The organism is Massilia aerilata (genome assembly GCF_042656905.1).
Taxonomy (GTDB): domain Bacteria; phylum Pseudomonadota; class Gammaproteobacteria; order Burkholderiales; family Burkholderiaceae_D; genus Telluria; species Telluria aerilata.
Map to the genome: position 1 here is coordinate 1 of NZ_JBHSMZ010000024.1, position 56,138 is coordinate 56,138.

At 64.6% G+C, this 56,138-nt stretch carries 50 protein-coding genes and 3 tRNA genes (1 of these 53 running past the window's edge); 25 read left to right on the forward strand and 28 right to left on the reverse strand.

Annotation, left to right across the window (positions count from 1 at the left end; translation table 11 throughout):
• Positions 1-168: 168 nt before the first annotated feature.
• Positions 169-1,632, reverse strand: a complete 1,464-nt coding sequence (locus ACFPO9_RS23435; RefSeq protein ID WP_379775633.1) for a DEAD/DEAH box helicase — start codon at positions 1,630-1,632, stop codon at positions 169-171.
• Positions 1,633-1,961: 329 nt separating this feature from the next.
• Between ACFPO9_RS23435 and ACFPO9_RS23440 the strand changes: the two genes are divergently transcribed.
• Positions 1,962-2,738 (forward strand): EF-hand domain-containing protein, encoded by a 777-nt coding sequence (locus ACFPO9_RS23440; protein ID WP_379775635.1) that lies wholly within the window; start codon positions 1,962-1,964, stop codon positions 2,736-2,738.
• 48 nt (positions 2,739-2,786) lie between these two features.
• Here ACFPO9_RS23440 and ACFPO9_RS23445 read toward each other — a convergent pair whose 3' ends face one another.
• Together ACFPO9_RS23445 and ACFPO9_RS23450 are read right to left on the reverse strand one after the other, a co-directional pair.
• Complete coding sequence (locus tag ACFPO9_RS23445; RefSeq protein ID WP_230019746.1) at positions 2,787-3,404, reverse strand: LON peptidase substrate-binding domain-containing protein; 618 nt, start codon at positions 3,402-3,404, stop codon at positions 2,787-2,789.
• Between the two features lie 54 nt (positions 3,405-3,458).
• Positions 3,459-3,944, reverse strand: a complete 486-nt coding sequence (locus tag ACFPO9_RS23450; RefSeq protein ID WP_379775637.1) for a cupredoxin domain-containing protein — start codon at positions 3,942-3,944, stop codon at positions 3,459-3,461.
• A gap of 108 nt (positions 3,945-4,052) precedes the next feature.
• Between ACFPO9_RS23450 and ACFPO9_RS23455 the strand changes: the two genes are divergently transcribed.
• The gene (locus ACFPO9_RS23455; protein WP_379775639.1) at positions 4,053-6,329 is read left to right on the forward strand and encodes a CHASE domain-containing protein; all 2,277 of its coding nucleotides are present in this window, start codon (positions 4,053-4,055) and stop codon (positions 6,327-6,329) included.
• 122 nt (positions 6,330-6,451) lie between these two features.
• On the opposite strand, the gene ACFPO9_RS23460 is transcribed toward ACFPO9_RS23455, so the two are convergent.
• Positions 6,452-6,910 (reverse strand): glycine zipper 2TM domain-containing protein, encoded by a 459-nt coding sequence (locus ACFPO9_RS23460; protein ID WP_379775642.1) that lies wholly within the window; start codon positions 6,908-6,910, stop codon positions 6,452-6,454.
• 576 nt (positions 6,911-7,486) lie between these two features.
• Between ACFPO9_RS23460 and ACFPO9_RS23465 the strand changes: the two genes are divergently transcribed.
• Complete coding sequence (locus ACFPO9_RS23465) at positions 7,487-8,068, forward strand: hypothetical protein (protein WP_379775645.1); 582 nt, start codon at positions 7,487-7,489, stop codon at positions 8,066-8,068.
• A gap of 60 nt (positions 8,069-8,128) precedes the next feature.
• Here ACFPO9_RS23465 and ACFPO9_RS23470 read toward each other — a convergent pair whose 3' ends face one another.
• The 12 genes from ACFPO9_RS23470 to ybiB all read right to left on the reverse strand — a co-directional run bounded on the left by ACFPO9_RS23470 (position 8,129) and on the right by ybiB (position 21,806).
• Complete coding sequence (locus tag ACFPO9_RS23470) at positions 8,129-8,581, reverse strand: nuclear transport factor 2 family protein (protein WP_379775647.1); 453 nt, start codon at positions 8,579-8,581, stop codon at positions 8,129-8,131.
• Positions 8,582-8,949: 368 nt separating this feature from the next.
• A tRNA-Ile gene (locus ACFPO9_RS23475) sits at positions 8,950-9,028 on the reverse strand.
• A 125-nt stretch (positions 9,029-9,153) separates the two neighbouring features.
• Entirely contained in the window at positions 9,154-11,358 is a 2,205-nt protein-coding gene (gene rpoD, locus ACFPO9_RS23480; RefSeq protein WP_379776546.1) for an RNA polymerase sigma factor RpoD, read from the reverse strand.
• Between the two features lie 249 nt (positions 11,359-11,607).
• Positions 11,608-13,410, reverse strand: a complete 1,803-nt coding sequence (dnaG, locus tag ACFPO9_RS23485; protein ID WP_379775649.1) for a DNA primase — start codon at positions 13,408-13,410, stop codon at positions 11,608-11,610.
• A gap of 161 nt (positions 13,411-13,571) precedes the next feature.
• Positions 13,572-14,021, reverse strand: coding sequence for a GatB/YqeY domain-containing protein (locus ACFPO9_RS23490; protein ID WP_379775651.1), 450 nt, complete (start codon positions 14,019-14,021; stop codon positions 13,572-13,574).
• 139 nt (positions 14,022-14,160) lie between these two features.
• Positions 14,161-14,373, reverse strand: a complete 213-nt coding sequence (gene rpsU / locus ACFPO9_RS23495; RefSeq protein ID WP_005665410.1) for a 30S ribosomal protein S21 — start codon at positions 14,371-14,373, stop codon at positions 14,161-14,163.
• 105 nt (positions 14,374-14,478) lie between these two features.
• Entirely contained in the window at positions 14,479-15,690 is a 1,212-nt protein-coding gene (locus ACFPO9_RS23500; RefSeq protein ID WP_379775654.1) for a BaiN/RdsA family NAD(P)/FAD-dependent oxidoreductase, read from the reverse strand.
• 59 nt (positions 15,691-15,749) lie between these two features.
• Positions 15,750-18,260 (reverse strand): MSCRAMM family protein, encoded by a 2,511-nt coding sequence (locus tag ACFPO9_RS23505; RefSeq protein ID WP_379775656.1) that lies wholly within the window; start codon positions 18,258-18,260, stop codon positions 15,750-15,752.
• A 157-nt stretch (positions 18,261-18,417) separates the two neighbouring features.
• On the reverse strand, positions 18,418-19,263 hold the full coding sequence (locus ACFPO9_RS23510) for a fimbrial biogenesis chaperone (protein ID WP_379775658.1): 846 nt from the start codon (positions 19,261-19,263) through the stop codon (positions 18,418-18,420).
• 47 nt (positions 19,264-19,310) lie between these two features.
• Entirely contained in the window at positions 19,311-19,796 is a 486-nt protein-coding gene (locus tag ACFPO9_RS23515) for a DUF4402 domain-containing protein (RefSeq protein ID WP_379775661.1), read from the reverse strand.
• 35 nt (positions 19,797-19,831) lie between these two features.
• The gene (locus tag ACFPO9_RS23520) at positions 19,832-20,371 is read right to left on the reverse strand and encodes a DUF4402 domain-containing protein (RefSeq protein WP_379775664.1); all 540 of its coding nucleotides are present in this window, start codon (positions 20,369-20,371) and stop codon (positions 19,832-19,834) included.
• A 451-nt stretch (positions 20,372-20,822) separates the two neighbouring features.
• Positions 20,823-21,806: a DNA-binding protein YbiB gene (gene ybiB, locus ACFPO9_RS23525; protein ID WP_379775667.1), complete on the reverse strand. Its 984-nt coding sequence runs from the start codon at positions 21,804-21,806 to the stop codon at positions 20,823-20,825.
• A 119-nt stretch (positions 21,807-21,925) separates the two neighbouring features.
• Between ybiB and ACFPO9_RS23530 the strand changes: the two genes are divergently transcribed.
• The 3 genes from ACFPO9_RS23530 to ACFPO9_RS23540 all read left to right on the forward strand — a co-directional run bounded on the left by ACFPO9_RS23530 (position 21,926) and on the right by ACFPO9_RS23540 (position 25,036).
• On the forward strand, positions 21,926-22,984 hold the full coding sequence (locus ACFPO9_RS23530) for a 3-deoxy-7-phosphoheptulonate synthase (RefSeq protein WP_465263316.1): 1,059 nt from the start codon (positions 21,926-21,928) through the stop codon (positions 22,982-22,984).
• 79 nt (positions 22,985-23,063) lie between these two features.
• Entirely contained in the window at positions 23,064-24,101 is a 1,038-nt protein-coding gene (tsaD, locus tag ACFPO9_RS23535) for a tRNA (adenosine(37)-N6)-threonylcarbamoyltransferase complex transferase subunit TsaD (protein WP_379775673.1), read from the forward strand.
• 89 nt (positions 24,102-24,190) lie between these two features.
• The gene (locus ACFPO9_RS23540) at positions 24,191-25,036 is read left to right on the forward strand and encodes an endonuclease/exonuclease/phosphatase family protein (RefSeq protein ID WP_379775675.1); all 846 of its coding nucleotides are present in this window, start codon (positions 24,191-24,193) and stop codon (positions 25,034-25,036) included.
• On the opposite strand, the gene ACFPO9_RS23545 is transcribed toward ACFPO9_RS23540, so the two are convergent.
• The 3 genes from ACFPO9_RS23545 to ybaK all read right to left on the reverse strand — a co-directional run bounded on the left by ACFPO9_RS23545 (position 25,033) and on the right by ybaK (position 27,144).
• On the reverse strand, positions 25,033-25,686 hold the full coding sequence (locus ACFPO9_RS23545; RefSeq protein ID WP_379775678.1) for a DsbA family oxidoreductase: 654 nt from the start codon (positions 25,684-25,686) through the stop codon (positions 25,033-25,035). The two genes, ACFPO9_RS23540 and ACFPO9_RS23545, sit on opposite strands and share 4 nt — an antisense overlap.
• Positions 25,687-25,858: 172 nt before the next feature.
• Positions 25,859-26,509 carry a glycerol-3-phosphate 1-O-acyltransferase PlsY gene (gene plsY, locus ACFPO9_RS23550; protein WP_379775681.1) on the reverse strand — a complete coding sequence of 217 codons (651 nt, stop codon included), beginning with the start codon at positions 26,507-26,509 and terminating at the stop codon, positions 25,859-25,861.
• Positions 26,510-26,652: 143 nt separating this feature from the next.
• On the reverse strand, positions 26,653-27,144 hold the full coding sequence (gene ybaK / locus ACFPO9_RS23555; protein WP_379775684.1) for a Cys-tRNA(Pro) deacylase: 492 nt from the start codon (positions 27,142-27,144) through the stop codon (positions 26,653-26,655).
• 38 nt (positions 27,145-27,182) lie between these two features.
• Here ybaK and ACFPO9_RS23560 point away from each other — a divergent pair, with 38 nt between their 5' ends.
• The 3 genes from ACFPO9_RS23560 to ACFPO9_RS23570 all read left to right on the forward strand — a co-directional run bounded on the left by ACFPO9_RS23560 (position 27,183) and on the right by ACFPO9_RS23570 (position 32,785).
• Positions 27,183-28,160 carry an endonuclease/exonuclease/phosphatase family protein gene (locus ACFPO9_RS23560; protein ID WP_379775686.1) on the forward strand — a complete coding sequence of 326 codons (978 nt, stop codon included), beginning with the start codon at positions 27,183-27,185 and terminating at the stop codon, positions 28,158-28,160.
• A 308-nt stretch (positions 28,161-28,468) separates the two neighbouring features.
• A complete protein-coding gene (locus ACFPO9_RS23565; protein ID WP_379775689.1) occupies positions 28,469-29,653 on the forward strand; it encodes an efflux RND transporter periplasmic adaptor subunit in 1,185 nt (394 codons plus the stop codon).
• A gap of 21 nt (positions 29,654-29,674) precedes the next feature.
• Entirely contained in the window at positions 29,675-32,785 is a 3,111-nt protein-coding gene (locus ACFPO9_RS23570; RefSeq protein WP_379775692.1) for an efflux RND transporter permease subunit, read from the forward strand.
• A gap of 94 nt (positions 32,786-32,879) precedes the next feature.
• Here the strand turns inward: ACFPO9_RS23570 and ACFPO9_RS23575 are convergent, their stop codons facing one another.
• From ACFPO9_RS23575 to ACFPO9_RS23600, 6 genes are all read right to left on the reverse strand, one after another.
• Complete coding sequence (locus ACFPO9_RS23575; RefSeq protein WP_379775695.1) at positions 32,880-33,056, reverse strand: hypothetical protein; 177 nt, start codon at positions 33,054-33,056, stop codon at positions 32,880-32,882.
• A gap of 71 nt (positions 33,057-33,127) precedes the next feature.
• Entirely contained in the window at positions 33,128-34,033 is a 906-nt protein-coding gene (gene xerD / locus ACFPO9_RS23580) for a site-specific tyrosine recombinase XerD (RefSeq protein WP_379775697.1), read from the reverse strand.
• Positions 34,006-34,536 carry a methylated-DNA--[protein]-cysteine S-methyltransferase gene (locus ACFPO9_RS23585; protein WP_379775700.1) on the reverse strand — a complete coding sequence of 177 codons (531 nt, stop codon included), beginning with the start codon at positions 34,534-34,536 and terminating at the stop codon, positions 34,006-34,008. The genes xerD and ACFPO9_RS23585 overlap by 28 nt, the downstream gene beginning before the upstream one ends.
• Positions 34,537-34,814: 278 nt before the next feature.
• Complete coding sequence (locus ACFPO9_RS23590; protein ID WP_379775703.1) at positions 34,815-36,095, reverse strand: TRAP transporter large permease; 1,281 nt, start codon at positions 36,093-36,095, stop codon at positions 34,815-34,817.
• On the reverse strand, positions 36,092-36,658 hold the full coding sequence (locus tag ACFPO9_RS23595) for a TRAP transporter small permease (RefSeq protein ID WP_379775706.1): 567 nt from the start codon (positions 36,656-36,658) through the stop codon (positions 36,092-36,094). Before ACFPO9_RS23595 ends, ACFPO9_RS23590 begins: the two co-directional genes overlap by 4 nt.
• Before the next feature lie 162 nt (positions 36,659-36,820).
• Positions 36,821-37,825, reverse strand: coding sequence for a TRAP transporter substrate-binding protein (locus ACFPO9_RS23600; protein WP_379775709.1), 1,005 nt, complete (start codon positions 37,823-37,825; stop codon positions 36,821-36,823).
• A gap of 128 nt (positions 37,826-37,953) precedes the next feature.
• On the opposite strand from ACFPO9_RS23600, the gene ACFPO9_RS23605 reads away from it, so the two are divergent.
• From ACFPO9_RS23605 to ACFPO9_RS23615, 3 genes are all read left to right on the forward strand, one after another.
• The gene (locus ACFPO9_RS23605; RefSeq protein ID WP_379775712.1) at positions 37,954-39,966 is read left to right on the forward strand and encodes an ATP-binding protein; all 2,013 of its coding nucleotides are present in this window, start codon (positions 37,954-37,956) and stop codon (positions 39,964-39,966) included.
• Positions 39,967-39,980: 14 nt separating this feature from the next.
• Positions 39,981-40,565 carry a response regulator transcription factor gene (locus tag ACFPO9_RS23610; protein WP_379775715.1) on the forward strand — a complete coding sequence of 195 codons (585 nt, stop codon included), beginning with the start codon at positions 39,981-39,983 and terminating at the stop codon, positions 40,563-40,565.
• A gap of 109 nt (positions 40,566-40,674) precedes the next feature.
• Complete coding sequence (locus tag ACFPO9_RS23615) at positions 40,675-41,055, forward strand: DUF3052 family protein (protein WP_379775717.1); 381 nt, start codon at positions 40,675-40,677, stop codon at positions 41,053-41,055.
• A gap of 7 nt (positions 41,056-41,062) precedes the next feature.
• On the opposite strand, the gene queG is transcribed toward ACFPO9_RS23615, so the two are convergent.
• Positions 41,063-42,142, reverse strand: coding sequence for a tRNA epoxyqueuosine(34) reductase QueG (gene queG, locus ACFPO9_RS23620; RefSeq protein WP_379775720.1), 1,080 nt, complete (start codon positions 42,140-42,142; stop codon positions 41,063-41,065).
• A gap of 27 nt (positions 42,143-42,169) precedes the next feature.
• On the opposite strand from queG, the gene tsaE reads away from it, so the two are divergent.
• The 3 genes from tsaE to ACFPO9_RS23635 are packed head-to-tail and all read left to right on the forward strand — an operon-like array spanning position 42,170 to position 44,906.
• Positions 42,170-42,655, forward strand: coding sequence for a tRNA (adenosine(37)-N6)-threonylcarbamoyltransferase complex ATPase subunit type 1 TsaE (gene tsaE, locus ACFPO9_RS23625; protein ID WP_379775723.1), 486 nt, complete (start codon positions 42,170-42,172; stop codon positions 42,653-42,655).
• Positions 42,619-44,055: an N-acetylmuramoyl-L-alanine amidase gene (locus ACFPO9_RS23630; protein ID WP_379775726.1), complete on the forward strand. Its 1,437-nt coding sequence runs from the start codon at positions 42,619-42,621 to the stop codon at positions 44,053-44,055. The genes tsaE and ACFPO9_RS23630 overlap by 37 nt, the downstream gene beginning before the upstream one ends.
• Positions 44,056-44,090: 35 nt before the next feature.
• The gene (locus ACFPO9_RS23635) at positions 44,091-44,906 is read left to right on the forward strand and encodes a D-hexose-6-phosphate mutarotase (RefSeq protein ID WP_379775729.1); all 816 of its coding nucleotides are present in this window, start codon (positions 44,091-44,093) and stop codon (positions 44,904-44,906) included.
• A 149-nt stretch (positions 44,907-45,055) separates the two neighbouring features.
• Here ACFPO9_RS23635 and ACFPO9_RS23640 read toward each other — a convergent pair whose 3' ends face one another.
• The gene (locus ACFPO9_RS23640) at positions 45,056-46,153 is read right to left on the reverse strand and encodes a carbonic anhydrase (protein ID WP_379775732.1); all 1,098 of its coding nucleotides are present in this window, start codon (positions 46,151-46,153) and stop codon (positions 45,056-45,058) included.
• Between the two features lie 160 nt (positions 46,154-46,313).
• A complete protein-coding gene (locus ACFPO9_RS23645) occupies positions 46,314-46,958 on the reverse strand; it encodes a VTT domain-containing protein (RefSeq protein ID WP_379775735.1) in 645 nt (214 codons plus the stop codon).
• A 133-nt stretch (positions 46,959-47,091) separates the two neighbouring features.
• On the opposite strand from ACFPO9_RS23645, the gene ACFPO9_RS23650 reads away from it, so the two are divergent.
• From ACFPO9_RS23650 to ACFPO9_RS23695, 10 genes are all read left to right on the forward strand, one after another.
• Positions 47,092-48,030, forward strand: coding sequence for a peptidylprolyl isomerase (locus ACFPO9_RS23650; protein WP_379775738.1), 939 nt, complete (start codon positions 47,092-47,094; stop codon positions 48,028-48,030).
• A gap of 122 nt (positions 48,031-48,152) precedes the next feature.
• The gene (gene mutL / locus ACFPO9_RS23655) at positions 48,153-50,111 is read left to right on the forward strand and encodes a DNA mismatch repair endonuclease MutL (protein WP_379775741.1); all 1,959 of its coding nucleotides are present in this window, start codon (positions 48,153-48,155) and stop codon (positions 50,109-50,111) included.
• 6 nt (positions 50,112-50,117) lie between these two features.
• Positions 50,118-51,077, forward strand: a complete 960-nt coding sequence (miaA, locus tag ACFPO9_RS23660; protein WP_379775744.1) for a tRNA (adenosine(37)-N6)-dimethylallyltransferase MiaA — start codon at positions 50,118-50,120, stop codon at positions 51,075-51,077.
• A 43-nt stretch (positions 51,078-51,120) separates the two neighbouring features.
• A tRNA-Met gene (locus ACFPO9_RS23665) sits at positions 51,121-51,197 on the forward strand.
• 62 nt (positions 51,198-51,259) lie between these two features.
• Positions 51,260-51,336, forward strand: a tRNA-Met gene (locus ACFPO9_RS23670).
• A 272-nt stretch (positions 51,337-51,608) separates the two neighbouring features.
• The gene (locus ACFPO9_RS23675; RefSeq protein ID WP_379775747.1) at positions 51,609-51,902 is read left to right on the forward strand and encodes a hypothetical protein; all 294 of its coding nucleotides are present in this window, start codon (positions 51,609-51,611) and stop codon (positions 51,900-51,902) included.
• A complete protein-coding gene (locus ACFPO9_RS23680; protein ID WP_379775749.1) occupies positions 51,862-53,310 on the forward strand; it encodes a pilus assembly protein TadG-related protein in 1,449 nt (482 codons plus the stop codon). Before ACFPO9_RS23675 ends, ACFPO9_RS23680 begins: the two co-directional genes overlap by 41 nt.
• Positions 53,307-54,263, forward strand: a complete 957-nt coding sequence (locus ACFPO9_RS23685; protein WP_379775752.1) for a hypothetical protein — start codon at positions 53,307-53,309, stop codon at positions 54,261-54,263. The genes ACFPO9_RS23680 and ACFPO9_RS23685 overlap by 4 nt, the downstream gene beginning before the upstream one ends.
• On the forward strand, positions 54,260-54,991 hold the full coding sequence (locus tag ACFPO9_RS23690; RefSeq protein WP_379775754.1) for a hypothetical protein: 732 nt from the start codon (positions 54,260-54,262) through the stop codon (positions 54,989-54,991). Before ACFPO9_RS23685 ends, ACFPO9_RS23690 begins: the two co-directional genes overlap by 4 nt.
• A gap of 170 nt (positions 54,992-55,161) precedes the next feature.
• A protein-coding gene (locus ACFPO9_RS23695) for a phospholipase effector Tle1 domain-containing protein (RefSeq protein WP_379775757.1) crosses the window boundary here: on the forward strand, positions 55,162-56,138 show its start. 1,504 nt of this gene lie beyond the right edge of the window; the window shows 977 of its 2,481 coding nt (coding positions 1-977); the start codon lies at positions 55,162-55,164; the stop codon falls past the right edge of the window.

Here is a 56,138-nt window from a genome sequence, read left to right on the forward strand (position 1 = left end):
TGCTTTACACTTCCACTTTGGCACATCTGATGCCGTTTCGGGTGGGGGCGTCCATCCCATTGCGAAGGTGTAAGGAGTGCCATTGGCACTCCTCACCCCAAGTTCTGCATGCGTTAACGAAACGTGAACAAACTTGGATTCCCGCCTGCGCGGGAATGACGGCATTAATTACTGCTTCGGCAATCCACCCAACAAGGCCGCCAGCTGCTGCTTCGGCTTCGCCTGCGCCACCGGCACGGCTTCCGCCGGGTCCTTGCGCGGCGCCGCGGCCGGCTCGTAGGGCTTGAGGAACCACGGATCGACCTTCTCGCGGCGCGGGGCGCCCGGACCGCGCGGACCGCGTTCGCTGCGCTCGCCACGATCGCTGCGTTCGAAGCTGCGCGACGAGTCGCTCTGGCGGCGTCCGCTGCTGCGGCCGTCGAAGCGCTCGCTGCTACCCGAGCGGCCCGGCGCGAAGCCGGTCAGCTCGCCGCGCGTGATGGTCTGCTTGATCAGCTTCTCGATGTCGACCAGCAGGCGCTCGTCCTTCTCGGAGTAGACCGACAGCGCGTCGCCGGTGGCGCCGGCGCGGCCGGTGCGGCCGATGCGGTGCACGTAATCCTCGGCGTTGTACGGCAGGTCGTAGTTGATCACGCAAGGCAGGTCGGTGATGTCGAGGCCGCGCGCGGCGACGTCGGTCGCGACCAGCACGTCGATCTCGCCCTTCTTGAAGGCGTCGAGCGCGGCGATGCGTTCCTGCTGGGTCTTGTCGCCGTGGATGGCGGAAGCCTTGATGCCGGCCTGCTCCAGGGCGCGCGACAAGCGCGAGGCGCCGATCTTGGTGTTCGAGAACACCAGCACCTGCTTCAGGTCGCGCGAGCGGATCAGGTGCAGCACCACCTCGGGCTTCTGCCCTTCCTCGACCTTGTACAGCACCTGGGTGATCGAGGTGTTGGTGGCATTGCTGCGCGCGACTTCGATGGTCAGCGGATCGGTCAGGAAGCTGGCGGCCAGCTTCTTGATCTCCGGCGAGAAGGTGGCCGAGAACATCAGGTTCTGGCGCTTCTTCGGCAGCAGGTTGATGATGCGCTGCAGGTCCGGCAGGAAGCCCATGTCGAGCATGCGGTCGGCTTCGTCCATCACCAGCATCTGCACTTGCGCCAGGCTGATGTTCTTCTGTTCGACGTGGTCGAGCAGGCGGCCCGGGGTCGCGATCACGATCTCGACGCCCTTGCGCAGGATTTCCGTCTGCGGCTTCATGTCCATGCCGCCGAAGACGACAGTGGAGCGCAGCGGGGTGTGCTGGGCGTAGGCCTTGACGTTCTCGGCGACCTGGATCGCCAGTTCGCGGGTCGGGGTCAGGACCAGCGCACGCACCGCGTGGCGGGCCGGCGACATGCTGGTGTTCGCATGCGGCAGCAGGTTCTGGATGATAGGCAGCGAGAAGCTCGCGGTCTTGCCGGTGCCGGTCTGGGCAGCGCCCATGACATCGCGGCCCTGCAGGACGACAGGAATCGCCTGGGCCTGGATCGGGGTCGGGTGGACATAGCCCTGGTCCGACAGCGCGCGCTGGATCTCAGGCGCCAGACCGAAATCGGCAAAACGCACGGTGGGTGCGCCGCCAGCATCATTGGTGGTCGTCGTTTCAGACATTTTTTCTTTCGGGCGTAATAAGAGTTGCGCTCTACGGCCAAAGCGGCCCTGGCATGGCCAACGCGGGAAACTCCGGAGGTACGGGACGCGCCGGGCGCGGCGTGAGCTGCGGTGGCGGCTTGGGCGGACGTAGAGATACTAAACCGCGCTCAATTTACCTCAAATCCACCCCTCTGTATATGAATTCCTGTACTTTCGACCTTTGTGTGCCATGTTTTTACGCAGTTTCTCTTAACATTCCTTTACCCGACTTTACAGTTACCACCCTCCTCCCCGCCCCGCCGTCGTCCGATAATTGATGCAATGCACTAAATTAAAGGGACTCCACCATGGTGGCCACCATCAGCAGCAACACCGTGTCGAACTGGGCGGACTCGGTCTACGCCAAGCTCGACACCAAGAACCAGGGCTATATCGAAAAATCCGACCTGCAGGACGCGCTGTCCAAGGTCGGCGGCCAGGGCGGCGGCGACGGCCAGGCGGTCGACATCGACGGCACCTTCGGCGCGCTCGACGGCGACAGCGACGGCAAGGTGACCAAGAGCGAACTCACCGATGCGATGACCAAGCTGGGCGACCAGCTCAACGCCCAGTTCGACGCCTCGCGCGTGGGCCGCGGCGGTCCGCCGCCCGGCAGCGACAACAGCGCCGGCACCGATGCCGCGGGCGCAACGAGCGGCAGCAGCGCCGCCGGCGGCATGGGCGGGACGGGCGCCGCCGCCGGCCCTCACGGCGCAGGCGGTCCGCACGGCGGCGGTGGCCGCGTCGGCGGCAGCGAGGAAGAGGACAGCCCGACCGACGGCACCAGCAGCACCAGCACCGACTACGTCGCAGCGGCCGACACCGACGGCGACGGCACCGTCAGCGACACCGAACAGGCGGCCTACGACAAGAAAGTGGCGAGCGGCCAGGCCGATGACAGTGGCGGCAGCGACCAGGCCGCGGGCGGCACGGAAAAAGCCGGCCGCCAGAAAGACCCGATGCGCGAACTGGCGCACGCACTCCATCTGTTGAAAGCGTATGCGGAGAACAGCGGCGGCAGCGATGGCTCGACGGCATCAACCAGCGATGCAGGCAGCACCACCGGCGTCAGTGTAGAAGCCTGATCGTCGCCCCCGCGCAGGCGGGGACGACGTGGCCATGCGAGAATGACGCTATGAAGTAATCAACCCGTGCTCATCCAGCACATCATGCAGCAGCTCCAGCCGGATCATCGGGTTATCCAGCATCAGCATGTGCTGCTTCTGCTGGTTCGGCAGCGGCAGCAGTTCGCACCAGCGGTTGGCGACCCAGCCGCAGTCGTCGAGGCGGAAGGGCGGCTGCACCGGCCAGCGGCTTTGCGGCACGTCGTGCAGCGAGGACAGCACGCGGTCGAGGGCGTCGGCCGCGCCCTTCAGGTCGGACGGGATGCGCACCGCGTGGTCGTCTTCCAGCAGTTCGGCCTCGGCCATCCACAGGCCGTTGCTGCGGCGCTCGCTGGCCAGCACCTGGAAGCGCGAGTTGCCGCGGCAGACCACCTGCAGCAGGCCCGGCGTCGAGGCCGTGGTGTCCTGCACCGAGGCCAGCGTTCCCGAAGCAACGAAGCGCTCCAGTCCCTGCGGGGTGCGCACCTCCTGCCCATGCGTCAGCAGCACCACGCCGAAAGGGCTGTCCTCGGTCAGGCAATGGCTGATCATGTCGAGGTAGCGCACCTCGAAGATCTGCAGCGGCAGCACGCCATCCGGAAACAGGACCGTGCTGAGCGGGAACAGCGGTAAGGAGATCGTGGCCATGCGCGCATCATGACAGATTCGCTTTGCGGGACGGAGCACGATTGCGTGGCGAACTCAGTCCTCCGGTCCCTGTAGCGGGAGGGTCCGCACGGCGTCGAACAAGGCGGACAAACGCCAGCGCAGCCGCGGCCAGCCGGGGTCGGGCTGCTCCCCCACCCGCACCGTTACCGCCGATGCCGGCGCGAGATCGCAGGCGAAGGGATAGGCGCCGGCCTGCTCGAAAGGCAGGCGCACTTCGCGCCCCGGCAGCACCAGCACCTGGCCGAACACGTGCGGCGCCAGGTCGCGGTTACGCAGCAGCAGCACGTCGCGCACGCCCAGCGTCAGGCGGACTTCGGCCGGCACCGGCGCAGGCGCTGGCTGGCCGCGCAGGACCGCCGCGCCGCGCGGGAACTCGAACAGGCGTTCGCGCGTCGGATAATGCAGCGGCGCCAGCGCGGCCCACAGCAGCGCGGCGCACAGGATAGCGGCCAGCGTCCATTGCAGGCGGCGCAGCAGGCTGCCGTGCGGCAGGGTTTGAACAGAATCGGGAGCGGGCATCGGCATCGTCGAATGGGTGCCGACATTGTAGCCGGGGCAACTTCGTGCGCCAAGGTCGGCCACTGCTGTGCGCCTTGCAAGGCCATGGCCGGGTATGATTTTGCCACCATGCCGCTTTCCGATGCTCCCGCCACACCCGCCCCGCAGCGCTACCCGGCATCCGTCCCGCTGCTGCTGGCCGCGCTGGTGTTCCTGGTGTCGCTGATCGTGACCTATGTGGTGGCCGACAAGGTCGAGCGCAGCGCCGAGAACGAACTCGAAGCCACCTTCGATTACCGCGTCCGCGATCTCGCCGCGGTCCTGGCGCGCCGCATGGCGGTGTACGAGCAGGTGCTGCAAGGTACGCGCGGCTTCCTGCGCGGCTCGATCGAGGTCAGCCAGGACGACTTCGCCGATTACTACGCCATCCTCAGGCTGAACGAACGCTATCCCGGCATCGAGGCGATCGGCATCGCCACCATCATCCCGCCCGCGCGGCTCGAGGCGCACGTCGCCGCGATGCGCGCCGCCGGCTTTTCAGGCTACGAGGTCAAGCCGCCCGGCCCGCGCGACTTCATCACCTCGGTCACCCACATCCAGCCCTTCGGCGGCCGCAACCTGCGCGCCTTCGGCTACGACATGTTCAGCGAACCGGTGCGGCGCGCGGCGATGGAGGCGGCGCGCGACACCGGCGCGGCCGTCGCCACCGGCCGCGTCACGCTGGTGCAGGAAGGCGCGCGCAACGTGCAGTCGGGCTTCCTGATGTACGTGCCGGTCTACCGCCGCGGCATGTCGCGCGCCACCGTGGCGGCGCGCCGCGCCGCGATCAGCGGCTGGGTCTACGCGCCCTTCCGCATGAACGACCTGATGCGCGGCCTGGGCGGCGAGCACGCCAGCGACCTCGAGGTCGCGGTCTACGACGGCAAGCAGGCCAGCGAGGACGAGCTGCTGTACCGCTCGCCCGGCGCGCGGCCGCCCGCCAGCCGCGCGATGCTTTCGCGCACCGAGACGATGGACACCGCCGCCCGTACCTGGACCATGGTGATCCGCTCCGCGCCGCAGCTCGAGGCCACGCTCGACAAGCGCCCCACCGCCGCGATCGCCGCGACCGGGATCGGCCTGGGCCTGCTGCTCAGCCTCGTGGTGTGGCTGCTGGCCACCGAGCGCCGCCGCGCGCTGCAGCTGGCGGGCGGCATGACGCTCGAGCTGCGCGAATCGCGCGACCGCATCGACGCCGAGCGCCAGCGCATCCGCCTGATCCTGCAAAACGCCTACGACGCCTTCCTGGCGATCGGCGCGGACGGCCGCGTCACCGACTGGAACGCGCAGGCCGCCATGCTGTTCGGCTGGAGCGAGGAAGAAGCGCTGGGACGCGAAGCCGTCGAGCTGATCACCGCGCCCGAATGGCGCCCGCGCTGGCGCGCGCACTTCGCGGCCTTCCATGCGCGCGGCGAATGCGAACTGCTGGCCGCCCCCACCGAGATCCTGCTGGCGGACCGCCATGGCCGCGCGCTGCCGGTCGAGATCGCGGTCACCGCCCTGCCCTCGAACGGCGGCTTCGCTGCCGTCGCCTTCGTGCGCGACATCCGGCCGCGCAAGGTGCAGGAAGAGCGCGAGCGCCAGCGCCAGGTGCGGCTCGACGAAGCGCGCACCGCGCTGCTGCGCTCGCAGAAGCTGGAGGCGGTGGGCAAGCTCACGGGCGGGGTCGCGCACGACTTCAACAACATCCTGCACATCATCAGCGTCAACGTGCAGCTCATGATGCGCAACGATGAAGGCAGCCGCAAGCGCCTGCTCAGCATCATGGACGCGGTGGAACGCGGAAAGAAGCTGGCCGCGCAGCTGCTGGCCTTTGCGCGCCGCCAGCCGCTGCACCCGAGCGTGGTCGACCTGGCGCAGCTGATCGAACGCATGGACAGCCTGCTGCACCGCGCCGCCGGCGACGCCATCCAGATCCGCTTCGACATCGCCGACCGGCTGTGGCACACGCTGGTCGACCCGAACCAGCTGGAGAACGTGCTGCTCAACCTGGTGATCAATGCGCGCGACGCCATGAACAACGAAGGCCGCATCACGATCGCGCTCGACAACATCCACGTCGAGGAAGGCGACGCGCTGGCGATCACCAACATACGGCCGGGCGACTACGTGAGGATCGCCGTCACCGACACCGGCAGCGGCATGCCGCCGGAAGTCGCGGAGCGCGCCTTCGAACCCTTCTTCACCACCAAGCCGGAGGGCAAGGGCACCGGCCTCGGACTGTCGATGGCGCATGGCTTCGTGAAGCAGAGCGGCGGCCATATCCGCCTGGCGAGCACGCTGGGCGAAGGCACGACTGTGTGCGTGTTCCTGCCGCGCGCGCTGCAGGACAGGCCCGATCCGCTCTACATCCCGACCCCGCATTGAAGGAGGCATCGTGACGCCGCCGACCGTGCCCGTCGAGGGCTGGCGCTTCCTGCCGGACGGCTTCGAGCGCCGCGAAAGCAGCGGCATGGTGATCGAGAAAGGACAGCCGCGCTTAATTGCGCTTAATCGCGGATCAGGCGGCCTTGCTGGACCCGCACGCGGTCGCCGTTACCGAAGCGCGGACGGCCCTGCTCGGTGAAAGTGCGGTAGCCGCCCTTGGCCATGCGGACGCGGACGTCGGTGTAGGTGGCAGCGTGCATGTTGCGCTCGACGCGGTTGCCGGCGTAGGCGCCGCCGACCGCGCCGGCGATGGTGGCCAGGGTGCGGCCGTTGCCGCTGCCCACCTGGTTGCCGAGCAGGCCGCCGACCACGGCGCCGCCGCCGGCGCCCAGGCCGCTGGCGCGCTCTGCCGCGCGTTCATAGGTGCGGGTCGAGACCACGGTGCCGCAGTTCTGGCAATGGGCATTCGACGCTTTCTGGTGATGGTCCGGTGCGGCCTGGGCGGCCAGCGGTGCGGCGCCGGCGGCGGCAAAAGCGGCAACGAGGGCGAGACGGGCGCCGATGTTCGAGATCGTTTTCATGTTATTCCCCTTGGGTGTTGTTTTAATAGACATGGACACAGGGTAACGGCCATGGCTTGTTCCGGAAAGAGCGATTCCGTATCAAATGCAAGCGCTTGTAACAACGCCAATGCCCAAGGGATGCCAAATGCGCTGGCCGTAGCGGCAAGTGTGTCGCCGTTTCCGATTCTCGTGCAGCAGTTGACCGCCGGAAGTGGCGCAATTCCTTGACCCTGGCCGGGGCTTCCGCCTGCTGGACAGCGCCGAGCTGGCGGCCGCGCGCGAGACCGGGACAGGCCGGAAAGCCGGGGTGCCGCTGCGTATTCCCGGTCCATCGGCTCACCGGCGCCGCAGCATATGGAAAAACGCCCATTCGACATCGAGATCGAGATCGAACGCACCGCGCATGCCGAAGTGCTCGACCTGCCCCGTGCTCGAGATGTGCCAGCAGGTAGGCGTGATCGAGCACCGATAAGTTCCGGCGACCGCGAAAGCGCTTGAGAGGCCTCACGCCACGCAGCATTGGCCTCGCCATCCGGCCGCTCCCTGCCTAGACTTGAACGACATTCCGTTTGAAGGTCCGTCCAGGGAAAGAAGATGAACAAGACTTCGAAGACCGCGACCGCGCTCGGACTGGCGGCTGCCGTGCTCGCGGCTGTCTCCGTCTCGGCACACGACAATGCCAACGACAAGGGCAGGAACGACAGCTACGGCGAGCATCTGGTCAAGCTGGGCTACGCGCTGGTGCCGCCCGGCGTCAAGCTGAACCTGCAGGGCAAGAACCGCGCCCTGGTCGGCCTGGGCAGCTACGTCGTCAACACCAGCGGCTGCATCGACTGCCATAGCCATCCCTCGTATGCGCCGGGCGGGGACCCATTCCTGGGGCAACCCGAAGTGATCAACGCGCCGGAATACCTGTCGGGTGGACGCCAGTTCGGCCCGAAGCTCACCGCGCCCAACATCACGCCCGACTACGCCGGCAGGCCTGCCGGCCTCACGCGCCAGCAGTTCATCCAGACCCTGCGCACCGGGCACAATCCGAAAGATCCTCCCGGCGAGATCCTGCAGGTCATGCCCTGGCCGACCTTCGGCAAGAAGAGCGACGTCGACCTGGCGGCGATGTACGAATACCTGCGCGCGATTCCTTCGCTGCCGGACAATACCCATCCAGGACCCTAGCGCGAAGGCGTGGGCAGCCACGCCCCGGAGGGCGCAGCCGCGTGCGTTGATGGATGAAGATTAATGGACCGCAGGACGCGTTGCGCCCTTGCCCGCAGCAGCGCCAGCGATGGCGCCGGGCAGCTGGTATGCCTGCGCGGCCTTGTAGGTATCGTCGTATTCCTTGAAGCTGGCAATCTTGCCGCCGGCGATACGGAAGACGTGGCACCAGTCACCGCTGAACTCGGCGCCGGTTGCCTTGACGGTGAAGGTGGCGTGCCCCAGCACGACCACGCGGTCGCCCTGGCCGATGTACTGGTCCGGCTTGAATTCACGCGGCTCCTGACACTCGGCCAGCACGCGGAAGAAGTCGGATACCTGGCCCAGGCCACGGCGCTTGCCGGTGAACGGAATGCCTTCCACTTCCGGTAGATCCCACTCGATGTCCTGCGCAAGCAGGCCAAGCAGGCGTTGGATGTCGCCCTTGCCGTAGGCGTCATATGCCTGTTTTAGCAGGCTGATGTTTGCATCCATGATCTCCTCCATGATGTCGGATGATCGGACTTTCAGTATCGTTCGTGGGACTGAGATTGCAATGGTGGCCGGGAAATGGCGAGAGGGCCTGCATGGCCGGCATTGCAAGACATGCTGAGCGACAATCGGTCGAACTGTATGGCCAACCCGCATGCCAACACCTGCATCCGCTTCGTGCGTGCGCGAGTTTGCGCGTCGATGGATGACATTCCGGAATGAAACTATCACCTACCGATACGATCGTCCCGGCGGGCAAGCTCGGCGCCACTCCCGGTTCCATCCCATGTTCCTGATGTACCGCCGGCGACGCTGGCACGCGAAAAGGGGCTACGGAACACCGTAACCCCTTGAAGATGAAGCAAAGATATTGGTAGGCCTCCCCGGAGTCGAACCGGGCACCAACGGATTATGAGTCCGCTGCTCTAACCAGGCATGAGCTAGAGGCCCGAAACCTGAACTACGCGAGCGCACTAAAAACTCGCCACTTCCAGGCTGGCGGTGAAACACCGGAAACCCAAAGTGGCGAGAGGATATTGTTTTAAACAGAACCCGTCAAGGCTCAAGCAACAAGATCAGCTATTCCCCTCGAGGAAGCTCTTCAGCTTATCCGACCGCGAAGGATGCCGCAGCTTGCGCAGCGCCTTGGCCTCGATCTGGCGAATCCGCTCACGCGTGACGTCGAACTGCTTGCCGACCTCCTCCAGCGTATGGTCGGTCGACATCTCGATGCCGAAGCGCATGCGCAGCACCTTGGCCTCGCGCGGCGTCAGCGAATCCAGCACATCCTTGACCACACCACGCATCGAGGCATGCAAGGCCGCATCCGAAGGCGCCAGCGTGTTGTTGTCCTCGATGAAGTCGCCCAGGTGCGAATCGTCGTCGTCGCCGATCGGCGTCTCCATCGAAATCGGCTCTTTCGCGATCTTCATGATCTTCCGGATTTTGTCTTCCGGCATTTCCATCTTGATCGCGAGGGTGGCCGGATCGGGCTCGGCGCCGGTCTCCTGCAGGATCTGGCGCGAGATCCGGTTCATCTTGTTGATCGTTTCGATCATGTGCACCGGAATACGGATCGTGCGCGCCTGGTCCGCGATCGAACGGGTGATGGCCTGGCGGATCCACCACGTCGCATAGGTCGAGAATTTATAACCGCGACGGTATTCGAACTTGTCCACCGCCTTCATCAGGCCGATGTTGCCTTCCTGGATCAGGTCGAGGAATTGCAGGCCGCGGTTGGTGTACTTCTTCGCGATCGAAATCACCAGGCGCAGGTTGGCCTCGGTCATTTCGCGCTTGGCCTTGCGGGCCTTCATTTCACCGGCCGCCATCTGGCGGTTGATGTTGCGCAGGTCCGGCAGCGGCAGCACGACGCGCGCTTGCAGGTCGATCAGGCGTTGCTGCAGTTCCTTGATCGTCGGGATGTTGCGGCCGAGGATGGCGCTGTAGGCGTGGCCGGCGTTCACTTCGCCGTCGACCCATTCCAGGTTCGTCTCGTTGCCCGGGAAGACCTTGATGAAGTGGGCGCGCGGCATGCCGCAGCGGTTCACGGCCACGTCCAGGATCTGCTTCTCGATGTGGCGCACTTCGTCGACCTGGCCGCGCAGGGTGTCGCACAGCTTCTCGACCACCTTGGCCGTGAAGCGGATGCCCAGCAGTTCGTTGGAGATCGCTTCCTGGGCCTTGACGTAGTCCTTCGAGTTGTAGCCCTGCTTCTCGTAGGCGCGGCGCATCCTGTCGAACTGGTCGCCGATGAAGGCGAACTTCTCGAGGGCCGAATTCTTCAGCTGCTCGAGCTGCTCGGCGGAATAGCCTGCCGCGCCGCCGCCGGCGTTGGCTTCTTCTTCCTCTTCCTCTTCCTCGCCCTCTTCTTCCTCGTCTTCATCGTCGTCATCGGTCGAGGCCGGGGCGACCGCGGTCGGCGAGGTGTTCTCGTCCTCGTTCGGGTCGACCATGCCGTCGACGATTTCGTCGATCTTGATCTCGTCGTTCTCGATGCGGCGCGAGGCGTCGATGATCTCGGCGATGGTCACCGGACAGGCGGAGATCGCCTGGATCATGTCGCGCAGGCCGTCTTCGATGCGTTTCGCGATCTCGATCTCGCCTTCGCGGGTCAGCAGCTCGACCGAGCCCATTTCGCGCATGTACATGCGGACCGGGTCGGTGGTGCGGCCGAAGTCGGAGTCGACGGTCGACAGCGCGGCTTCCGCGGCGGCTTCGGCTTCGTCGTCGCTGGTGACGGTGGCGACATTGTCGGACAGCAGCAGGGTCTCGGCGTCGGGAGCGTGCTCGTAGACGGCAATGCCCATGTCGTTGAAGGTGCCGATGATGCCTTCGATCGCTTCCGGATCGACGATGTTGTCCGGCAGGTGGTCGTTGATCTCGGAATAGGTCAGGAAGCCGCGCTCCTTGCCCGACTTGATCAGGGCCTTGAGCTTGTTGCGGCGCACCTCGAGCTCTTCTTCGCTCGCTTCGGTGTCGGACGAGAACGCGTCTTTCAGCAGCGCCTTTTCCTTGGCCTTGCGGTCCTTGGCCTTGGCCTTGTCCGCGGCTTTCAGTTCGGCGCGCTCGACCGCGTTCAAGGCGGCGACTTCGTCGTTCTCGGGCGTGAATTCCTTGGGCTTGCGGCCTCGCCGCCCCGGTACTTTGACGGCCGGCAGCACATAGCCCGACGTGTCGATGGCGGCAAGTGCTTCCGCATCGGTCGTCTGGCTCACAGGCGCAACACCCGCGACGCGGGCTTCCGCCTTGTCTTGAGAATTGTCCGCCTTGGCGGACATCCTGGTGGATTTGGTAGCCACTTTGGGTTCGGGTTTCTTTGTTGGCACAGGCGCTTTCGAAGTCACAACGACGACTTTACTAGGTTAAAGATAAAGTTTTGTTACACGCTTTTACTGCCCTGCTAACTGAAACTCCACGCGCGCCTTGATACGAAAAACCGTTTCAAAGCTTGCAATAGTTAGCGTTTTATTATAGCACGCACCCCCGTATTTTCCAGTCGAGAACACCCGTGTCGCCGAGGGCACACATCAGGCGAATTTCGCGGGGGTATCGTTGGCGGCTTCCCGCATCAAGAGGTCCTGCTGTGCTGTGATTTCGCGATAGCGGGCGCTCACCTGATCTGGGGTCAGGCCAGAAGAAAACAACTGGTTCAACTCCTGTTTCAATGCATCCATCTTGATTTGCCGCACAGCACTTGTAATCCAGACACGGTCGGTATCGATATCCGATTCGGGCTCGGAAGCGATCTCCGCGACCAGGTGATCGAACTCGGTGCTGGCCTCCTTCAACTGCTGCGACAGCGCCGCGAAGCTGGCGTTCGCACCCAGCGCCTGGGCCTGTTCGACCAGCCAGCGCAGGCGGTCGGCCGGCTCGGCGCCGAAGTGGTCGAAGGCGCGCAGCGCGGCTTCGTCGAGGTCCAGCGCGATCGCCGGATGGGCCACCAGCATGCGCATGATCTGCAGTTCCAGGCCGACCGGCTCCGGCCGGCCCTGGCGCGGCGGCGCCTTGCGCGCGACCGATACCGGCTTGGACAGCTCGAACAGGGCTTCGATCTCCGCCGGGGTCGACTGGGTCATGCTGGCCAGGCCGCGCACGATCTGCAGGCGCAGCGCGGTCGGCGCCATGGCCTGCAGCAGCGGCTTGGCCTCGAACTGGGCGTGCGCCCTGCCCTCCGGCGTGTCGAGGTCGTGCTCCTGCGTGACTTCCCTTAACAGGAAGGAAGACAGCGGCATCGCCTCGTCGATCTCGCGGGCGAAGGCGTCGCCGCCGAATTCGCGCACATAGCTGTCCGGATCGTGTTCCTGCGGCAGGAACAGGAATTTGATGGTCTTGTCGTCCGACATTTGCGGCAAACAGGCTTCCAGCGCGCGGCGGGCGGCGCGGCGCCCGGCCTTGTCGCCGTCGAAGCTGAAGATCACGTGGTCGGTCTGGCGCAGCAGTTTTTGCACGTGGGTGCTGGTACAGGCCGTGCCCAGCGTCGCCACCGCCTGCGGGAAGCCGAGCTGGGCCAGCGCAACCACGTCCATATAGCCCTCGGTCACCAGCACGTAGCCGGCGTCGCGGATCGGCTGGCGCGCCTCGAACAGGCCGTACAGTTCCTGGCCCTTGTTGAACAGCGGGGTTTCCGGCGAGTTCAGGTATTTCGGTTCGCCGCCATCCATCACGCGGCCGCCAAAGCCGATCACCTGGCCCTTGGTGTTCCGGATCGGGAACATGACGCGTTCGCGGAAGCGGTCGTAGCGTTTCTTGTTGCCGCCGTCCTCGTCCACGCGGTCGATGACGAGACCGGACTCGACCAGCGCGACGGCTTCGTAGTCCTTGAACACCTGGCGCAGATTGTCCCAGCCGGCCGGCGCATAGCCCATGCCGAAGCGCGCCGCCACCTCGCCCGTCAGGCCGCGGCCCTTCAGGTAGGCGATCGCGTTGGGCGCCTGGCGCAGCTGGGCACGGTAGAAGTCGCAGGCCTGGTTCAGCGCGTCCGTCATCGCCAGCGACTGCGCCTGCTGGGCGGCGCGCTGGGCCGGCGGGATCTTGTCGTCCTGCTCCGGCACGACCATGCCGACGCCTTGCGCCAGGTCCTTGACCGCGTCGACGAAGCCCATGCCCGAGTATTCGATCAGGAAGCCGATCGAGGTGCCGTGCGCGCCGCAGCCGAAGCAGTGGTAGAACTGCTTGGTCGGGCTCACCGTGAAGCTGGGCGACTTTTCATTGTGAAAAGGGCACAGGCCCATGTAGTTGGCGCCGCCCTTTTTCAGCTGGACGTAGCGGCCGACCACATCGACGATGTCAACGCGGTTGAGCAGATCTGTAATGAATGATTGCGGAATCACTAGATAAATAACAGTGTTTGTCTAAACTCAGACTATACCGCAGCGCCCGCTAGCAATTGATTTATAGCAAGCAACAGGGCATCGCCACCCTGAATCGGAGAACGCCGACGCCGCTGTGGCAAGGATGCCCACAGCAGCGCCTGGCCGTTCCGGGTAAGACATCAGGCGCCCGACAGCGCCTTCTTCACCTGCGCCGACACGGCCGTCATGTCTGCGCGGCCAGCCAGCTTGGGCTTCAGGATGCCCATGACCTTGCCCATGTCCTGCGGACCGGCGGCGCCCGAGGCGGCGACGGCGGCGGCAACTTCGGCGGCAACTTCCTCGTCCGACAGGCCGGCCGGCATGTAGGTCGACAGGATGGCCAGCTCGGCCTTTTCGATATCCGCCAGGTCCTGGCGGCCGCCGGCTTCGAACTGGGTGATCGAATCCTTGCGTTGCTTGATCATCTTTTCAACGACGGCGGTGACCTGGGCATCGTCCAGCTCGATACGTTCGTCCACTTCCTTGCGCTTGATTTCGGCAAGGACGAGGCGGATGGTGGCCAGGCGTTCGCTTTCCTTGGCGCGCATCGCGTTCTTCATGTCGTCGGTCAGTTGTGCTTTCAAGCTCATGGATTCTCCGCGGTATTATTTTTGAAAAGGGAAAAAGGCAAAACCCGCTGCGGTATCGACCGGAGCGGGCTTCGACGTATTCAGGCCTCGAAAGCCGGGACTGGCACAGGCCGTCGCCGGATCAGGCAGCTGAATGGAATTAGTACAGCTTCTTCGGCAGCTGCTGGCTGCGGATACGCTTGTAGTGACGCTTCACGGCGGCGGCCAGCTTGCGCTTGCGCTCTGCGGTCGGCTTCTCGTAGAACTCGCGTGCGCGCAGTTCGGTCAGCAGGCCGGTTTTTTCGATAGTGCGCTTGAAGCGACGCATAGCGACTTCGAACGGCTCGTTTTCTTTAAGGCGGATAGTGGTCATGTAAAAATGAAACCGTTGGATTTAGGGAAGAACGAAATTCTAACAGCTTTTCAAGATCAGTGCGAAGTTTTCTCAGCCTGTGCCGCAATTGCCACATTGAGAACCTCACTCGATGGACGACCCTGCGACGTAGCCCGAAGCCCAGGCCCACTGGAAGTTATAACCGCCCAGCCAGCCCGTCACGTCGACCGTCTCGCCGATGAAATACAGGCCCGGCGCCCTGGCCGCCATCATGGTCTGCTGCGACAGTTCGCGCGTGTCCACGCCGCCCAGCGTCACCTCGGCCTTTTTATAACCCTCGGAGCCGGTCGGCACGATGGCCCAGCGGTTGATCGCATCGCCCAGCTTGCGCAGCTTGGCGTCGGCCATGTCGGGCAGGCGCGCATCCGGGGCGAAGCCGTTGGCAAGCAATAAGCCCTCGGCCAGGCGCGCCGGCAGCCACTGCGCCAGGATATTGCCCAGCTGTTTTTTCACGCTGGTTTTGGAAGCGATCAGTTCTTCCGCCACGTCCAGCTCCGGCAGCAGGTTCAGCACGATCGGCGTGCCCGGTTGCCAATAACTGGAAATCTGCAGGATCGCCGGGCCGGACAGGCCGCGGTGGGTGAACAGCAGGTCTTCGCGGAAGTGGCCGTATTTTGCCCCCTTCCCTTTTTTCGACCCGGTCTCGACTTCGACCTCCAGCGCAATGCCTGCCAGCGGCACGAAGGGCTGCCAGCTCGGTCCGTCGAACGTCAGCGGCACCAGGCCCGGGCGCGTTTCGACGATGTCCAGGCCGAAGCTTTTGGCAATGCGGTAGCCCAGGTCGGTGGCGCCGATCTTCGGGATCGACAGGCCGCCGGTGGCCACCACGACGTTGGCTGTCTCGATCGGCCCGTCATCCGTGCCGACCACGAAACCGTCTTCCAGCTTTTCCACGCCGCTCACCTTGCACGGCATCCGCCATTGCACGCCGCCGGCATCGCATTCGTCCTTCAGCATGCGGATGATCTGTTCCGACGAATCGTCGCAGAACAGCTGGCCGCGGTGCTTCTCGTGGTGCGCAATGCGGTATTTTTTTACAAGTGTCAAAAAATCCTGGGCCGTGTAGCGGGACAGCGCGCTGCGGCAGAAGTGCGGATTCTCCGACACGAAGTTCTGCCAGCCGGCGTTGATGTTGGTGAAGTTGCAGCGGCCGCCGCCGGAGATGCGGATCTTCTCGGCCAGCTTGGCCGCATGGTCGACCAGCAGCACGCGCTTGCCGCGCCGGGCCGCCACCGCCGCGCACATCATGCCGGCCGCGCCCGCGCCGATCACCACCACGTCATATCGTTTTGCCATTCTGCCGCCACAATCGTTTTACCAAACCCTCGATTGTAAGGCCTGAGGCTGGCTTGCGCCTATCCCTCGCTCTTCGGCAACACGTAGAAGTCGCGCCCATTGAGGACCGTGCCGTCGGGCTTGATGGTGATGACATGCATCCCCGTGTCGGTCAGTCCGAGGCGCTTGAGCTGGTCGGGCGATACCCGCAGCCAGTAATCGCCGGGGAGCACGCCGGTGATGACGTAGTAACCGTCGGACGCGCTGCTCATGCTGGCCACGACCTTGCGCGTGCCGTCCACCAGTTCCAGCTTCAGGTCGCCGATCGGGCGGCTCTTGCCCTTGGTGAGGAAATAGGTGCTGCCGTCGATCTCGCCGGTGATCGCCACCGCAAAGTCGACCTGGTTGACCGTGCCCGGCCGCGGCACGATGCGCACGCCCCTGGTCTGCGGCTGCCATTGCGGATCTTCGAGGGTGTTCGGATCCAGCGCCAGGTCGATGTTCTGGTGGGCCGGCAGGCGCGGCAGGTAGGCAATGCCGTCGGCATCGGTGCGCGCCAGGTGGTTGCCGCCATTGATGGTAAAGCCGGCGCCTTTGATGGGCTCGTCAAGGCCGTCCATCGCGCCGTTCAGGTTCTTGTCCAGGAACACCCGCACCGATGCCGAGCCCATGTTCGCCATCGGCTGCGCATCGGTCATCACGCGGACCTGGCGCGGCTCCAGTCCCAGCGCCATGAAGAACTGGACGCCGCCGCCATATTCATGCCGGTTCGACCAGAAACCGTTTACCCCGAGGCCATAGCTTCCCAGGCTCTTGTTCAGCGCACCGCTCAGGCGGGTTTCATGGGTATCGAACATGCGCATCAGGCCCAGGTTGACCAGGTAGCCATCGGGCAGGTAGCGATCGGCCGAAACGGCCGCACTGCCAAGCTGCCTGCCAGGCGCCAGCAGGTACTGGAGCTGCCCGGTAAGGCCGATGCCGGCGACGCGGCGGCTCACTTGCAGCAGCCCGTCCGCAGTCCGGTTGCCCGCCAGCGACTGCCAGCGCAGTGCGTTGCTGACCGCCGTGCCGTCGCGGTAGGCCGAGATGCGCCCCTGGACCAGCACGTTCTCTTTCTGCGAAGCGAGCAGGTCGCGCCGCGCTTCGAGCGAGAGCGGGAAAAATATGCCGCCGCCCGGCGCAAGCGCTCCTTCGGCACGCAGCTCGTCCCGGATGCGCACCGGGTCGGCGGTGTGGGGGAAGAGCTCGCTGCTGAAGCCATCGAGGCGAGCGCGGCTGGCCGAAACGGCAACATTGCCGAGCCGCGTCTTGAGGCCCAGCTGGGCAAGCCTGCCGCCGTCGCCGGCACGGACTGCGTCGCCGCTCAGGATGAAGGTGTTCCAGTAACTGCGCAGCCCGAGGTTGGCATAGCTTTGCTCACTGCTGCCCGGCACCTGCACACGCTGCCAGCCGCCAACGGCGTTCAGGTAGCCGGTCAGGCCCCACTCGAACTGGGCCAGGGAGCGCGGGCGCCCATACTGGTCGCGATGCGCGGCCACGTCGTAGAACAGGGCGCCGCGCGGCACCGCCGACTCCTCGAGCAGGAAGCTCTGGCGCTCGACCCGCAACTGCCCGAGCGGGCCGTGGAACACCAGCCGGAACTCGTTCGGTCCATAGGCCAGCGGCTGGTCCGGGAAATTGTATTTACCATCAGGGCGCGACTGCTGGAAGCCGACCAGGGCCTCGTTGTAGTACAGCTCGACATCCCAGCCGGGTGGCAGGTCGCCCTGCAGCGTATGGCGGTCGAAGCTGGTCGGCTGGTTCAGGGGGCGGTTGCTCAGCGCGACGCCGTTGCCGGTGGCACTGCTGGCCGAGATGTTGTCCACGCCCGGCACCGTCACGCTGCCGAACAGTGCGGTGCGCGCGTGCAGCGGCCCCAGCAAATTGGCATCGGGGTCGTGGCGTCCCAGCGTCAGTCGCAGGCCGGACGAGGGATCGTCGCGGCTGCGGCTTGCGTACAACGCCGCCTCCATGCCCAGCAGGTCGGCCGTCAGGTAACCGGTGTAGGAGGTGTCGGTGCGGCGCTGCCCGCCCGCGCTGCGCGTGCTGACACCCAAGGTCTGGTCGAGGAAGGGAACAGCCGCCATCCGGTAGGGCGCGGCCAGGCGCGGATAGCCGGGATCGGCGTAGCCGGCCTGGTTGCCCGGCAGGTCGCGGCGTTCGCGCCGCGCCAGGCGCTCCTGCAACGGCAGCGGTTCGCGCGGGCTTACCTTCAGGGTCAGGCTGGGCATGTCGATGTCGAGATCGACCGGCAGCCAGCGCGCCATGAGCCTGCTGTCGACATAGATGTCCTCAGGCTCCACCTTGACTTGCGAACGGTCGAGTTCCTCGCGCCTGCCGCCGGCATGGACGGCGCCTTCCGCCACATCGAGGCTGAAATTACGCTCCTCGGTCAGGATATAGCCGCTGGCACGGCCTTCGTCCGTCACCCGCACCGCCAGCGTCAGCAAGCGCGACATCTCGCCCAGCGGCAGGAACACGCGGCGCCCGACTTCATACGCGGTGACGCCGTCGGACAAAACCTGGCTGCCAAGGCGCACTTCGAACAGCATCAAATTCGCTTCGGTTTTCGGGGACGGCTTTGACGCCGCTACCGCCGCCCCTCCCTTTTCAGCAGCGGCGGCAGGCTGCCCTCCCGGCAGCAGCATCAATCCAGCAAAAAGAAACCCAGCCCTGACGATCATTACTTGCGGCTCACCGGTCCATCCCTTACGGCAGCTCGAGATTCGCCTGCGCCAGCAGCTTGCCGCCGGCCTCCGGCCGGTCGCGGTAGCTCACTTCGAGCGTACCGTGCGCCAGCTCCAGCCCCTTCGGTACTTCCAGCGGCAGCGCGGCCTGGCGCACCCGGTTCGGCGTGTACACGGCGATGCCCCCGATCTGCGCCAGGGTCTGCGGCCTGCCGCCGCGCGGCGTAAAGGTCACGCTCAGGTCGCCATATACCGAACTGCTGCCTTCGCGCAGGAACTGCAGCGCGAGGACCTGGTGCTGGGCCTGGTCGGCCTTCAGCGCGAGCTGGGACAGGCTGACGTTCGCGCTGGTGACGCCGTGGCGCACGATGACCGGCACCGAGGCGCCGACCAGGGCGTTCAGGACGACGCCGATGCCTTTGCCGTCCGCGGGCTGGCCCTGGCCCTGGTTCTCGATGCTGGCGTTGCCTTCGACGTCGGGCAGCTTCTCGAACTGCAGATGCGAGCGGTATTCGCCGTCCGCCAGCTCGGCCGGCTTGCGCAGCATGACGCGCACGGTCTGGGCGGTTCCCGGCTGCAGCGTGATCTGGCGCGGCGAAAAGCGCAGCATGTCGTCGGCAAAGCGTTCGCCCGGCGCGGGGGTATCCGCGGCGACGAACTGGCCAGCCTCCGTCATGCGGCGGTTGACCAGCGAAATCCGGTAGGTGGTCGGCTTTGCGCCGTTATTGATCAGGTCGATTTGCGCGGCGCGCTGGTTTTTCTCGAACACGATGCGGGTCGGGTGCAGCATCAGTTCGGCCTGCGCCGGCGCGGCCAGCGCCAGCAGCAGCAAGCCCTTGAAAACGGATGCGAACGAGGGGAAAGACATGGTGGTTCCTTTCTGCGCCGTGGGATGACATCAGAACGGCGGCAGGATTACTGGAAGTTGACGATCAGTGGAAATGCGCCTGAATAAGCGCCCGCAGGCTGGTTGGCTGAGACCGTCAGGGTCGCGCCCACCGACACCGGCGTGCCGGCGGTCGTGACCGTGCCCAGCGTGGAATTGACGAAGGAATTTACTGCCATGCTATTGCTTCCACTGGTGAGCCGGGTACTGCCGTTGGCCGGCAGGGAGAGAATGACGGCTTTGTTACCCCCGCCGTTGTTGCTTTTGCTTACGCTGAAGCTCGCCTGGCCGGCGCTCGGAGAATTCAGCAGGACGACGCCACCGGTCCGGGAGCGCAGGCCGGCCGCGCTGATCACGACCGTGCCGCCGGTACCGGCGACGAATCGGCCGAAATCGATGCCCCGTGTATTGACCAGGTTGATCTGCTGGGCGCAGGCTTCGCGCCCGGCAGGCAACAACAGCGCCGACAGCGATGCGATGCCGACGATGAGAATGGGATGGGTGCGGCGAGACATGATGACAAACGGGCTGCGCCGCTACCTTGCTATGATCAGTTGTAGTCGACCGTCGCCGAGATGTTGCCGGTGTAGGCGCCGGCCGGCTGGTTTGCCGCCACGGTCAGGACCCCACCGACGTAGATCGACTGCGCGCCGGCGGTCAGGGCGCCGGACGTGACGTTGCCCGAGGTTGCACCGGCGCCGGTCAGGTCGCTGACGCGGGCGAAGGTCATGGTGTTGGTGCCGTCGCTCAGCGAGGTGTCGCCGCCCAGCGTGATCGAGTAGGTCATGGTGCCCGAACCGGTCACGTCGAACTTCGCTGCCGTACCGGTAGCGCCCCCCGCCAGGAACACGTCACCGGTTTTGGTACGCGCGCCGTCGGTGGCGACCGTTACCGTACCGCCGCCGGCACCCACCGAGATGCTGCCGAACGCCAGGTCGGCGGCCTTGCTGATGGCGATCGGGGTGATGACGGTGCTGGTTGCGGTTGCGGTCGCGTTGTTGGCTGCCATCGCGCTACCGGCTGCGCCGATTGCCAGGGCCATCGCGGCAAGTTTGAAGCCGATCGAGCTGAGGCGGGAGTACTTGTCCATTCTTGTCTTCCTTAGGTTGGATAAAACGGCTTTGAGTAGCCGACATACTTGTAGTACGAACCGGAAACCGGAGTTTCACCTAGGAAACGATAATACTTTCCCAGAGGTATCGTTTTGCTATTTTGCAAGCCAACAATACCTACTATTTGTTGCTCATCAACGTTTATCGAGGCTTAACTCGGGAAAAATTTTGTGAATTTGCATATTTTTTGTTGAGCGAAGGCGAGTATTTACCCGCGAATTCCCTGCGGTTTGACATACTTATCGGTAAATACGAGCATTTTGTAAAACAGCTCCTACTTATTTGCGCCAATACTGTTTCAAATGACACAATTGAATGCGATTTTAATAACTGTTCCAGTTTGCCGGCATGAGCATGCTGGCAAGAACAATTCTTCTGTTACGGCAGGGGGATGCGGCGCCGTGAACAGGCGCCGTCGGGGAGGATGGATTACGAGGTAGCAGCTTCCCGCAGAGCACGGGAAATACGCAGGCAGTGCGCGGCCTGGGCCGCGATCGGCGGCGGCACCGGCTGTTCGCCGCGCAGGGCGCGCAGGATCCAGTCGGCGGTCGCGGGCGCATCGCGTCCTTCCGGCGCCGGCGCCAGCTCGTCCGTCGGGGCGTCGCGTTCAGCCAGCAGGGTCTGCTCGCCGGCATGGAACCAGTCGATCTGCTGGGCGCGGTTGGCGTTCGCCACCGTTTCGCCTTCGGTGCCGCGCATCAGGAAGGCATCGCCACGCCCGGCCGGCGCCGCAGTCCGGAAGTACTCGGTCAGCATCGCCAGGTATTCGGGATGGGTGTAGGAAACCAGGCGCAGCGCCGGGCCGTCGAAGGGCTGCAGGATTTTCACCAGGGTGTGCGTGGAATTGCGCACGCCGAGGATGCGGCGCAGCGCCAGTTGCCCGGCCAGCCTGGGCGCCAGCACGTCGATAGGCATGAAGCAAGGCTTGCTTGACGCGAAGGCGTCCAGCATGTCGGCGGTGGAGCCGACCGGGCCGATGCCCATCTCGGCCAGGATCTCGGCCGTGGTGACGCGGCCGGGGTCCTGCTGCACGCCGTGGATCAGCACCGGCACGCCCTCGCGCGCCAGCAGCAGCGCCAGCAACGGGGTCAGGTTGGCCAGCTTGCGCGAACCGTTGTAGCTGGGGATCAGCACCGGCGCATAAGGTCCGGGCGGCGACGGTAGCGGCGCGAACGAGCTTTCGGCGGCGTCCATGAAGCCGCCGATCTCCTCCACCGATTCACCCTTGATGCGCATGGCCAGCAGGATGGCGCCCAGCTCGAGATCGGACACCCGGCCGTCCAGCATGGCCCCATAGAGTGTTCCAGCATCCTCGCGCGTCATGCTGCGCGCGCCTTTCACGCCGCGGCCGATCTCCTTGATGAAGCGGGCGGCGGGAAACGGATCAGTATTCGGTTCGGGCTTGGTCTGCATGACGCAAGGATAACATCGCGGCCCGTGCATTTTTCGCGCATTGCGGTGCAACATTTTCATTTTCGGGCTAGACTGATCCTCCCCCAAAGACAAAACGCCCGGAACATCGTCCCGCCATGCTGAATACGCCCGATATCGAAAATACCAACGTCACCTCGTTCGCGACCATGCCGTCGCCCGTCGAGCTGCACCAGAAGCTGCCGCTGACCGACCTGGCCTTCACCACCGTGATGAAGGGCCGCGAGACCCTGCGCAACATCCTCGACCGCAAGGACAAGCGCCTGTTCGTGGTCGTCGGCCCCTGCTCGATCCACGATCCGGTGGCCGGCCTCGATTATGCGCGCCGCCTGAAGGCGCTGCAGGCCGAGGTCGCCGACACGATGGTGCTGGTGATGCGCGTGTATTTCGAGAAGCCGCGCACCACCACCGGCTGGAAGGGCTATATCAACGACCCGTTCATGGACGATTCCTTCCGCGTCGACGTCGGCATGGAGCGCGCCCGGCAGTTCTTATTGGATGTTTGCGAGCTGGGCCTGCCGACCGCCACCGAGGCGCTGGACCCGATCTCGCCGCAATACCTGGGCGATTTGATTGCCTGGACCGCCATTGGCGCCAGGACCACCGAATCCCAGACGCACCGCGAGATGTCGTCGGGCCTGTCGACCCCGGTCGGCTTCAAGAACGGCACCGACGGCGACATCGAGATCGCCATCAACGCCGTGCTGTCCTCGTCCAGCCCGCACTCCTTCCTCGGCATCAACGGCCAGGGCACGGTCTCGATCGTGCGCACCCGCGGCAACGGCTACGGCCACGTGGTGCTGCGCGGCGGCGGCGGCCGGCCGAACTACGATTCGGTGTCGGTGGCGATCGCCGAGCAGGCGCTCAAGAAGGCAAAACTGCCGGCCAACCTGGTGGTCGACTGCTCGCACGCCAACAGCTACAAGAAGCCGGAGCTGCAGCCGCTGGTGATGTCGGACGTGATCCAGCAGATCAGGCACGGCAACGGCTCGCTGGTGGGCGTGATGATCGAGTCGAACATCGTCAGCGGCAACCAGGCGATCCCAAGCGATCTGGCGCAGCTGAAGTATGGCTGTTCGGTGACCGATGGCTGCATCGGGTGGGAAGATACCGAGGCGATGCTGCGCAGTGCGCATCGCGAGCTGTTGCAGCGGCCCTGATCCGTGCCTGCATGGTGGGCTCGGAGAGCCCACCCTACGGTACAATGGCGGATTCTGCTTTTCCACTTCCGCTATTCCCATGATTGTCCTCGGCGTCGAATCCTCCTGCGATGAAACCGGCCTCGCTCTGTACGATACGGAGCGCGGACTGCTGTCCCATGCCCTGCACTCGCAGGTCGCGATGCACGAGGAGTATGGCGGCGTGGTGCCGGAACTGGCCTCGCGCGACCACATCCGCCGCGCCTTGCCGCTGCTCGAACAGGTGCTGGCCAAGGCCGGACTGCCGAAGGAGCGCATCGACGCCATCGCCTACACCCAGGGCCCGGGCCTGGCCGGCGCGCTGCTGGTCGGTTCCTCGGTGGCCTGCAGCCTGGCGCTGGCGCTGGACAAGCCCGTGCTGGGCGTGCACCACCTCGAGGGCCATTTGCTGTCGCCGCTTCTGGCCAGCGAGCGCCCGGAGTTCCCCTTCATCGCCCTGCTGGTCTCGGGCGGTCATACCCAGCTGATGCGGGTCGACGGCGTCGGCCGCTACACCCTGCTGGGCGAAACCCTCGACGACGCCGCCGGCGAAGCCTTCGACAAGTCGGCCAAGCTGCTGGGCCTGGGCTATCCGGGCGGGCCGGCCATTTCCCGCCTGGCCGAGTTCGGCGATCCGGAAGCCTATAAACTGCCGCGCCCGATGCTGCATTCGAAGGACTTCAACTTCAGCTTCTCCGGCCTGAAGACGGCGGTGCTGACGGTGGTAAGGAACAGCGGCAGCGAGATCGCCAACATCTGCGAGCAGGACAAGGCGAACATCGCGCGCGGCTTCGTCGATGCGATCGTCGACGTGCTGACCGCCAAGTGCATCTCGGCGCTCAAGCACACCGGCCTGAAGCGCCTGGTGATCGCCGGCGGCGTCGGCGCGAACCGCCAGTTGCGGGAGTCGCTGAACGCGGCGGCGGCGAAGAAGAAGTTCAAGGTCTACTATCCGGAGCTGGAGTTCTGCACCGACAACGGGGCGATGATCGCCTTCGCCGGCGCGCTGCGGCTGGAGCGCAATCCGGCGGCCGCGACGCATGATTATTCGTTCAATGTGCGGCCGCGCTGGCCGCTGGATGAGATAGAACCCGCTTGAACTTGTTAGGTTGATATTGATCCTACCGTGTGACCTTTCAGTCCGAATAGATGGCAATATCGGGCAGTCGAGTTTCACGGAGGTGCTGCATGCGCGTAGTCAGCTGGAATATTCACTGGGGCTGCGGGAAGGACGGGCGCATCCGGATCCACGCCATCATCGATGTGCTGCGCAAGCTGAACCCGGACGTGATCTGCCTGCAGGAAGTGGCGGCCAATCATCCGGAACTCGAAGGCAGCGCGACCGCCAGCCAGTTCAAGCAGCTCGGCGGCGCGCTCGGCGGCTACCACATGATCGAGCACGCGCCGAGCGAAATCTACCGTAACAACCTGCCTCGCCAGTTCGGCAATATCCTGCTGTCCAAGTACCGCATCACCCAGGCCCAGCGCCACATGCTGCCGTGGCCGGCCGCGCCGGAACATCCGCCCGGGATGCCGCGCGGGATGATCGAAACCGTGCTCGACGCACCCGGCGGGAAGCTGCGCCTGCTGACCACCCACCTCGAGTATTATTCGCCGCCGCAGCGCCGCGCCCAGGTGGCGCGCATCCGCGAACTGCATGCGGAAGCCTGCGCGCGCGCCGCCATCTACCAGCCGGAAACCACGCTCGATCCGCCCTTCCAGCTGGGCTTCCGGCCTGGCAGCGCCATCTATTGCGGCGACTTCAATTTCACGCCGGATGGCGAGGACTACCGCGCCTTGACGGCGCCGCCCGCGGACGGCGCGCTGGCCCTGCTCGATGCCTGGAAAGTCCGCCACGGCGACATGGCGCGCGCACCGACCGCCGGCCTGCACGGCTACCCCTGGCCAGCCCGCGCGGACTGCTACGACTATTTCTTCGTGACCGAGGACCTGGCGCCGCGCATCGCGGAGGTCAACGTGCAATCCGAGACCGCGGCCTCGGATCACCAGCCGATCGTTCTGGATCTGGCTTAGGCCGTCTCTTCTTCCTGCTCGGCGAGCTGGCGCAAGGCCTGCTCGAACACCTCGGGCGGCTGGCCGCCGGAGATCAGGTGGCGTTCGTTGATGACGATCGCCGGGACCGAGCGGATGCCGGCGCGCTGCCAGTAGTACTCGCGCTGGCGCACCTCGTCGGCATAGGCGCCCGACTCGAGCACGGTGCGCGCCTGCGCCTGGTCGAGCCCGGCCTCGCCGGCGACGCGCACCAGCAGTTCCTGCGAACTCGGGTCTTCGCCCTTGGTGAAATAGGCCTCGAGCAGCTTTTCCTTCAGCGCGCGCTGGCGGCCCTCGCCCTGGCCTTCGGCCCAGTGCAGCAGGCGGTGGGCGTCGAAGGTATTGTAGATACGGCCGCGCTTGCTCATGTCGAAAGTGAAGCCGACCTCCGCGCCGCGCTGGCGGATCATCTCGCGCGACTGCTCCTGCTGGGCCGGCGTCGAACCGTATTTTTCGGCGATGTGCTCGAAGATGTCCTGGCCGCCCAAGCCCATGCCCGGGTTCAGCTCGAAGGGTTGGAAATGGATGTCCGCCTCGATCTCGCCGGCGACGCGTTCAAGCGCCTGCTCCAGCGATTTCAGGCCGATCGCGCACCAGGGGCACGATACATCCGACACGAAATCGATTCTCATCTGCTTGCTCACGACTCACCACCTTCCTGGAATAGGAGCCGCATGGGATGCGGCGTTTGGCATATGGTGACACATCGAGCAAAAGCCGGCAGCGCGAGCACGAAAACGTTCGGTCGTTTGATTCACGACAAACCGGGGTCAGACCCCGGTTTTATTCAGCTTAAAGCTTGGCTTATTTTTTCTTGACTGGCTGCTGCTTCGCGCCGGCGGCTTTGCTGCCGATGCGCGACTCTTTGCCGGCCAGCAGGTTGCCGATGTTCTTGCCGTGGCGGACCAGCAGCAGGGCGCTCATGATGATGACGGCGAACAGGATCTCGTTCGCGCCGAACAGCAGGCCGTAGTAGAAGGGCGCGAAGATCGCGGCCACCAGCGCGGCCAGCGAGGAGTAGCGGAAGGCGTAGGCCACCACCAGCCAGGTGACCAGGGTCGCCAGCCCCAGCCAGACGTTCAGGCCCAGCAGCACGCCCAGCGCGGTCGCCACGCCCTTGCCGCCGACGAAGCGGAAAAACACCGGCCACAGGTGACCGACAAAGACGGCGATCGCAATCAAGGCGATGCCGCCGTCCTCGATGCCGAAACGGTCGCCGTAGTGCACGGCCAGGAAGACCGGCAGCCAGCCCTTGGCGCAGTCGCCCAGCAGGGTGGCGATGGCCGCCTTCTTGCTGCCGCTGCGCAGGACATTGGTCGCGCCCGGGTTCTTGGAGCCGTAGGTGCGCGGGTCGGACAGGCCGAAGGCGCGGCTTGCCACCACCGCGAAGGAAATCGAGCCGATCAGGTAGGCGGCGATGGTGAAAATAATGGTGTAAGTCGTTGAGCTGTCCATGCTGTTTCTTTCTTGGTTTGCGCCACACCAAACCGGGGTCAGACCCCGGTTTTGGGCAATTTCCTAAAATCGGGCTCTGACCCCGGTTTTGGGCAATTGCTCAGGCGCGTGGAATATACACCATCGGCCGAACCCGGCGGTAACTAATCGGCCAGCGCACAATGCACCGGCTTGGCCTTCAACAGGTCCACCAGCACGCCCGGCGCGATCCCGATCAGGAAGCCGCGCCGGCCGCCGTTGATATAAATCTTGTCCAGCGCCAGGATGCTTTCCTCGACGTAGACCGGCATCGGCTTGCGTACACCGAAGGGCGAGGTGCCGCCCACCATGTAGCCGGAATGGCGTTGCGCCACCTCCGGCTTGCAGGGCTCGACCGACTTGCAGGGGATGGCGCGCGCCAGGTTCTTGGTCGATACCTTGCGGTCGCCATGCATCAGCACGATCATCGGCCGCGCCGCCTCGTCCTGCATCATCAGGGTCTTCACCACCTCGTGTTCCGGTACGCCCAGTTCGCGCGACGAGACCGCCGTCCCGCCATGCTCTTCGTACGCGTAGGGGTGCTCGGAAAACGCCACGCCCTGCTTGCGCAGGAATTGCGTCGCCGGTGTCTCGGAAATGTGCTCTTTCTTGGCCATGCGTGTTACGCTAAAAGCAAACGGAGGAGTTGCTTATTATGCAGCAAGAAATTCGCTTTGCCACCTTCAATGTCTGCAACCTTGCACCGCCCGGCGCCCGGCTCTACGAGAACCTGGAGCCCAGCACACCTGAAGAGTACGAAGCGAAAATCGCCTGGACCGCGCACCAGATCGACATGCTGGGCGCCGACGTCATCGGCTTCCAGGAAGTGTTCTCGCAAGGCGCACTGGCCGAGGCGCTGTCGCGCACCCGCCGTTACCGCGAAGTAATCCACGTCGGCTCCGACCCCGATCCCGGCGCCGATAAACTGACGCCCAGCGTCGCTTTGGTCTCTCGCCTGCCGCTGGCCGACGCCGCCGCCTCCTTCCCCTATTTCCCCTCCGGCATTGCGATGCCGCCCGGGAATCGCGATCCCGAGCGCTTTACCCGCGCGCCCCTGCACGCGGCCATCGAAGTCCGGCCCGGCCTGGTGGTCGACGTGGTGGTGGTGCACCTGAAGTCGCGCCGCCCGGATTACCGCGCCAGCGACACCGGCGACGACCCGCAGCTGTTCGCCCTCGCTTCCCTGCGCTCGCTGATCCGGCGTGGCACCGAGGCCGCCGCCCTGCGCGTGATCCTGTCGCGCCTGGGCCGCGAGAATCGCCGTCCGCGGGTGGTGCTGGGCGATTTCAACGACGTCGCCGACGCCGTCACCACCGGCATCGTGCTCGGTCTCGGCGCCCCCAGCGGCGACCGCCTGTACGACGCCTGCCAGCTGCAGCGCCGCCAGGACCGCCTGCGCCACGTCGGCTTTTCCAATCTGCATGAAGGCCAGTACACGACCATCGACCACATCCTGGTGTCCGGGGAGTTCAACGGCGAGCTGCCGGGTGCGCTGGGGGAGATCGTGGATGTGGTCTACCTGAACGACCATCTGGACCTGGGTTTGCCGGAAGCGTCCGATCATGGGCAGGTGCTGGCGCGCTTGCGCTTGTTCGAGCGGGCGGCGGACAGCGCTCCCTACGGCGACGCCTGACCGTCGTGCCGGGCATTGCCCGACCCGACTTCCCGCTAGTCCACCGTCGTCCCCGCTAGTCCACCGTCGTCCCCGCGCTTTACCAACGTCGTCCCCGCGAAGGCGGGGATCCAAGTTCTCCATGAGCTAACGAAACGCCAACGAACTTGGGTTCCCGCCTGCGCGGGAACGACGGTTGGAGTGTCCACGCTCGTCCCGGCTTTTTGACGTTTCAGCGGCCCGAATGCACGGCTCGTCGCATTCCGATAGCTGCTCGTCATGCTCTTCCCTATTCTGCCCCAATCCCTCCGAATAAGAAGAGTCACGCCATGAAAATCGAATCCCTGCCGCCTGCCTCCGTCGAGCCCTCCCTGACCGTGGCAAGCAAGGCCCGCCGCTGGCGCAAGCCCGTCATCGGCCTGGCCATCCTCGCGCTCACGGGCGCGGGCGGGTATGCGTACACGCATGCGGGCAGCGGCGCCAAGCCGGCCGCGCCCGTGGCGGCGGAAAAGAAGGATGTGGTGCACGAACTGTCGGCGCGCGACGTCGCCAGGGTCGAGGCGCGGCCGCTGGCGCTGACCCTGCCGCTGTCCGGCTCCCTGACGCCCCTGGCCCAGGCCACGGTGCGCTCCAAGGTCTCGGGCGTGGTAAAGCACACCACGGTGCAGGAAGGGATGCAGGTGGCGGCCGGCCAGGTGATCGCGCAACTCGACGACAGCGAGGCGCGCGCCCGCGTGGCCCAGCAGCAGGCGCTCGTTGCCGACGCGAATGCGCGCCTGGCCCTGGCGAAGAAGAACCAGGCCAACAGCGCCGCCCTGCTCAAGCAGAACTACATCGCCCAGAACGCCTACGACACGACCACCAACAGCGTCGAGCTGGCCCAGGCGGCGGTCGATTCGGCGCGCGCCCAGCTCGATCTGGCGCGCATCGCCATGAACGACACCACCATCCGCGCGCCCATCGCCGGGGTGGTCAGCAAGCGCCATGCGCAGGCCGGCGAAAAGCTGTCGCCGGACAGCCCGGTCTTCTCGATCGTCGACCTGAAGCAGCTGACCCTCGACGCCCAGGTGCCGGCCTCCGATATCCCGCGCGTCAAGATCGGCCAGGAGGTGCAGTTCAAGGTCGACGGTTTCGGTAGCCGTAACTTCGCCGGCAAGGTCCTGCGCATCAACCCGGCCGCGGAAGCCGGCTCGCGCGCGATGCTGGTCTACATCGGCGTCGACAATCCGGATGGCGCGCTGCGCGCCGGCATGTTCGCCAAAGGCGCCGTGACGACCGAGAAAACGGCTGCCCGTCCGCTGCTGCCGCTGCTGGGGGTGCGCCAGGAGCACGGGCGCGACCTGGTGTACCGCGTCGATAGCGGTAAGGTGGTGGCCCAGCCGGTCAAGCTCGGCCTGCGCAACGAGGACGAGGGCCTGGTCGAAGCGGTCGAGGGCATCGCGGCGGGCAGCACGGTCCTGTCGGTCAAGCTGGACGGCCTGAAGCCCGGCGACAAGGTCAAGCTGCCCAACTAAAAGAACAAGAGGGACAACAACATGTGGATGACCCGTATCAGTATCAAGCACCCGGTGTTCGCGACCATGGTCATGGTCGGCCTGATGGTGCTGGGCCTGTTCTCCTACCGCAGCCTGGGTGTGGAGAGCATGCCGAACATCGAGATCCCCGCCGTGTGGATCGAGACCGCCTATCCGGGCGCCTCGCCGGGGCAGGTCGAGATCGACGTGACGCGCCCGATCGAGGAAGCGGCGAATACCGTCGGCGGCATCAAGAACATCCGCAGCAATTCCTGGGAAGGCCGCTCCGGCGTCAGCGTGGAATTCCAGCTGAGCGTGGACATGGACCGCGCCGTGCAGGACCTGCGCGACCGCATCTCCACCGTGCGCGGCGGCTTCCCGCGTGAAGTCAGGGAACCGGTGGTCTACCGCCAGGAAGGCGAGAACTCGCAGCCGGTGCTGCAGGTGGCGCTGCTGTCGCACGAGCGCAGCCTGCGCGACCTGTCGATGCTGGCCGACCAGGTGATCGTCAAGCGCATCCAGGCCGTGGCCGGGGTCGGCCAGGTCCGCCTCAACGGCAAGCAGAACCGCCAGGTGCTGGTCGATATCCGCCCGGACCAGCTGCGCAGCCTGAACGTCGGCATCGACGAAGTCATGAGCGCGATCTCTTCCACCAACGCCAACCTGCCGGCCGGCCGCATCAGCCACGGCGAGCGCGAGAACCTGGTGCGCATCGAAGGCAAGATGAAGGAAGCGGCCGACTTCAAGCGCATCATCGTGGCCAGGCGCGCCAATGGTCCGGTCTACCTGGACCAGGTGGCCCAGATCAGCGACGGCGCCGCCGAAGAGGAATCGATCTCGCGCGTGGACGGCGAGCGCGCCCTGTCGCTGGAAATCGCCAAGATCCAGGATGCGAACACCGTCGAAGTCGGCGCCAACGTCAAGAAGGCGATCGAGGCGATGAAGGAGACGCTGCCGAAGGACGTGCAGTTCAAGGTGCTGGAGGACGTTTCAAGCAGGGTGCAGCACCAGGTCGACAACGTCAAGGAGACCATCGTCGAAGGCGCGGTGCTCACCATGTTCATCGTGTTCCTGTTCCTGCACTCCTGGCGCAGCACCGTGATCACCGGCCTGACCCTGCCGATCTCGGTGCTGGCCAGCTTCATCGCGATGAAGTACTTCGGCTTCACGCTGAACTTCCTGACCCTGATGGCGCTGTCGCTGTCGATCGGCCTCTTGATCGACGACGCCATCGTGGTGCGCGAAAACATCGTGCGCCACCTCGGCATGGGCAAGACTCACCGGCGCGCCGCCGAGGAAGGCACGGGCGAGATCGGCCTGGCGGTGATGGCCACGACCTTCGCGATCGTCGCCGTGTTCGTGCCGATCGCCTTCATGAAGGGCATCATCGGCCGCTTCTTCCTGCAGTTCGGTATTACCGTTGCGGTGGCGGTGCTGGTGTCGCTGTTCGTCAGCTTCACGCTGGACCCGATGCTCTCGTCCGTGTGGCCGGACCCGGTCAAGGGCCGCTTCAAGTATGTGCCATGGCTGGGCCGCCTGATGGCGCGCATCGACGTCGGCATCGAGCACGTGCACGGCTGGTATGCGAAGGTGCTGGGCTTCTCGCTGGCCTGGCGCAAGTCCACCCTGGCCTTCGCCTTCGCGGTGTTCGCCGGCAGCCTGATGCTGGTGCCGATGATCGGCGGCGAATTCGTGCCCCAGGTCGACAACGGCTACATCCAGCTGAACTTCAGGGTGCCGGTCGGCTCCAGCCTCGACTACAACGACGCCAAGGTGCGCCAGATCGAGAAGGCGCTGGGCGAGTTCAAGGAAATCGAGAACATGCAGACCGTGGTGGGTGCCTGGGACGGCCGCCATACCTCGGCAATCAACCTGAAGCTGACCGATGTGCGCAAGACCCACCGCCGCTCGCAGCAGCAGATGGAAGAGGTGATCCGCGACCGCCTGGCCAGCATCGCCGGCATCGAGATGACGGTCGGTAACCGCCCGATCTTCATCGCCATCCTCGGCAGCGACGAGGCCAAGCTGGACATCGTCGCGCACCGCCTGATGGACAAGATGAAGAAGATCAAGGGCGTGGCCGACATCCAGTACAGCCAGGAAGGCGCGAACCCGGCCACCATCGTCAAGATCAACCGCGAGCTGGCGACCGACCTGGGCCTGAGCGTGCAGCAGATCGGCGCCGCCCTGCGTCCCTTCGTCGGCGGCGACCAGACCAACCGCTGGCTGGCGCCGGACGGCCAGAACTACGAGGTCAACGTGCAGCTGCCGAAGTCGGGACGCCAGAAGGTGGCCGACCTGGCCGACCTGGCGGTCGCTTCGAGCAAGATGGATGCGGCCGGCAATCCGATCATGGTGCCGCTGCGCCAGGTGGTCGAGTTCGTGCCATCGACCAGCCCGCAGGTCCTCAAGCGCCAGGCGCTGGAACGCCGCGTGGCGATCAATGCCGGCCTGGAAAACCGTCCGCTCGGCGACGTGATGAAGGAAGTGAACGCGGCCATGAAGACCATCGACCTGCCGGACGGCGTGCGCTTCGACGTCGGCGGCCAGTCGCAGCAGATGGAGGAGACCATGGGCGGCTTCGCCATCGCGCTCGGCATCGCCATCATCTTCATCTACCTGGTGCTGGCCTCGCAGTTCGGCAGCTTCCTGCAGCCGATCGCGATCATGACCGCGCTGCCGCTGTCCCTGATCGGCGTGCTGCTGGCCCTCCTGATCACGAAGAGCACGCTGAACATCTTCTCGATCATCGGCGTGGTGATGCTGATGGGCCTGGTGACCAAGAACGCGATCCTGCTGGTGGACTTTGCCAACCAGGGCCAGCGCGAAGGGAAATCACAGTTTGCGGCGCTGATGGAAGCCGGCCAGGTGCGCCTGCGCCCGATCCTGATGACGACGCTGGCGATGATCTTCGGCATGCTGCCGATGGCGCTGGGCCTGGGCGAAGGCGCGGAAAACCAGGCGCCGATGGGCCGCGCCGTGATCGGCGGCGTGATCACCTCGACCTTGCTGACCCTGGTGGTGGTGCCGGTGGCTTATACCTACCTGGATAGTCTGGGCAAGCGGGTGAAGCGCTGGTTCCAGAAGGGGCATGAGGCCGAGGTGGAGCCGGCCGAGGGACAGGCAGTCTGATCCGTCGTCCCCGCGAAGGCGGGGACCCAAGTTTGCATGAGCTGTCGAAACGCTTACAACTTGGGTTCCCGCCTTCGCGGGAACGACGCTTTAACTAAGCCGCATCACTCTCCGGCTCAGCAACCTCCCCAGAATCCTCCGCGGGAGAAGCATCCCCCTCCTCCCCCTTGTGCTGCTTGGCCTCCAGCTTGCGCCTGGCCTTTTCCTCTGCCTTCTTCTTTTTCTCCAACTCACGTTGCCGTTTTTCATACTGGAAATTCGTCTTGGCCATGGTGTCCTCGTGCGTGTGGGAAGAGTGCTACTAGACCATTATGACGCACCAGACCCGCCAGGTCTTGAGAATTAACCACGCGGGTGGTGCTGGGCGTGCAGGTGCTTCAATCGCTCGCGCGCCACATGGGTGTAGATCTGCGTCGTCGAAATGTCGGAATGGCCCAGGAGCAGTTGTACGACGCGCAGGTCGGCGCCGTAGTTCAGCAGGTGGGTGGCGAAGGCGTGGCGCAGCGTGTGCGGCGACAGCGGCGCCGTGATGCCGGCCCGCGCCGCGTGCTTCTTGATCACGATCCAGAACATCTGGCGCGTCATCGGCCCGCCGCGGCCGGTCACGAACAGGGCATCGTCGACCTGGCCGTTCAAGATCTGGCCGCGCGCCTCCTTCATGTAGCGCTCCAGCCAGAGTCTTGCCTGCTCGCCGAAGGGCACCAGGCGGGTCTTGCTGCCCTTGCCCGTGATGCGCAGGATGCCGTCGTTCAGGCTCAGCTCCACCACTTTCAGGCTCACCAGTTCCGACACCCGCAGGCCGCTCGCGTACATCAGCTCCAGCATGGTGCGCTCGCGCAGGCCCAGCGGGGCCGAGACGTCCGGCGCGTTCAGGAGGGCTTCGACCTGGGCTTCGCTCAGCGTGTGCACGAAGCGGGTCGGCTGCCGGGCCGAAGCCATGTTCAGGCAGGGGTCATGGGCTATGCGGCGCTCGCGCAGCGCCATCTGGTAGAAGCGCCTCAGCACCGACAGGCGCCGGTTGGCCGAGCTGGGCTTGGTGTCCTCGTGGCGCTCGGAAAAATACGCGGCCACATCCTGCGGCTGCACCGCATGCAGGCTGGCGCAGCCGGGACGCTTTTTCTCCAGCCAGCCGGCGAACAGGCGCAGGTCGCGGCGGTAGGCGTCGAGCGAGTTCTTCGCCAGCCCGTGCTCGAGCCAGAGGGCGTCGCAGAAGCCATCGATCAGGGAAAGATTGATTGCTGCTGCCATGGGACGTCGATGGGAAGCGCGCCTTCGTGGCGCAGCAGCCAGCGCTTGACCGTGAGCGTGAAGCCGTGCTCGTCGTCGCTGCTTGCGAAGCCGCCCAGGCCGCCGCTGGCCGTCACGCGGTGGCAGGGAATCACGAGCGGGAACCAGTTGGCGCCGCAGGCCTGGCCCACCGCGCGCGGATGCGAGTCGAGCAGCTTGGCGACCTGGCCGTAGGTACGCACGCTGCCGCGCGGGATCGCGCAAATGGCGTTCCAGACGCGGCGCTGGAATTCGCTGCCGGCATCCGCCAGCGGCAAATCGAAACGGAAATCGGCGTCGGCGAAATAGCGCAGGACCTGCCGCGCGGCCTGCTCGGCGGCGGCATTCTGCGGCGCTTTTTCTTCGTAATGCGATGGCAGATAAACCAGCTCGCGTACGCGTTCGTCTTCGGTACGGATACCCATCGCCCCGAACGGCGCCGTGACGATGGCGCTGAAAAGCTCGCTGCCCTGTTGTGTGTTCATTGACGAAGTTTAGCAAAAAAAAACGCACCCTCGTGAGGTGCGTTTTCAGTGTGGGTCACGTTTGCGGCCACGCGGTCAGTGCCGGCGGCATCTATAAAACGTGTGTCTCCTCATTGTTTCTCCGGTAGTCCAATGCTGGATTACCGCTTTTTTGGTGCTTCTCCCCAAATTCGTATTCCGGGCTTCTTCAACGCACCATCGTGGTGCCAAAGCTGCGCCATCATAACGCATTCGTATAAGAAAAGCGTAGTTTTTTATATACATTCACGAAATATATGTCAGCTATATACCAGTCTCGGCAGCCATAAGGAAATCGCAGGCACATAGGTAATCAGCAGCAGGAAGCCGATCATCGTCAGCAGCCAGGGCATCACCGCCACCGTCAGTTCGGAAATCCCCATCTTGGTGATACCGGACGCCACATACAGGTTCAGGCCCACCGGCGGATGGCACATGCCGACCTCCATGTTCACCACGATGATGATGCCGAAGTGGACCGGGTCGATGCCCAGCTGGACCGCGACCGGGAACAGGATCGGCGCCATGATCAGCACGATCGACGAAGGCTCCATCACGTTGCCGGCCAGGAGCAGCAGCAGGTTCACGACGATCAGGAAGCCGATCGGGCCCAGGCCCTGGCCGGTGAGCCAGCTGGCCATCGCCTGCGGCACGTTCTCGCTGGTCATCAGGAAGGAGAACAGCACGGCATTGGTGATGATATACAGGAGCATCGCCGACATCGCCGCCGAATCCAGCAGCACCTTGCCGACCTGCTTCAGCTTCAGGTCCTTGTAGACGTACACCGCGATGACGAAGGCGTACACCGCCGCGATGCCGGCCGCTTCGGTCGGCGTGAACACGCCGCTGTAGATGCCGCCCATGACGATCACGATCAGGAACAGGCCCCAGGCGCTGCGACGGAAGGCGGTCCAGCGCTCGCCCCAGGTGGCGCGCGGCATGCGCGGGTAGTCGCGCTTGCGTGCGATGGCCCAGGTGGTCACGCCCAGCATGCAGGCCAGCAGCAGGCCGGGCACCACGCCGGCCATGAACAGCTGGCCGACCGAGGTGTTGGTCGTCACCGAATACATCACCATCACGATCGAGGGCGGGATCAGGATGCCGAGCGCGCCCGAGGTGGTGACCACGCCGGCGCCGAAGCGCTTCGGGTAGCCCTGCTTGACCATGGCCGGCAGGATGATGGAACCGATCGCCACCACCGTCGCCGGGCTCGAGCCCGACACCGCCGCGAACAGCGCGCAGGCGAACACGCCGGCCAGCGCCAGGCCGCCATGGAAGTGGCCGACCATCGAGGTGGCGAAGTTGATCATGCGCCGCGCGACCCCGCCATGGGTGAGGAAGTTACCCGCCAGGATGAACAGCGGGATGGCCATGATCTCGAAATTGTCGATGCCGGTGAAGAGCTTCATCGCCACCGATTCGATCGGCACGTGCGTCATGGTGAACAGGAAGGTCAGCACCGTGAGGCCGAGCGCGATCGAGACCGGCATCCCGGTCAGCATCAGCAGGATCAGCAGGACGAAAATGATGGCGGCGTTCATGGAGCTTTCCTTGCTTCGTTGATTTCGTCTTCCAGTCCTTCGACGTAGGCGTGGTCATGCTTCGGCAGCGCGCCGGTGCGGACAAAAGTCCAGGTCACCTGCAGGAAGCGGAAGCACATCAGCCAGGAGCCGAGCGGCAGCGCCAGGTAGACGATCCACATCGGCAGCTCCATGTCGGGCGAGGTTTGCTCGGTGCCGGCCATGCGCCACACGAAGCTGGCGCCGAGCGTGCCGATGATGCCGGTGAACAGCGCGCCGGCCAGCAGGGCAATCACGACCATCTTGTTGCGCCAGCGCTCGGACAGGCGGTTGACCAGCACGTCGACGCCGACGTGGATGCCGGTGCGTACGCCGTAGGCGGCGCCGAACTTGGCCATCCACACGAACATGATGGTGCTGAGCTCCTGGGCCCAGCTGGTATTCAGGGAAATGAGCCAGTCCTGCATCGCCCCCAGGGGCAGGCCGGACAGGTAGCGGTGCAGCACCGCGATGAAGATGATGAAGGTGGCGCCGGCCATCAGGCTGGCGATGATCCACTCTTCCAGGCGGTTGAGGATTTTCATGGTGATTTGGACGGTGAGCGCGAAGCGGCACCGTCGTTCCCGCGCAGGCGGGAACCCAAGTTGGACGAGCAGTCGAGGTGCGCGCAGAACTTGGATCCCCGCCTTCGCGGGGATGACGTTGACAAGCTAGCGATTATCAGCGGGCGAAGTGGTTTGCCAGTATTACTGCACCGACGCAGTCGCCTTGTTGATCTGATTGATCAGATCCTGGCCGACCCGGTCCGCCATCTGCTTCTGCACCGGCAGCAGGGCCTTGCGCCATGCCGCCTGTTCCTGCGGGTTCAGGTTGTAGATGGTGGTCTTGCCGGCCTTGCGGATGGCTTCCAGGGCCATGTCGTTGTCCTGCTGGGCGATCGCCTTCTCGTATTTCGTGGCGTCGGCCATGGCCTGCTGCAGCTGGCCGCGGACGTCGGCCGGCAGGCCGTCCCAGAACTTCTTGTTGACGATGACCGCATAGCCCAGGTAGCCGTGGTTCGACACGGTCACGTGCTTCTGCACCTCATGCATCTTCTGGGTGTACATGTTCGACGGCGGGTTCTCGGTGCCATCCACCACGCCGGTCTGCAGCGCCTGGTAGACTTCCGAGAAGGCCAGCGCCTGCGGGTTGGCGCCCAGCGCGCGCATCTGCGCATCCAGCACCTTCGAGCTCTGGATGCGCATCTTCAGGCCGCGGAAGTCGGCCGGCATGTGCAGCGGCTTGTTGGCCGACATGACCTTGAAGCCGTTGTCCCAGTAGGCCAGGCCGGTGATGCCCTTCGGCTCCAGCTTCTGCATCAGGCTCTTGCCGATCGGTCCTTCGGTCACGGCGTACAGCGCGGCCTTGGTCGGGAAGATGTAGGGCAGGTCGAAGGCTTCGAATTCCTTCACGCCCAGCGGGCCGAACTTGGCCAGCGAAGGCGCCAGCATCTGCACGGCGCCCAGCTGCAGGGCCTCCAGTTCTTCCTTGTCCTTGTACAGCTGGCTGTTCGGGTAGACTTCGACCTTGACGCGGCCCTTGGTCATCTTCTCGGCCAGGTCCTTGAAGCGCTCGGCGGCGCGGCCCTTCGGCGTGTCGGTCGCCACCACGTGGCTGAACTTGATGATGATGGGGGCCTGGGCGAAGGCGTCCAGCGCGAAGCTGGCGCCGGCGAACAGGGCAAGTGCCGCGACCACGGATTTGATCTTCATTTTATCTCCTCTGTTATAAAAATAAGTATAGTTTTTGTATTTATCATGAGTCTGCTGAGCTTTCCTGTCGGTCGCTATTGTGGAAAACCACAATAGGCGGCTCAGCAGTAAAAGTATCACGTTATGCAATGAAAAACCCATTCTCGATTCCCCGGCCCGTGCCGGACGGTCCCTGGCGCTGGCTGGTGCCGGTGCTGCTGGTGCTGCTGTTCCTGCTCGTCCTGCTGTGGCTGCCCTGGCAGGCGCGCCAGATGGAGGCCAACGAGCGCCAGGAACAGCTGATCGCGGACACCCTCTGGGTCGAGCAGACCCTGCGCTTCGAACTGGCGCGCAGCGAGGAAGCGCTGGCCACCCTGGGCACGGACCTGTCGGCCGACGCCCCGCCCTCCCCGGCCGCCGTGCAGGCGCGCCTGGCGCAGATGTTCAAGAATGGCCACGAACTGCGCCGCATCGCCTGGCTGGACGCCGACGGCAAGCTGCTGGCCCTGCGCGGCAGCGAGCTGCCGGAAAGCGGGCTGACCCAGTCCTCGCGCGATGCCCAGACCATGGCGCGCAGCTCGCGCAACGGCCGCTACAGCGATGCCTACGGCGCCGGCCACGCCAGCGGCGGCCTGGTCGACTACCACCTGCCGCTCTACCGCCACGGCCAGTTTGCCGGCAGCCTGCTCGCCACCTACAACCTGCAAACCCTGCTCGACGAGAACGTGCCCTGGTGGTTCGCCCAGGACAACGCGCTGTCCCTGCTCGACCGCGACGACCGCATGGTGGCGCGCCGCGCCGCCGGCGGCCCGGGTCACGGCGTCTACACCCACAAGCGCGCGCTCGACCTGCCGGGCGCCCAGATCGCGCTGGCCACCGACAGCGTGAAAGGCGCGCCCAGGCTGCTCCCCAACCTGCTGGTCGGCTCGGTGATCGTGCTGGCCCTGGGCCTGGTGATCTCGCTGGCCGCGCTGTGGCGCCACATCGCGCGCACCATCGCCGCCGAGAACGCGCTGCGCCAGCAGATGGCCTTCCGCACCGCGATGGAAAACTCGCTGCTGACCGGCCTGCGCGCGCGCGACCTGGAGGGCCGCGTCACCTATGTCAACCCGGCCTTCTGCCGCATCGTCGGCCTGCCGGCCACCGACCTGCTGGGCAAGAAGCCGCCCATGCCCTACTGGGCGCCGGAGGCGATGGCCGACTACGAATACCGCTTCCGCAAGGTGCTCGAAGGCCAGCCGGTGCAGCAGTTCGAGACCGTGTTCCAGCGGCCGGACGGTACCCGCGTCCCGGTGCTGGTGTTCGAGGCCAAGCTGGTCGACAGCCATGGCCGCCACACCGGCTGGATGAGCTCCATCCTCGACATCACCGACCGCAAGCGCGCCGAGGAGCTGGCCCGCCAGCAGCAGGAAAAGCTGGAGACCAGCGCGCGCCTGGCGACCATGGGCGAGATCTCGTCGATGCTGGCGCACGAACTGAACCAGCCGCTGGCGGCGATCTCCAGCTACACCGCGGGCGCCTTGAACGTGCTGGATAAAGTCCGCGAGGAGGATGGCGCCGGGCCGGCCCCCTCGTCCTCGCTCGGCATGCTGAAGCGCGCGCTGGAGCAGGCCAACACGCAGGCGCGGCGCGCCGGCCAGATCATCCGCAGCGTGCACGAATTCGTGAAGAAGCGCGAGCCGCGCCGCGAGACGGTGATGGTGCCGCAGGTGATCGAGGGCATCCGCTCCCTGGTCGAGCTGCAGGCGCGCCAGAGCTACGTCACGCTGCACGTCAAGGTGGCGCCCGGCCTGCCGCAGGTAGAGGCCGACCGCGTGCTGCTCGAACAGGTGCTGCTGAACCTGACCCGCAACGCGATCGAGGCGATGCAGGCGATCGACCCGGAACGCCGCGTGCTGCGCATCGAAGCCGCGCATAACGAAGAGCTGGGACAGGTCTCGGTGTCGGTCGTCGACAATGGCCACGGGATCCCGCCGGAAGTGGCGGAGCGCCTGTTCTCGCCCTTCTTCTCGACCAAGGCCGAAGGCATGGGCATGGGCCTGTCGATCTGCCGCACGGCCATCGAATTCCACGGCGGGACCCTGACCCACGCCGACAATCCCGGCGGCGGCACGGTGTTCACGTTCACGCTGCAGCAGGCACAAGATAAAATAGCGAGCTGACCCAGGAGACCTCCATGCTGCATATCGTCGACGACGAAGACGTGATCCGCGATGCCCTCGAATGGCTAGCCCAGTCGCGCGGACTCGCCGCGCGCGGCTATGCCGGCGGCCAGGCCTTCCTCGACGCCCTCGGCAGCCAGCACGACGCCGGTGGCGAATGCGTGCTGCTGGATGTGCGCATGCCCGGCATGAACGGCATCGCGGTATTCGACCAGCTGGTGGCGCGCGGCCTGCTGGCGCGCCTGCCGGTGATCTTCCTGACCGGCCACGGCGAGGTGCCGATGGCGGTCGACTCGCTCAAGCGCGGCGCATTCGACTTCTTCGAAAAGCCCTTCAACGACAACCAGCTGATGGACCGCGTGGAGGAAGCGTTCGCGAAGTCGCGCCAGGCCGCCGCTTCCAGCGCGGTGCATGCGCGCCTGGCCACGCTGTCGGCGCGCGAACGCGAGGTGCTCGACCTGATCCTGGCCGGGAACATGAACAAGGTCGTGGCGGACAAGCTGGGCATCAGCATGCGCACGGTGGAAGTGCACCGCGCCCACATCTTCGACAAGATGCAGGTCAAGACGGCGGTCGAGCTGGCGGGCCTGCTCAAGTAGCCGCGCGCACGGCTGGTTCCGTGCCCGGCTTTTCTGCAGTTCGCTTGTAAAATCATCTGAACACGCCATGGTCAAACTGACCATGTAAAACATTTCTGAAGGAAATCAGATGAGCGAAAAGACGATTGCAGACAAGATGTTCCTGAGGAACGCGAAATCGATGCTGATCCTGAACGGGAACGTCCATCCAGGCATGGTGTCGCAGATGCCGCCCGAGCTGATCAAGAACGAGCAGGATCAGGTGGACGTGGTGCTGCTGTTCGCAATGAACCGCAAGGAACTCGAACAATTCTTCCCTACCGCCAAGGAACGCCTGGGCGACAAGGGCTCGATCTGGGTGGCCTATCTGAAGCAGACCGCGTCGAAGGCCACTGATATCAATCGCGACTCAATCAACGCGTTTGCGAAGGAAAACGGTATCACAGGCGTGGCCATGATTTCGATCGACGGCGACTGGTCAGCCCTGCGCATGAGGCGCATCGAAGTCTAGACCAGGTTCAGAGGCCGTGGCGTCGCAAAGCCCAGGCCACGTGTTCGCGCACCAGCGCCGACGGATGCTCTGAGCGGGCACGCAATGCGGCCACGATGCCTTCGTCGCCGCGCGCCGCATCGGCGGCGTTCCCCATGCCCACCGCCAGGTTGCGCAGCCAGCGCTCATGCCCGATGCGGCGGATCGGGCTGCCCTCCATGCGGCGCTTGAATTCTTCCTCTTCCCACCCGAACAGTTCCACCAGGCTGGCCCCGCCCAGGCCGTGGCGCGCGTCGAAATCCGGCAGCACGGCGCGCTGCGCAAACTTGTTCCAGGGGCAGGCCAGCTGGCAATCGTCGCAGCCGTAAATGCGGTTGCCGATCAGCGGCCGCAGGTCTTCCGGGATACTGCCTTTCAGCTCGATCGTCAGATAGGAAATGCAGCGCCGCGCGTCCAGCCGGCCCGGCCCCAGGATCGCCCCGGTCGGACAGGCCGTGATGCAGGCCTCGCACTGGCCGCAATGGGCCCCGGTGGGCTCGTCGATGGGCAGCGCCAGGTCGACCAGGATTTCGCCGATGAAGAAGGTGGAGCCGGCCTCGCGCGACAAAAGCAGGGTGTGCTTGCCGCGCCAGCCGAGTCCCGATTTCTCGGCCAGCGGCAATTCCATCACCGGCGCCGAATCCGTGAACACACGGAATCCCAGCTCACCCACGGCCACTTTCACCTTGTCGGCCAGGGCCTGCAGCCGGTTGCGCAGCACCTTGTGGTAGTCGCGTCCGCGGGCATACACCGAGACCACGGCGGCGGCCGGATCCTGCTGGCGCAGGCGCTCCTTTGCGCGCCAGTCGGCGTCCGTGTCCATGGGCAGGTAATCCATGCGCGCCACGATCGCGCGCACCGTGCCCGGCACCAGTTCCGCCGGCCGGGCGCGCTTCATGCCGTGGCTTGCCATATAATCCATCTCGCCGTGATGGCCGGCGTCCAGCCAGGCCTGCAGGCCGGCTTCGTGGCGGGAGAGGTCGACGTCCGTGATGCGGACCTCGGCAAAGCCCAGTTCCGCACCCCATGCCTTGATGGCGCGCGCGAGTTCGTGAAGATCGGCAAACATCCATCCATTTTAAATCCCGCAGCACCTATGCAACAACTGAACGCTTACCTCGAGGACGAATCCGCAACCCAGGCCCTGGGCGGCGCCCTCGCGCGCGCCGTCGTACCCGGCCTCGTGATCTACCTGCATGGCGACCTCGGCGCCGGCAAGACGGCCCTGACGCGCGCCCTGCTGCACGCGGCCGGCCACAAGGGCGCCGTGAAAAGCCCGACCTACACGCTGTCCGAGCCTTACCGCATCAGCCTCGATGGACAAAGCGTCAACCTGATCCACTACGACCTCTACCGCATGTCCAGCCCCGAGGAATTCCTCGACGCGGGCTTCCGCGAAGACTTCGACGGCAGCAACATCTGCATCGTCGAATGGCCGGAAAAAGGCGAGCCGGTGTTGCCGCCACCCGACGTCCGGGTATTGCTTACCGTCAGCGGCCACGGCCGTGCTGTAGAATTGCAGGCGTTGTCCGACTTGGGCCTGCTATGCCTCGAACGCCTGCACTACCCCCCGACTCCCTGATTCCCGGTTCTCCCCAGCGTCGCACGGTCCTGAAAGCCGGCGGCACGCTGCTGCTGTCCGTGCTCGGCGCCGGGCTCGCCCCCTCGTCCGCGCGCGCCGCGCAGATCATGGCGGTGCGCGTCTGGCCGGCCGACGAGTACACCCGCATCACCCTGGAAAACGACGGCGACCTGAAAGCCACCCACCTCATGCTGGCCAATCCGCCGCGCCTGGTGGTCGACATCGACGGCCTGTCCCTCAACGAGACCCTGAAAAGCCTGGTCGCCAAGGTCGAATCGAACGATCCCTACATCGAGCATGTCCGGGTCGCCCAGAACCGCCCGAACGTGGTGCGCCTGGTGTTCGACCTCAAGGAAGAGGTCAAGCCGCAGGTGTTCAACCTGGCCCCGGTGGCCGGCTACAAGCACCGCCTGATCTTCGATTTGTATCCGGTACGCGCCGTCGACCCGCTGGCGGCCATGATCAAAAAAGAGAACTGGTCGGACAGCGGCGTCCCGGCCGCCACGCCGACGCCGGCGCCGCAACCGGGCGACGCCACCATCGGCAAGGCCGGCCCGGACGCCATCGCCAGGCTGGAAGCCGACGCCGCCCGCGCCGGCAGCACCCCGGCGCAGCCGCAGCCGAGCGCGCCACAATCCCAGCCCCAGCCGCCCACCCAGCCCAGGCCGGCCGGCAATGGCGGCAAGGTGGCGCGCATGGTGACCATCGCCCTCGATCCCGGCCATGGCGGCGAGGACCCGGGCGCGACCGGCGCCACCGGCGTGCACGAGAAGGACATCGTGCTGGCGGTCGCCAAGCGTTTGAAAGGCAAGCTGGAAGAGCTGCCGAACACGCGCGTGATGCTGACCCGCGACGCCGACTTCTTCGTGCCGCTCGGCCAGCGCGTGGAAAAAGCGCGGAAGGTGCAGGCCGACCTGTTCGTCTCGATCCACGCGGACGCCTTCATCCAGCCGTCCGCGCGCGGCTCCTCGGTATTCGTGCTGTCGGAAAAAGGCGCGACCTCGAGCGCGGCGCGCTGGCTGGCGAACGACCAGAACAAGGCCGACCTGATCGGCGGCGTCAACCTCGGCACCCAGGACAAGCAGCTGGCCAGCGTGCTGTTCGACCTGTCGACCACGGCCCAGATCAACGACAGCATGAAGCTCGGCAAAGCCGTGCTCAGCGAGATCGGCGGCATCAACCGCCTGCACAAGGGTGCGGTCGAGCAGGCCGGCTTCGCGGTGTTGAAAGCCCCGGACATCCCCTCGATCCTGGTCGAAACGGCTTTCATTTCGAACCCGGAAGAGGAAGCGCGGCTAAAGGACGACGCCTACCAGAACCAGCTGGCGGACGCGATCACGAAAGGCATCAAGCGCTACTTCGCGTACAATCCGCCGCTGGCGAAGGGCCGAACCGCTTGACGCCTGCCGAGTCTTAGTCAGAGGAGGATTCAGCCGTGAGCGCATCGACTATCGAATACGGGCAATTGCCCGCAATACTGCTACGTGCGCCTGACGGCGCCGAAGCGACCATCACCTTGTACGGCGCCCACCTGGTGTCGTGGAAGCCCCTATCCGGCACCCCGGCGCCGGCCCAGGAACGCATGTTCATGAGCCGCCTGTCCGCACTCGACGGCAGGCGCGCCATCCGCGGCGGCGTGCCGGTGATCTTCCCGCAATTTGCCGAACGCGGCGAAGGCATGCGCCACGGCTTCGCGCGCACCAGCACCTGGCGCGTGCTCGACAGCGGCGAGCAGGACGGCGCCGCCTTCGCCGTGCTGGGCCTGAACCAGGCCGACCTCGCGCCGCAGGCATCGAGCGCCTGGGCCTATCCCTTCGAACTGGCGCTGCGCGTCAGCGTGCACGGCGCCGAGCTCGGCATGACGCTCGAGGTGCGCAACATCGGCACCCACCCCTTCCCCTTCGCCGCCGCGCTGCACACCTACCACCTGGTCGACGACGTCGAAGCCGTGCGCATCGAGGGAGTGCAGGCCGAGACCCTGGCCGTGACCGACAAGCTGGACCAGGTGTTCACGGACATCGCCGGCTCCATTCGCTGCGACAACGGCGCCGACAAATTGCTGCTGCGGCAGACGGGATTTACGGATGCGGTGGTGTGGAACCCGGGGCCGGCGGATGCGGCGGCGCTGGCGGATATGGAGGATGAGGAGTACCGGAACTTCGTTTGTATCGAGCCGGCCTTGCTGGGGCCGCTGACCTTGGCGCCGGGTGGGGTTTGGCGGGGAGAGTACCGGATTAGTCCGGCAGTCTAAAAGCCGTCGTTCCCGCGGCCTGTTAAGGTCATTCCCGCGAAGGCGGGAATCCAAGTTGCATGCGTTTCGATAGCTCATGCAAACTTGGAGGGATAGCGCCAGTGGCGCTATCCCGCCTCCGCGGGGACGACGTGCACACGCTAACGGCCTCAGTTCGACTCTTTAATCATCCGCCCAGCCGTCGACTGCACCGGCCGCGCATTCAAGGGATACAACCTCGAAAACAGCGCCATCTGCGCCGGCGACGCCTGGCGCGGCTGCTTGAACACCAGCCACAGCACGCCTTCGGCGCACGGCGGCTCGGTCATCGAACCCATGTAAGTAAAGTAGTCGCGCTTCTCGGGCAGCGCATCGATCGGATTGATCACGATCGAAGGCGCCACCACCTCATTCTTCTCCAGCGGCAGATTGTCCCAGACGGTCTGCATCAGGCTGTGCGGCTGGCCGCGCTCGAGCAGCACGGCGACGATCGCGATCTTGCCATCGTAACTCTTGTGCACCAGATGCATGACCATCTCGGTGCCCTTGCCGTTGATGCGCTCTTCCGACGGACGGTGGAAGTGGAACTGCTGCAGTTCATAGGTCTGGTTGCCGACCGTGATGAAATTGCCGCCGCCGACTGTCACCTGGATGGTGTGGCCATTGTTAACCTCGTTGAACGAGGACGGGTGGTAGTCGAAGCCGATCTGCTCGAGGTTGACCTTGATGCCGTCGCGCAGGTCGATCGGCGACTGGCGGTTGCCGGTGCCGCACTTGGCCCAGTCGACATTGATCTTCGACCAATTGGCCGGGCCGAGTTCACCCTCATACGACCAGACGGTGCCGTGCTTGGGCGCGGCGGCCAGAATCGCGGCGGCGGCCGCGGCCTTTTCTTCGTCGCGGCGTTTGGTGTCGGCCACCTTCTTCGCGCGCGCGGCCGCAGTGGCGCGCGCCTGCTGGCGTTCGCGCAGCTCGGCGAGGCGCTCGGCGATCTTGGCCGACAGGGCGACTTCGGCTTCCTGCTCCTTGTCGTCGTCGACCGGTGCGGCTTTCCTGGCCGGGGTCTCTTTCTTGGCCGGGGTCTCGGTCTTGCCCGGCACGGGCTCCTTGGCCGCGTCCCTGGCCATCTGTTCCTTGGTCGGCATCGAGGCCGACGCCGGCTTCGACACCGAGGCCGCGAGTTTGGCTGCCGCGGCGGGGGCAGGATCGTTCGCGCTTGCGCTCAGGACGACGCAGCTGCAAGCGATCAGGGCGATCAGGTTACGCATGGGATTCCAGTAGTGTTGCTGTCCTCTGCTTTATCGGCGCAACCGACAGTAAACTTGAGGTACTGAGTTGAGTCCGTCGGGCAACTTTCATCGGTGATGCCGTAAACGCAAAACGCGCCGGCGATGCGGCGCGTTTTGCGGACGATGCGGAGCGGGCGTTTTAACGGCTCATCATGCGGCGGCCAAACTTGTACAGGCCGCCCAGCGCCAGCGGCACCACGGCTGCGCCGACGCCGACCAGCACGATCGCGGTCAGGTGGTCGCGCACGACGGGGATGTTGCCGAAGAAGTAACCGGCGGTCACCAGACCAGCCACCCACAGCACCGCGCCAGTGATGTTGAACATCTGGAAACGGGTATGCGTCATGTCCGAGACGCCGGCCACGAAAGGCGCGAAGGTGCGCACCACTGGCACGAAGCGCGCCAGGATGATGGTCTTGCCGCCATGTTTTTCGAAGAAGTCATGGGTGCGCTGCAGCGCATCCTTGTTCAGCCAGCGGTAATCGTGGGTAAAGACGCGGTGGCCGATGGCCCCGCCGATGTAATAGTTCAGCGTATTGCCGGTGACGGCAGCAATGATCAACAGCAGCATCAGCAGCGGATAACTCATCTCGCCGGTGGCGCAGAAGGCGCCGGCAATGAACAGCAGGGTGTCGCCGGGGAAGAAGAACAGCACCACGAGACCGGTCTCGCAGAACACGATCGCGAACAGGACCGCATAGACATACACACCGTACTGGGCCAGCAGGGTGCCCAGGGTTTTATCGACATGCAGAAGCATGTCGAAGACTTGCATCAGATCCATAATCATCCTAAATGGTAGCGCCGCATCATACCATCAGACCGCATCCAGAAAATGGCGGGATCGTCAACTTCATCGGGAGAATTTGCACTTTCCGGATTACAATCCTTCGCACAATAATGACAAGGAGACACAGATGTCCTACCCGAAAGTTAGTGTTGCCCTGGCCTTGGGCATTGCCGCCCTGCTGGCTTCGCATGCCGGTGCAGCGGAGAAGAAGACCGAGAAAGAGCTGGCGCCCAGACCCAGCGTCGGCGATGTGCTGAAAGGCTCGAAGCCGGGCGACTGGCGTCCGCTGGACCCCGAGAACACCCTGTATCTGGAGCTGCCGGGCGGCCGGGTGGTGATCGAACTGGCGCCTGCGTTTGCGCCGAACCATGCCAGGAACATCAAGGCCCTGGCGCGCGAGCACTACTACGACGGCCTGGCGATCATCCGCTCGCAGGACAATTTCGTGGTGCAGTGGGGCGACCCGCACGAGGACGACGACAAGGTGCGCAAGGTGAAGGACGCGCAGAAGACCCTGGCGGCCGAGTTCACGGTGCCCCTATCGAATGACAGGCAATTCACGCGCATGCGCGACGTCGACGGCTTCGCGCCGCAGATCGGCCATTCGAACGGCTTCCCGGTCGGGCGCGACCCGAAAGCGGGCCAGACCTGGCTGACGCACTGCTACGGCATGGTCGGCGTGGCCCGCGGCAACGAGTCGGACAGCGGCGGCGGCACCAGCCTCTACGTCGTCACCGGCCAGGCCCCGCGCCAGCTGGACCGCAACATCACCGTGGTCGGCCGCGTCGTGGCCGGCATGCCGCTACTGTCGACCCTGCCGCGCGGCCCGGCGCCGATGGGCTTCTACGACAAACCGGAGCTGCAGGTGCCGATCATGGCGGTGAAGGTCGCCGCCGACGTCCCCGAAGCCGAGCGCGCCCACCTGGAAGTCATGCGCACCGAAGGCGCCACCTACCAGGCGGTGCTGGACGCCCAACGCAACCGCGGCGGCCCGTGGAACAAGTATTCGCCAAGTTACCTCGACCTCTGCAACGCACAGATTCCCGTGCGCGAACAGAAACCTTGATCTGGCTAAAACCGGGGTCAGACCCCGATTTTGGGAAATTGCCAAAAATCGGGGTCTGACCCCGGTTTGGTGAAAATCAAACACTGGGCATTGGCGGCTGGGCGCCGAGCTATAATTTGTGCATGAACGCCCCGGCCCCCACCCACCGCCCCATCCAGCAGCTCCCCGACCAGCTCATCTCGCAGATCGCCGCCGGCGAAGTCGTCGAGCGGCCCTCGGCCGTGGTCAAGGAATTGCTGGAAAACGCGCTCGACGCCGGCGCCACCCAGGTCACGGTCCGTCTCGAAGAAGGCGGCGTGAAGCGCATCGCCATCACCGACAACGGCAAGGGTATTCCGCCCGAAGAGCTGCCGCTCGCGCTGGCGCGCCACGCGACCTCGAAGATCGCCTCGCTGACCGACCTCGAAAACGTCAACACGCTCGGCTTCCGCGGCGAAGCGCTGGCCTCGATCGCTTCGGTCGCAGCCGTGAGCATCACCTCGCGCACCGCCGACGCGGCCCACGCCTGGGAGATCGTCGGCTCGCACCAGGGCACGGTCTCGCCGTCGTCGGGCGCCTTCGGCACCACGATCGACGTGCAGGACCTGTACTTCAACACGCCGGCGCGCCGCAAGTTTTTGAAGTCGGAGCAGACCGAATATGGCCATTGCGCCGAAGTCGTGCGCCGCATCGCGCTGGCGCGCCCGGACGTCTCGTTCAGCCTGACCCACAACGGCCGCACCATCGACCACTGGAACGTCAGCGAAGCGGCCAAGCGCAGCGCCCAGATCCTCGGCAACGACTTCGCCGAAGCGCGGCTGCAGCTGGATGAAAGCGCCGGCCCGCTGCGCCTGCAAGGCTACGTCGGCCTGCCGACCGCCTCCAAGGCGCGCGCCGACGGCCAGTTCTTCTACGTGAACGGCCGCTTCGTGCGCGACAAGCTGCTGGTCCACGCGGTCAAAGCCGCCTACGAGGACGTGCTGCACGGCGACCGCTTCCCGTCCTACGTGCTGGCGCTGGAGCTGGACCCGGCCATGGTCGACGTCAACGTCCACCCCTCGAAGATCGAAGTGCGCTTCCGCGACAGCCGCGCCGTCCACCAGTTCGTGTTCCACGCGGTGCAGCGCGCGCTGGCCCAGACCTCGGCCACCTCGCACGGCAATGCGCCGGCCCCGGTCAGCGCGGCCGAGATCACGCCCTCGTCGGGCGCGTCCTGGGGCGGCGGCTTCGGGCGCGATTCCGGCGGCGGCGCAAGCCCGGCCTGGCGCCGTCCGCACGAACAGACCTCGTTCGGCTCGCAGCTGTCGTCGACCTATTCGCCCTCGCCCTTCCCGGCCGGCAGCCGCTGGGATGCGCCGTCCAGTGGCGGCTCCGGCGGCGGCGTGGCCCAGCGCACCGAGAGCTATGGCGCGCTGTTCACGGGCCTCAAGTCCGAAGACGCGGCGCCATCGCTGGCGAAGACCGGGTTCGAGCTGCCGCCCACGACCGCGCCTGCGCACGACGACGACTTCCCGCTCGGCTTCGCCCTCGCCCAGCTGCACGGCATCTACATCCTCGCGCAGAACCGCAAGGGCCTGGTGCTGGTCGACATGCACGCGGCGCACGAGCGCATCCTGTACGAGCAGCTGAAGAACGCGCTCGACGCCCAGGCCGGCGGCGAGCAGATGCAGGTGCAGCAGATGCTGATCCCGGTGACCTTCTTCGCCGACGCCATCGAGGTCGGCACCGTCGAGGAACACCAGGAAACCCTGAAGGCGCTGGGCTTCGACATCGCCGCCGTCTCGCCGACCACGCTGGCGGTGCGCGCCGTGCCGATCCTGCTGAAGAACGCCGACGCCCAGACGCTGGCGCGCGACGTCCTGCGCGACGTCCGCGAATACGGCGGCTCGCGCGTGCTGATCGAGCGCCGCAACGAACTGCTCGGCACCCTCGCCTGCCACACGGCGGTACGCGCCAACCGCATCCTCTCGGTGCAGGAGATGAATGCCCTGCTGCGCCAGATGGAAGCGACCGAGCGCGCCGACCAGTGCAACCACGGCCGCCCGACCTGGGTGCAGCTGGAGATCTCCGCTCTGGACAAGCTGTTCCTGCGCGGGCAATAAAGACTTATGACTGTGAATCACAAATCGATGGCAGTGGCCATCATGGGCCCGACCGCGTCCGGCAAGACCGCCGCCGCACTCGCCATCGCAAGGCAGATGCCGGTCGAGATCATCTCGGTCGACTCGGCCCTGGTCTACCGCGAGATGGACATCGGCACCGCCAAGCCGACCGCCGAAGAACTGGCCAGCGTGCCGCATCACCTGATCGACATCATCGACCCGCTCGAGTCCTATTCGGTGATGCAGTTCCGCGAAGACGCGATCCGGCTGGTGGCCGAGATCCAGGCCCGCGGCAAGCTGCCGCTGCTGGTCGGCGGCACGATGATGTACTTTAAAGGCCTCGTCGACGGCCTCGACGACCTGCCGACCGCCGATGCGCTGGTGCGCGCGCGCATCGACGAGGAGGCGGCGCGCATCGGCTGGCCGGGCATGCATGCGAAGCTGCGCGAACTCGATCCGGTGACGGCCGACCGCCTGGCGCCGAACGACGCCCAGCGCATCAACCGCGCGCTCGAGATCATCGAATTGAGCGGCAAACCGATGTCGGAACTGCTGGCGCGGCGCGAGAAGACTTCGCTGCCGTTCGAGCTGCTGTCGTTTGCACTGGAGCCGTCGGACCGTGCGGTCCTGCACAAGCGCATCGCGCTGCGTTTCGACCAGATGCTGGGCGAGCGCGACGACGACGGCATCGTGGCGGAAGTTTTAAAGCTGCGCGCACGCGGGGACCTGAGCCTGAATTTGCCGTCGATGCGTTGCGTGGGCTACCGCCAGAGCTGGGAATACCTGGACGGCCTGTATGGCCGCGAGCAGCTGCGCGAAAACGGCATCGTCGCCACGCGCCAGCTGGCCAAGCGCCAGCTGACCTGGCTGCGCTCGATGCCGGAGCGGATCGTGGTCGATTGTCTGGCCAAGGATGCAACGGACCAGCTTCTTGGCGCGCTGGACAAGCACATTCGAAGCGCGTAACCTTGACAGTCTTGTGTGCGGACGGCATAATGCCCTCCGCTTTGGTGATATAGCTCAGTTGGTTAGAGCACAGCACTCATAATGCTGGGGTCGGTGGTTCAAGTCCACCTATCACCACCAGATTTCAAGCGAGATGGCTTGGCTTTCACCGGCTAAGCCATTTTGTTTTAGTAGCTGTTTTCGGTGATATAGCTCAGTTGGTTAGAGCACAGCACTCATAATGCTGGGGTCGGTGGTTCAAGTCCACCTATCACCACCAAAATTTGGTACGTCATCAACGGCTTAGCCTTTCTCGGGCTAGGCCGTTTTTGTTTTTCTCGTATCGGATCGCTACCCTGCAAGCATCAGACAGCGCCTGAGGTTTCATCTAAACCAAATGGCTCGCCGGTAAAAGTCAGCCTCAATCAACGAAACTTCACGTGGAAATCCTGTGAATCGGTACAGTTGATTGTAGGCAAAATTTCTGTTGCCGTTAGCAAACATACTGTGCTCTCCAAGCAGGTCGATTGACTTCAACAAGGAGCCCAGAGCATGAAACGCTACAGTCCGAAAACAAGGCAGCAAGGCCAGGGGATGACTGAATACATCATCATCGTTGCCCTGATTGCAGTTGCAGCGATTGCCGTTTACCAGCTGTTTGGCGCTACCGTCAGGAACCAGACGGCAGGCATTGCGATGGAAGTGGCTGGGAAAGATGGCAAGGATGCGATCAAGGCTGCCGGTAACGCTGCTACCAAGGCTGCGGACCGAGCAAAGAGCGCAGAAGTGAACTCGCTGTCCTCCTATGGTGACCAAGCAACGGCAGGCAAGCAGGGTGGCGAATAATTGCCGTTACTCGCACCGCGCTACCCGGGCGCGGTCGTACATCCTCGCACGGCAGCAAGGGCAAGCTCTCATTTTCGGCCTGTTTACACTGGCAGGAGGGCTTGTCGCGCTGTTCTTCCTTTTCAATACAGGCCAACTCACGGCGGAGAAAACAAAGCTGGTCAACACCGCCGATGCAGTCGTCTATAGCGCTGGCGTCATGCACGCACGCGCACTGAACTTCGATGCCTATACCAATCGGGCATTGGTGGCAAACGAAGTGATGATTGCCCAGGCAGTGAGCATGGCGTCCTGGACGGCCTATGTTTCCGAGCATGCGCAAAGCGCGCAAACGCTGATGAATTGCCGGAATCAATTTGCCGTGCCGGTCGGCCTACTGCTGTTGACCTATGTACCGGCTTGCTATGCCTTGGGCCTTGCACCCGGTCCAAGCGCTACTGCCATGCTGAGCCAATTTGTTCCAACTGCCGCGCAGGCCGTTGTGACCACCGCAGAACTGGCCAAAGCAGCATTGCAGGCAGCGCAGGTGAACATGGCTGCAGACCTATTCCTTGCACGTAAGTCATTGATGCAGGAAGTGGCAGACGCGAACTATGTAAATGACGGCGAGGTCCATGTCGACAATATACCGCTGACAGATGATTTCGGGCTTCTAGGCGCCAACTTCATTACCCGCTATGCGGACAAGGATCGTACTCGTATCAAGGACCTTACCGTCAAAGCTGCGAACCAGGATCAATTCGTGCAGCAGCGATCATGGACGTCGGCCAATGGCATGCCCTGCATATTGGGCAATAAGGCTGAGTTTCGCAGGCGAGGCGCCACGGAATTGATCGGATTCGACGAATGGCGCGCGATGGACACTGCATCGCTCCATACATGGACCTTCCACATCCATTTGTTCTCCACGAGTTGCGATGAGGACGAGACGCCGCTTGGCGTAGGCAGCCAAGCGGCAGCAAACAGTCATAGCGGCGGGGACAACGGATTTGGTGGCTCGAGGTCGGACAATCCTGTCGCAAGCGCCTATGAAAGCAGCAACGACTGGAAATACACTGGGCTGCCAAGATTTTACGACCTGAAGCAAAGTGCATTGCAGGCGACTGAAGATTCGCCTCCCCTGCTTCGATTTGCCATCCGATTGACGAGAGCAAAGGATCAGGCTGCGACTTCCGAAGGCAGGTCTGGCGTGAAACCATCGGGCAGACTGGCCAGGTTCGACAGCAAGCTCGCCTCCGATGTGCTGGCGGCGGTTTCGACATCGGAAGTCTTTTTCCGGCGGCCGGTTCCACGCAACGATGGCAAAACCGAACTCGCCAGCTTGTTCAATCCATATTGGCAAGTTCACCTCGTTTCCACATCAAGCGTTGATATTGCAAAGGCAATCGCGCTGGGAGGACCTCGATGAGCACGAACCGAATTACCACGATCTGCGTTATTCGTGGCAGCCGACTGCGTCACGCCATCTGGTTATTGCTGGCATGGGCGGGATTGATCTCGTCGAGCGCCCAGGCCGCGACGCAAGGCGAAACCGCGCTGGCAAACTCACCGCTCCCCCACGAAAGGATTGGTACAAGCAGAGAGCCGGTGAAGGTTCACTGGGTACGCCTGCAAGGCTATTTCGACGGCACGAAGGGCCATGCAGCCATGTTGGACGAATTGAAGGCCGACGTTCAGAACTGCATCCATGCAGCGCAGCTCGCCGGTCGCGAGACTCGACCACCGCAGGTCTGGCCGGATTACGTCCAGAGTACCCAAAGCGACACTTATGATGCTGCGAATAGAACGATTACATACGCGACCACGCTCCTTTACACCTACGACCACGCCAATTGCAGCCTGGTTGAAAACCGTCGGGTAACAGCGAAACTCGCATCCGCCAAGGGAGTTTGCGATATCGACCTCGCCAACAAGACGGCACACGGGGTCTGTGACACGCGTGCCCATGCTGACACGCCGGCACAGACTCACATCGGCCCACAAGCACATGCAGCTGGCGAACGAGCAGTATCGCCCAACGCTCAAATGCGAGCTGCCTTGGCGGCCATGGAACAAGCAATGAAGCAGTACGGGCCGGTCAAGACGGGGGAGCACAAGACGATCGCCGGCATCGACTGCGAGGTGATGACGCATGTCCTTGGTACAGATGGCACAGCCTGTATCTCGCAGAGCGGTTCGTTTGCAGGCTGGCATGCCGGTACCGGATCGACCGGGTCCGGCCTGGAGCTTGAGTTATCTGGTGTCGGTGGGCTGAACGCGCGCGCTACCAAGGCACAACTCGATGCACCGGTGAATACGGCAGTGTTTGCGCCCTATCTGGCCAGCGGCTTCCAAGTAGGCAATATCACAAAGCGCAAATGAGCCGGCGCCTTAAAGCAGCGCATACAAGTGGGCAAGCGCTGACCGAATTCCTGGTAGTGGCGCTGGCGCTGGTCCCACTCTTTCTGCTGATGCCCATGATCGCGAAATACCAGGACCTCGTCCACCAGACGCAAATGGCCAGCCGCTACGTCGCGTTCGATGCAAGCGCGCGTAACGAATGGCAAAACAGTTGGAAGGACCCCGGCCAACTGGCTGGGGAAGTGCGCCGCCGGTTTTATAGCAATCCCGACGCCCCCATCAAGACGAACGATACTGCCGGCAACTTCGACGCTCACCGAAATCTCTTCTGGCGCGGCCCGACCGACGAACCATTGATCGCCGACTTCGACAAGGACGTATCGATCAGCTTCGGCGAAGCCAGGAGCGCATCCCGGCCTGACGGCCTCAAGAGCGCAAAGGACGGCGATCCCTTCAACAAGATTGGCGGCACGGATGTGTCAACCAACATCGCCGACCAGCTCAGCCTGAAAGCAAACGGCATCTTTTCAGGCAATGTCAGTGTCAAGCTGGCCAATACGCCGGATTTCCTCAAATCCTATCAACCGTTCGACAAGATCGATCTGGCGATAACCCGTCACACCAGTTTGGTTGTCAATGGCTGGGATGCCGACTCGCCGGGCAAAGTCGTTGAACGTATCGATAGCAAGTTGCTGGTGCCAGGCTCCTTGCTTAGACCGATCGCGTCGGTAAGTAGCTGCAGAGCATAATTGATGCAGGCAACAGCGGCAAGAAGACCGTCACCACTTGGCACTACGAAGGGCCGCACCTTATCGCCATCGACGATCCAAACCAGGCAGAGCGTTACGACTATGATGGGGAGGGCCGCGTCAGCGCAAAGAACATCATCCTCAAGCTCACCGGTGGTGCCCAAGTCAGCATGACGACGCGCTACCGCTACGATGCCATGGGTAGGCTGGCCGGTGTTAGCCTGCCCGATGGCAGCACGCTCAAATACCGGCGCAACGCGCAAAACCAGATCACTGCACTCGAGCGCAGCCGTGCTTGTAGCCAGTGGCTGTGCTGGTTGCGCCCGCAGCAAACTATCGTACAGAATCTCGAGCGCGATGTCGTGGGGCTGAAGCACTTGACCTACGGTAACGGCATCGAGGCATACTACCAGCGCAGTCAGGAAGGCAACTTGGCGCGCATTGTCTATCGCGACCCACGGCTACCGGTACTACACGAGAAAAGCAGCCGCATGCTGGAAGCCATCCTGAGCATCAACCCTGCGTCGGAGATGCCTGCTGTCACAGCGGATGCAAAGCGACCGACGCTTCCCGGCGCGCTCGGGCTTCTACCCGACCCGCAAGCACTGCTCGACCACCGTTACCTCTGGGATGCGCAAGGGAATCTGCTGCATACGCGCGACAGAGACGCAGCAAGCAGCTATGCGTACGATACACGTGATCGCCTTATCGCAGCAGCGGCCGGGCCGATTGCCAGCTTTTCCCGCTACCACTACGACGGTAATGGCAATCGTCTGTTGGCGCAGGAAGGGCTCGCGGACCAGAACGACCTCCGCGGCAATACTGTCAAGACCAGCTATCCCCAAAGAGGGAACTTCTGGCAAACCCAGACGAGAGACGCTAGCTTGGAAGACGCGCATTACGACGCCGAAGGCCAACCGGAGCGGCTCGGCCACCGCAGCTTCGTGTGGGACGCAACCGGAAGACTGTTGGAGGTCCGCGAAGGGCAGCAAGTACTGGCGCGTTACCGCTACAACCACCGGGGCGAGCGGATCGAGAAAACTGCAGGGGCTTCGCACACATATTATATGTATGAAGACCGCAAGCTTGTGGCCGAACTGGACGGCAAGGGGGTGCTAAGGCGCCAATATGTCTATTTGGCTGAACA

What these genes read in the sequence shown, in the direction of transcription:
- rpoD (WP_379776546.1), bottom strand. Translation starts at nt 11,358, where the DNA reads ATGTCCGCCAAGGCGGACAATTCTCAAGACAAGGCGGAAGCCCGCGTC.
- ACFPO9_RS23615 (WP_379775717.1), top strand. Translation starts at nt 40,675, where the DNA reads ATGAGCGAAAAGACGATTGCAGACAAGATGTTCCTGAGGAACGCGAAA.
- ACFPO9_RS23540 (WP_379775675.1), top strand. Translation starts at nt 24,191, where the DNA reads ATGCGCGTAGTCAGCTGGAATATTCACTGGGGCTGCGGGAAGGACGGG.
- ACFPO9_RS23565 (WP_379775689.1), top strand. Translation starts at nt 28,469, where the DNA reads ATGAAAATCGAATCCCTGCCGCCTGCCTCCGTCGAGCCCTCCCTGACC.
- ACFPO9_RS23445 (WP_230019746.1), bottom strand. Translation starts at nt 3,404, where the DNA reads ATGGCCACGATCTCCTTACCGCTGTTCCCGCTCAGCACGGTCCTGTTT.
- ACFPO9_RS23690 (WP_379775754.1), top strand. Translation starts at nt 54,260, where the DNA reads ATGAGCCGGCGCCTTAAAGCAGCGCATACAAGTGGGCAAGCGCTGACC.
- mutL (WP_379775741.1), top strand. Translation starts at nt 48,153, where the DNA reads ATGAACGCCCCGGCCCCCACCCACCGCCCCATCCAGCAGCTCCCCGAC.
- ACFPO9_RS23470 (WP_379775647.1), bottom strand. Translation starts at nt 8,581, where the DNA reads ATGGATGCAAACATCAGCCTGCTAAAACAGGCATATGACGCCTACGGC.
- ybiB (WP_379775667.1), bottom strand. Translation starts at nt 21,806, where the DNA reads ATGCAGACCAAGCCCGAACCGAATACTGATCCGTTTCCCGCCGCCCGC.
- xerD (WP_379775697.1), bottom strand. Translation starts at nt 34,033, where the DNA reads ATGGCAGCAGCAATCAATCTTTCCCTGATCGATGGCTTCTGCGACGCC.
- ACFPO9_RS23590 (WP_379775703.1), bottom strand. Translation starts at nt 36,095, where the DNA reads ATGAACGCCGCCATCATTTTCGTCCTGCTGATCCTGCTGATGCTGACC.
- ACFPO9_RS23570 (WP_379775692.1), top strand. Translation starts at nt 29,675, where the DNA reads ATGTGGATGACCCGTATCAGTATCAAGCACCCGGTGTTCGCGACCATG.
- ACFPO9_RS23585 (WP_379775700.1), bottom strand. Translation starts at nt 34,536, where the DNA reads ATGAACACACAACAGGGCAGCGAGCTTTTCAGCGCCATCGTCACGGCG.
- ACFPO9_RS23460 (WP_379775642.1), bottom strand. Translation starts at nt 6,910, where the DNA reads ATGAAAACGATCTCGAACATCGGCGCCCGTCTCGCCCTCGTTGCCGCT.
- ACFPO9_RS23685 (WP_379775752.1), top strand. Translation starts at nt 53,307, where the DNA reads ATGAGCACGAACCGAATTACCACGATCTGCGTTATTCGTGGCAGCCGA.
- ACFPO9_RS23595 (WP_379775706.1), bottom strand. Translation starts at nt 36,658, where the DNA reads ATGAAAATCCTCAACCGCCTGGAAGAGTGGATCATCGCCAGCCTGATG.
- miaA (WP_379775744.1), top strand. Translation starts at nt 50,118, where the DNA reads ATGACTGTGAATCACAAATCGATGGCAGTGGCCATCATGGGCCCGACC.
- ACFPO9_RS23630 (WP_379775726.1), top strand. Translation starts at nt 42,619, where the DNA reads ATGCCTCGAACGCCTGCACTACCCCCCGACTCCCTGATTCCCGGTTCT.
- ACFPO9_RS23560 (WP_379775686.1), top strand. Translation starts at nt 27,183, where the DNA reads ATGCAGCAAGAAATTCGCTTTGCCACCTTCAATGTCTGCAACCTTGCA.
- ACFPO9_RS23650 (WP_379775738.1), top strand. Translation starts at nt 47,092, where the DNA reads ATGTCCTACCCGAAAGTTAGTGTTGCCCTGGCCTTGGGCATTGCCGCC.
- ACFPO9_RS23490 (WP_379775651.1), bottom strand. Translation starts at nt 14,021, where the DNA reads ATGAGCTTGAAAGCACAACTGACCGACGACATGAAGAACGCGATGCGC.
- ACFPO9_RS23435 (WP_379775633.1), bottom strand. Translation starts at nt 1,632, where the DNA reads ATGTCTGAAACGACGACCACCAATGATGCTGGCGGCGCACCCACCGTG.
- ACFPO9_RS23500 (WP_379775654.1), bottom strand. Translation starts at nt 15,690, where the DNA reads ATGGCAAAACGATATGACGTGGTGGTGATCGGCGCGGGCGCGGCCGGC.
- queG (WP_379775720.1), bottom strand. Translation starts at nt 42,142, where the DNA reads ATGTTTGCCGATCTTCACGAACTCGCGCGCGCCATCAAGGCATGGGGT.
- rpsU (WP_005665410.1), bottom strand. Translation starts at nt 14,373, where the DNA reads ATGACCACTATCCGCCTTAAAGAAAACGAGCCGTTCGAAGTCGCTATG.
- ACFPO9_RS23505 (WP_379775656.1), bottom strand. Translation starts at nt 18,260, where the DNA reads ATGCTGTTCGAAGTGCGCCTTGGCAGCCAGGTTTTGTCCGACGGCGTC.
- ybaK (WP_379775684.1), bottom strand. Translation starts at nt 27,144, where the DNA reads ATGGCCAAGAAAGAGCACATTTCCGAGACACCGGCGACGCAATTCCTG.
- ACFPO9_RS23640 (WP_379775732.1), bottom strand. Translation starts at nt 46,153, where the DNA reads ATGCGTAACCTGATCGCCCTGATCGCTTGCAGCTGCGTCGTCCTGAGC.
- ACFPO9_RS23440 (WP_379775635.1), top strand. Translation starts at nt 1,962, where the DNA reads ATGGTGGCCACCATCAGCAGCAACACCGTGTCGAACTGGGCGGACTCG.
- ACFPO9_RS23545 (WP_379775678.1), bottom strand. Translation starts at nt 25,686, where the DNA reads ATGAGAATCGATTTCGTGTCGGATGTATCGTGCCCCTGGTGCGCGATC.
- ACFPO9_RS23450 (WP_379775637.1), bottom strand. Translation starts at nt 3,944, where the DNA reads ATGCCCGCTCCCGATTCTGTTCAAACCCTGCCGCACGGCAGCCTGCTG.
- tsaE (WP_379775723.1), top strand. Translation starts at nt 42,170, where the DNA reads ATGCAACAACTGAACGCTTACCTCGAGGACGAATCCGCAACCCAGGCC.
- ACFPO9_RS23680 (WP_379775749.1), top strand. Translation starts at nt 51,862, where the DNA reads ATGGTGACCAAGCAACGGCAGGCAAGCAGGGTGGCGAATAATTGCCGT.
- ACFPO9_RS23520 (WP_379775664.1), bottom strand. Translation starts at nt 20,371, where the DNA reads ATGGACAAGTACTCCCGCCTCAGCTCGATCGGCTTCAAACTTGCCGCG.
- ACFPO9_RS23510 (WP_379775658.1), bottom strand. Translation starts at nt 19,263, where the DNA reads ATGTCTTTCCCCTCGTTCGCATCCGTTTTCAAGGGCTTGCTGCTGCTG.
- ACFPO9_RS23600 (WP_379775709.1), bottom strand. Translation starts at nt 37,825, where the DNA reads ATGAAGATCAAATCCGTGGTCGCGGCACTTGCCCTGTTCGCCGGCGCC.
- plsY (WP_379775681.1), bottom strand. Translation starts at nt 26,509, where the DNA reads ATGGACAGCTCAACGACTTACACCATTATTTTCACCATCGCCGCCTAC.
- ACFPO9_RS23575 (WP_379775695.1), bottom strand. Translation starts at nt 33,056, where the DNA reads ATGGCCAAGACGAATTTCCAGTATGAAAAACGGCAACGTGAGTTGGAG.
- ACFPO9_RS23610 (WP_379775715.1), top strand. Translation starts at nt 39,981, where the DNA reads ATGCTGCATATCGTCGACGACGAAGACGTGATCCGCGATGCCCTCGAA.
- ACFPO9_RS23605 (WP_379775712.1), top strand. Translation starts at nt 37,954, where the DNA reads ATGAAAAACCCATTCTCGATTCCCCGGCCCGTGCCGGACGGTCCCTGG.
- ACFPO9_RS23455 (WP_379775639.1), top strand. Translation starts at nt 4,053, where the DNA reads ATGCCGCTTTCCGATGCTCCCGCCACACCCGCCCCGCAGCGCTACCCG.
- tsaD (WP_379775673.1), top strand. Translation starts at nt 23,064, where the DNA reads ATGATTGTCCTCGGCGTCGAATCCTCCTGCGATGAAACCGGCCTCGCT.
- ACFPO9_RS23675 (WP_379775747.1), top strand. Translation starts at nt 51,609, where the DNA reads ATGAAACGCTACAGTCCGAAAACAAGGCAGCAAGGCCAGGGGATGACT.
- ACFPO9_RS23515 (WP_379775661.1), bottom strand. Translation starts at nt 19,796, where the DNA reads ATGTCTCGCCGCACCCATCCCATTCTCATCGTCGGCATCGCATCGCTG.
- ACFPO9_RS23465 (WP_379775645.1), top strand. Translation starts at nt 7,487, where the DNA reads ATGAACAAGACTTCGAAGACCGCGACCGCGCTCGGACTGGCGGCTGCC.
- ACFPO9_RS23645 (WP_379775735.1), bottom strand. Translation starts at nt 46,958, where the DNA reads ATGGATCTGATGCAAGTCTTCGACATGCTTCTGCATGTCGATAAAACC.